General features: G+C 47.8%; 67 protein-coding genes, 1 pseudogene and 1 riboswitch (1 of these 69 running past the window's edge). Of the genes and pseudogenes, 19 read left to right on the top strand and 49 right to left on the bottom strand.

Annotated elements, in window-relative coordinates:
- Window positions 1-24 precede the first annotated feature (24 nt).
- From rpoA to IYN85_RS17625, 28 genes are all read right to left on the bottom strand, one after another.
- Window positions 25-1,026, bottom strand: coding sequence for a DNA-directed RNA polymerase subunit alpha (gene rpoA / locus IYN85_RS17760; protein WP_196160276.1), 1,002 nt, complete (start codon window positions 1,024-1,026; stop codon window positions 25-27).
- 23 nt (window positions 1,027-1,049) lie between these two features.
- The gene (rpsD, locus tag IYN85_RS17755; protein ID WP_196160275.1) at window positions 1,050-1,670 is read right to left on the bottom strand and encodes a 30S ribosomal protein S4; all 621 of its coding nucleotides are present in this window, start codon (window positions 1,668-1,670) and stop codon (window positions 1,050-1,052) included.
- Between the two features lie 18 nt (window positions 1,671-1,688).
- Window positions 1,689-2,078, bottom strand: a complete 390-nt coding sequence (gene rpsK, locus IYN85_RS17750; protein WP_196160274.1) for a 30S ribosomal protein S11 — start codon at window positions 2,076-2,078, stop codon at window positions 1,689-1,691.
- A gap of 38 nt (window positions 2,079-2,116) precedes the next feature.
- Window positions 2,117-2,473 carry a 30S ribosomal protein S13 gene (rpsM, locus tag IYN85_RS17745; RefSeq protein WP_196160273.1) on the bottom strand — a complete coding sequence of 119 codons (357 nt, stop codon included), beginning with the start codon at window positions 2,471-2,473 and terminating at the stop codon, window positions 2,117-2,119.
- A gap of 134 nt (window positions 2,474-2,607) precedes the next feature.
- Complete coding sequence (gene rpmJ / locus IYN85_RS17740; protein ID WP_008044334.1) at window positions 2,608-2,721, bottom strand: 50S ribosomal protein L36; 114 nt, start codon at window positions 2,719-2,721, stop codon at window positions 2,608-2,610.
- A gap of 23 nt (window positions 2,722-2,744) precedes the next feature.
- Window positions 2,745-4,067, bottom strand: a complete 1,323-nt coding sequence (secY, locus tag IYN85_RS17735; protein ID WP_196160272.1) for a preprotein translocase subunit SecY — start codon at window positions 4,065-4,067, stop codon at window positions 2,745-2,747.
- Window positions 4,068-4,073: 6 nt separating this feature from the next.
- Window positions 4,074-4,508, bottom strand: a complete 435-nt coding sequence (gene rplO, locus IYN85_RS17730) for a 50S ribosomal protein L15 (protein ID WP_196160271.1) — start codon at window positions 4,506-4,508, stop codon at window positions 4,074-4,076.
- Between the two features lie 4 nt (window positions 4,509-4,512).
- Entirely contained in the window at window positions 4,513-4,698 is a 186-nt protein-coding gene (rpmD, locus tag IYN85_RS17725) for a 50S ribosomal protein L30 (RefSeq protein ID WP_196160270.1), read from the bottom strand.
- 3 nt (window positions 4,699-4,701) lie between these two features.
- A complete protein-coding gene (rpsE, locus tag IYN85_RS17720; RefSeq protein WP_196160269.1) occupies window positions 4,702-5,208 on the bottom strand; it encodes a 30S ribosomal protein S5 in 507 nt (168 codons plus the stop codon).
- A gap of 10 nt (window positions 5,209-5,218) precedes the next feature.
- On the bottom strand, window positions 5,219-5,569 hold the full coding sequence (gene rplR / locus IYN85_RS17715) for a 50S ribosomal protein L18 (RefSeq protein WP_196160268.1): 351 nt from the start codon (window positions 5,567-5,569) through the stop codon (window positions 5,219-5,221).
- Window positions 5,570-5,580: 11 nt separating this feature from the next.
- Entirely contained in the window at window positions 5,581-6,114 is a 534-nt protein-coding gene (rplF, locus tag IYN85_RS17710; protein WP_196160267.1) for a 50S ribosomal protein L6, read from the bottom strand.
- A 12-nt stretch (window positions 6,115-6,126) separates the two neighbouring features.
- Window positions 6,127-6,519, bottom strand: a complete 393-nt coding sequence (gene rpsH / locus IYN85_RS17705) for a 30S ribosomal protein S8 (RefSeq protein ID WP_196160266.1) — start codon at window positions 6,517-6,519, stop codon at window positions 6,127-6,129.
- Between the two features lie 74 nt (window positions 6,520-6,593).
- Window positions 6,594-6,899 carry a 30S ribosomal protein S14 gene (gene rpsN, locus IYN85_RS17700; RefSeq protein ID WP_196160265.1) on the bottom strand — a complete coding sequence of 102 codons (306 nt, stop codon included), beginning with the start codon at window positions 6,897-6,899 and terminating at the stop codon, window positions 6,594-6,596.
- Window positions 6,900-6,911: 12 nt separating this feature from the next.
- On the bottom strand, window positions 6,912-7,451 hold the full coding sequence (rplE, locus tag IYN85_RS17695; protein ID WP_196160264.1) for a 50S ribosomal protein L5: 540 nt from the start codon (window positions 7,449-7,451) through the stop codon (window positions 6,912-6,914).
- Between the two features lie 11 nt (window positions 7,452-7,462).
- The gene (gene rplX, locus IYN85_RS17690) at window positions 7,463-7,789 is read right to left on the bottom strand and encodes a 50S ribosomal protein L24 (protein WP_196160263.1); all 327 of its coding nucleotides are present in this window, start codon (window positions 7,787-7,789) and stop codon (window positions 7,463-7,465) included.
- A 54-nt stretch (window positions 7,790-7,843) separates the two neighbouring features.
- Entirely contained in the window at window positions 7,844-8,212 is a 369-nt protein-coding gene (rplN, locus tag IYN85_RS17685) for a 50S ribosomal protein L14 (protein WP_196160262.1), read from the bottom strand.
- A gap of 16 nt (window positions 8,213-8,228) precedes the next feature.
- Window positions 8,229-8,489 (bottom strand): 30S ribosomal protein S17, encoded by a 261-nt coding sequence (gene rpsQ, locus IYN85_RS17680; protein ID WP_196160261.1) that lies wholly within the window; start codon window positions 8,487-8,489, stop codon window positions 8,229-8,231.
- 1 nt (window position 8,490) lies between these two features.
- Window positions 8,491-8,682, bottom strand: a complete 192-nt coding sequence (gene rpmC / locus IYN85_RS17675; protein ID WP_196160260.1) for a 50S ribosomal protein L29 — start codon at window positions 8,680-8,682, stop codon at window positions 8,491-8,493.
- Entirely contained in the window at window positions 8,682-9,095 is a 414-nt protein-coding gene (gene rplP, locus IYN85_RS17670) for a 50S ribosomal protein L16 (protein ID WP_196160259.1), read from the bottom strand. The genes rpmC and rplP overlap by 1 nt, the downstream gene beginning before the upstream one ends.
- 11 nt (window positions 9,096-9,106) lie before the next feature.
- Entirely contained in the window at window positions 9,107-9,793 is a 687-nt protein-coding gene (gene rpsC, locus IYN85_RS17665) for a 30S ribosomal protein S3 (RefSeq protein WP_196160258.1), read from the bottom strand.
- Window positions 9,794-9,808: 15 nt separating this feature from the next.
- Window positions 9,809-10,144: a 50S ribosomal protein L22 gene (gene rplV / locus IYN85_RS17660; protein WP_196160257.1), complete on the bottom strand. Its 336-nt coding sequence runs from the start codon at window positions 10,142-10,144 to the stop codon at window positions 9,809-9,811.
- A gap of 12 nt (window positions 10,145-10,156) precedes the next feature.
- Window positions 10,157-10,432: a 30S ribosomal protein S19 gene (rpsS, locus tag IYN85_RS17655; protein WP_132703083.1), complete on the bottom strand. Its 276-nt coding sequence runs from the start codon at window positions 10,430-10,432 to the stop codon at window positions 10,157-10,159.
- Window positions 10,433-10,452: 20 nt separating this feature from the next.
- Window positions 10,453-11,277 carry a 50S ribosomal protein L2 gene (gene rplB, locus IYN85_RS17650; RefSeq protein ID WP_196160256.1) on the bottom strand — a complete coding sequence of 275 codons (825 nt, stop codon included), beginning with the start codon at window positions 11,275-11,277 and terminating at the stop codon, window positions 10,453-10,455.
- 17 nt (window positions 11,278-11,294) lie between these two features.
- A complete protein-coding gene (rplW, locus tag IYN85_RS17645) occupies window positions 11,295-11,591 on the bottom strand; it encodes a 50S ribosomal protein L23 (RefSeq protein WP_196160255.1) in 297 nt (98 codons plus the stop codon).
- Entirely contained in the window at window positions 11,588-12,193 is a 606-nt protein-coding gene (gene rplD / locus IYN85_RS17640) for a 50S ribosomal protein L4 (RefSeq protein ID WP_196160254.1), read from the bottom strand. The genes rplW and rplD overlap by 4 nt, the downstream gene beginning before the upstream one ends.
- 9 nt (window positions 12,194-12,202) lie before the next feature.
- Window positions 12,203-12,835, bottom strand: a complete 633-nt coding sequence (rplC, locus tag IYN85_RS17635; RefSeq protein ID WP_196160253.1) for a 50S ribosomal protein L3 — start codon at window positions 12,833-12,835, stop codon at window positions 12,203-12,205.
- Window positions 12,836-12,940: 105 nt separating this feature from the next.
- On the bottom strand, window positions 12,941-13,252 hold the full coding sequence (rpsJ, locus tag IYN85_RS17630) for a 30S ribosomal protein S10 (RefSeq protein WP_008044356.1): 312 nt from the start codon (window positions 13,250-13,252) through the stop codon (window positions 12,941-12,943).
- A gap of 415 nt (window positions 13,253-13,667) precedes the next feature.
- Complete coding sequence (locus IYN85_RS17625) at window positions 13,668-13,943, bottom strand: PspC domain-containing protein (protein WP_196160252.1); 276 nt, start codon at window positions 13,941-13,943, stop codon at window positions 13,668-13,670.
- A gap of 316 nt (window positions 13,944-14,259) precedes the next feature.
- Here IYN85_RS17625 and IYN85_RS26480 point away from each other — a divergent pair, with 316 nt between their 5' ends.
- Window positions 14,260-15,513, top strand: a complete 1,254-nt coding sequence (locus IYN85_RS26480; RefSeq protein ID WP_370592225.1) for an HD-GYP domain-containing protein — start codon at window positions 14,260-14,262, stop codon at window positions 15,511-15,513.
- Window positions 15,514-15,671: 158 nt separating this feature from the next.
- Window positions 15,672-17,117, top strand: a complete 1,446-nt coding sequence (gene cls / locus IYN85_RS17615; protein WP_196160250.1) for a cardiolipin synthase — start codon at window positions 15,672-15,674, stop codon at window positions 17,115-17,117.
- Between the two features lie 29 nt (window positions 17,118-17,146).
- On the opposite strand, the gene nrdB is transcribed toward cls, so the two are convergent.
- The 6 genes from nrdB to IYN85_RS17585 form a co-directional block, all read right to left on the bottom strand.
- Complete coding sequence (nrdB, locus tag IYN85_RS17610) at window positions 17,147-18,259, bottom strand: class Ia ribonucleoside-diphosphate reductase subunit beta (protein WP_196160249.1); 1,113 nt, start codon at window positions 18,257-18,259, stop codon at window positions 17,147-17,149.
- 11 nt (window positions 18,260-18,270) lie between these two features.
- Entirely contained in the window at window positions 18,271-20,538 is a 2,268-nt protein-coding gene (gene nrdA, locus IYN85_RS17605) for a class 1a ribonucleoside-diphosphate reductase subunit alpha (RefSeq protein ID WP_196160248.1), read from the bottom strand.
- A gap of 119 nt (window positions 20,539-20,657) precedes the next feature.
- A riboswitch (cobalamin riboswitch) is annotated at window positions 20,658-20,843 on the bottom strand.
- A 99-nt stretch (window positions 20,844-20,942) separates the two neighbouring features.
- Window positions 20,943-21,593 carry an MBL fold metallo-hydrolase gene (locus IYN85_RS17600; protein ID WP_230390832.1) on the bottom strand — a complete coding sequence of 217 codons (651 nt, stop codon included), beginning with the start codon at window positions 21,591-21,593 and terminating at the stop codon, window positions 20,943-20,945.
- Between the two features lie 50 nt (window positions 21,594-21,643).
- Window positions 21,644-22,255, bottom strand: a complete 612-nt coding sequence (locus IYN85_RS17595) for a DNA-binding response regulator (RefSeq protein ID WP_196160247.1) — start codon at window positions 22,253-22,255, stop codon at window positions 21,644-21,646.
- A complete protein-coding gene (locus tag IYN85_RS17590) occupies window positions 22,242-23,345 on the bottom strand; it encodes a sensor histidine kinase (RefSeq protein WP_196160246.1) in 1,104 nt (367 codons plus the stop codon). The genes IYN85_RS17595 and IYN85_RS17590 overlap by 14 nt, the downstream gene beginning before the upstream one ends.
- Window positions 23,308-23,946, bottom strand: a complete 639-nt coding sequence (locus tag IYN85_RS17585; RefSeq protein ID WP_196160245.1) for an alpha/beta fold hydrolase — start codon at window positions 23,944-23,946, stop codon at window positions 23,308-23,310. Before IYN85_RS17585 ends, IYN85_RS17590 begins: the two co-directional genes overlap by 38 nt.
- 514 nt (window positions 23,947-24,460) lie before the next feature.
- Here IYN85_RS17585 and IYN85_RS17580 point away from each other — a divergent pair.
- The gene (locus IYN85_RS17580) at window positions 24,461-25,255 is read left to right on the top strand and encodes a hypothetical protein (RefSeq protein WP_196160244.1); all 795 of its coding nucleotides are present in this window, start codon (window positions 24,461-24,463) and stop codon (window positions 25,253-25,255) included.
- Between the two features lie 41 nt (window positions 25,256-25,296).
- Here the strand turns inward: IYN85_RS17580 and IYN85_RS17575 are convergent, their stop codons facing one another.
- Complete coding sequence (locus tag IYN85_RS17575; protein ID WP_196160243.1) at window positions 25,297-25,548, bottom strand: hypothetical protein; 252 nt, start codon at window positions 25,546-25,548, stop codon at window positions 25,297-25,299.
- Between the two features lie 129 nt (window positions 25,549-25,677).
- The gene (locus tag IYN85_RS17570) at window positions 25,678-27,288 is read right to left on the bottom strand and encodes a GMC family oxidoreductase (protein ID WP_196160242.1); all 1,611 of its coding nucleotides are present in this window, start codon (window positions 27,286-27,288) and stop codon (window positions 25,678-25,680) included.
- 168 nt (window positions 27,289-27,456) lie between these two features.
- Here IYN85_RS17570 and IYN85_RS17565 point away from each other — a divergent pair, with 168 nt between their 5' ends.
- Complete coding sequence (locus IYN85_RS17565) at window positions 27,457-27,768, top strand: hypothetical protein (RefSeq protein WP_196160241.1); 312 nt, start codon at window positions 27,457-27,459, stop codon at window positions 27,766-27,768.
- Here the strand turns inward: IYN85_RS17565 and IYN85_RS17560 are convergent.
- The 4 genes from IYN85_RS17560 to IYN85_RS17545 form a co-directional block, all read right to left on the bottom strand.
- Window positions 27,737-27,934, bottom strand: coding sequence for a DUF1289 domain-containing protein (locus tag IYN85_RS17560; protein WP_196160240.1), 198 nt, complete (start codon window positions 27,932-27,934; stop codon window positions 27,737-27,739). The genes IYN85_RS17565 and IYN85_RS17560 overlap by 32 nt on opposite strands.
- A gap of 2 nt (window positions 27,935-27,936) precedes the next feature.
- Entirely contained in the window at window positions 27,937-28,266 is a 330-nt protein-coding gene (locus tag IYN85_RS17555; protein ID WP_196160239.1) for a TfoX/Sxy family protein, read from the bottom strand.
- Window positions 28,267-28,323: 57 nt separating this feature from the next.
- A complete protein-coding gene (locus tag IYN85_RS17550; RefSeq protein WP_196160238.1) occupies window positions 28,324-29,451 on the bottom strand; it encodes a PilT/PilU family type 4a pilus ATPase in 1,128 nt (375 codons plus the stop codon).
- An 85-nt stretch (window positions 29,452-29,536) separates the two neighbouring features.
- On the bottom strand, window positions 29,537-30,571 hold the full coding sequence (locus IYN85_RS17545) for a type IV pilus twitching motility protein PilT (RefSeq protein WP_196160237.1): 1,035 nt from the start codon (window positions 30,569-30,571) through the stop codon (window positions 29,537-29,539).
- A gap of 125 nt (window positions 30,572-30,696) precedes the next feature.
- Between IYN85_RS17545 and IYN85_RS17540 the strand changes: the two genes are divergently transcribed.
- The 6 genes from IYN85_RS17540 (at window position 30,697) to IYN85_RS17515 (ending at window position 35,165) form a co-directional block, all read left to right on the top strand.
- The gene (locus tag IYN85_RS17540; RefSeq protein WP_196160236.1) at window positions 30,697-31,416 is read left to right on the top strand and encodes a YggS family pyridoxal phosphate-dependent enzyme; all 720 of its coding nucleotides are present in this window, start codon (window positions 30,697-30,699) and stop codon (window positions 31,414-31,416) included.
- A 1-nt stretch (window position 31,417) separates the two neighbouring features.
- Window positions 31,418-32,233: a pyrroline-5-carboxylate reductase gene (gene proC, locus IYN85_RS17535; protein ID WP_196160235.1), complete on the top strand. Its 816-nt coding sequence runs from the start codon at window positions 31,418-31,420 to the stop codon at window positions 32,231-32,233.
- A gap of 111 nt (window positions 32,234-32,344) precedes the next feature.
- Complete coding sequence (locus tag IYN85_RS17530; RefSeq protein ID WP_196160234.1) at window positions 32,345-32,935, top strand: YggT family protein; 591 nt, start codon at window positions 32,345-32,347, stop codon at window positions 32,933-32,935.
- A gap of 59 nt (window positions 32,936-32,994) precedes the next feature.
- Window positions 32,995-34,140: a homoserine O-acetyltransferase gene (locus tag IYN85_RS17525; RefSeq protein WP_196160233.1), complete on the top strand. Its 1,146-nt coding sequence runs from the start codon at window positions 32,995-32,997 to the stop codon at window positions 34,138-34,140.
- A complete protein-coding gene (metW, locus tag IYN85_RS17520) occupies window positions 34,130-34,726 on the top strand; it encodes a methionine biosynthesis protein MetW (RefSeq protein ID WP_196160232.1) in 597 nt (198 codons plus the stop codon). The genes IYN85_RS17525 and metW overlap by 11 nt, the downstream gene beginning before the upstream one ends.
- Before the next feature lies 1 nt (window position 34,727).
- Complete coding sequence (locus IYN85_RS17515) at window positions 34,728-35,165, top strand: DUF4426 domain-containing protein (RefSeq protein WP_196160231.1); 438 nt, start codon at window positions 34,728-34,730, stop codon at window positions 35,163-35,165.
- Between the two features lie 141 nt (window positions 35,166-35,306).
- Here IYN85_RS17515 and IYN85_RS17510 read toward each other — a convergent pair whose 3' ends face one another.
- From IYN85_RS17510 to IYN85_RS17480, 7 genes and pseudogenes are all read right to left on the bottom strand, one after another.
- Window positions 35,307-38,123 carry a pitrilysin family protein gene (locus tag IYN85_RS17510; RefSeq protein ID WP_196160230.1) on the bottom strand — a complete coding sequence of 939 codons (2,817 nt, stop codon included), beginning with the start codon at window positions 38,121-38,123 and terminating at the stop codon, window positions 35,307-35,309.
- A 67-nt stretch (window positions 38,124-38,190) separates the two neighbouring features.
- On the bottom strand, window positions 38,191-38,991 hold the full coding sequence (locus tag IYN85_RS17505) for a CPBP family intramembrane glutamic endopeptidase (RefSeq protein WP_196160229.1): 801 nt from the start codon (window positions 38,989-38,991) through the stop codon (window positions 38,191-38,193).
- Window positions 38,992-39,008: 17 nt separating this feature from the next.
- Window positions 39,009-41,081, bottom strand: a complete 2,073-nt coding sequence (locus tag IYN85_RS17500; RefSeq protein ID WP_230390831.1) for a peptidase domain-containing ABC transporter — start codon at window positions 41,079-41,081, stop codon at window positions 39,009-39,011.
- A gap of 533 nt (window positions 41,082-41,614) precedes the next feature.
- Window positions 41,615-42,419: pseudogene (locus tag IYN85_RS17495) on the bottom strand (IS30 family transposase).
- A 253-nt stretch (window positions 42,420-42,672) separates the two neighbouring features.
- Entirely contained in the window at window positions 42,673-42,951 is a 279-nt protein-coding gene (locus IYN85_RS17490; RefSeq protein WP_196160228.1) for a hypothetical protein, read from the bottom strand.
- 48 nt (window positions 42,952-42,999) lie between these two features.
- Complete coding sequence (locus IYN85_RS17485) at window positions 43,000-43,269, bottom strand: hypothetical protein (RefSeq protein ID WP_196160227.1); 270 nt, start codon at window positions 43,267-43,269, stop codon at window positions 43,000-43,002.
- A gap of 743 nt (window positions 43,270-44,012) precedes the next feature.
- Window positions 44,013-45,311 (bottom strand): HlyD family efflux transporter periplasmic adaptor subunit, encoded by a 1,299-nt coding sequence (locus IYN85_RS17480; protein ID WP_196160226.1) that lies wholly within the window; start codon window positions 45,309-45,311, stop codon window positions 44,013-44,015.
- A gap of 339 nt (window positions 45,312-45,650) precedes the next feature.
- On the opposite strand from IYN85_RS17480, the gene rdgB reads away from it, so the two are divergent.
- The 9 genes from rdgB (at window position 45,651) to IYN85_RS17435 (ending at window position 55,913) form a co-directional block, all read left to right on the top strand.
- Window positions 45,651-46,262 (top strand): RdgB/HAM1 family non-canonical purine NTP pyrophosphatase, encoded by a 612-nt coding sequence (gene rdgB / locus IYN85_RS17475; RefSeq protein WP_196160225.1) that lies wholly within the window; start codon window positions 45,651-45,653, stop codon window positions 46,260-46,262.
- Window positions 46,259-47,416, top strand: a complete 1,158-nt coding sequence (hemW, locus tag IYN85_RS17470) for a radical SAM family heme chaperone HemW (RefSeq protein WP_196160224.1) — start codon at window positions 46,259-46,261, stop codon at window positions 47,414-47,416. Before rdgB ends, hemW begins: the two co-directional genes overlap by 4 nt.
- Entirely contained in the window at window positions 47,413-48,756 is a 1,344-nt protein-coding gene (gene waaA, locus IYN85_RS17465; protein ID WP_196160223.1) for a lipid IV(A) 3-deoxy-D-manno-octulosonic acid transferase, read from the top strand. Before hemW ends, waaA begins: the two co-directional genes overlap by 4 nt.
- A 67-nt stretch (window positions 48,757-48,823) precedes the next feature.
- Window positions 48,824-49,138, top strand: a complete 315-nt coding sequence (locus IYN85_RS17460; RefSeq protein WP_196160222.1) for a hypothetical protein — start codon at window positions 48,824-48,826, stop codon at window positions 49,136-49,138.
- On the top strand, window positions 49,138-49,428 hold the full coding sequence (locus IYN85_RS17455) for a peptidylprolyl isomerase (protein ID WP_196160221.1): 291 nt from the start codon (window positions 49,138-49,140) through the stop codon (window positions 49,426-49,428). Before IYN85_RS17460 ends, IYN85_RS17455 begins: the two co-directional genes overlap by 1 nt.
- Before the next feature lie 295 nt (window positions 49,429-49,723).
- Window positions 49,724-51,469 (top strand): aldehyde dehydrogenase family protein, encoded by a 1,746-nt coding sequence (locus IYN85_RS17450; RefSeq protein ID WP_196160220.1) that lies wholly within the window; start codon window positions 49,724-49,726, stop codon window positions 51,467-51,469.
- 235 nt (window positions 51,470-51,704) lie between these two features.
- A complete protein-coding gene (locus IYN85_RS17445) occupies window positions 51,705-52,862 on the top strand; it encodes a hypothetical protein (protein WP_196160219.1) in 1,158 nt (385 codons plus the stop codon).
- 256 nt (window positions 52,863-53,118) lie between these two features.
- On the top strand, window positions 53,119-54,369 hold the full coding sequence (locus IYN85_RS17440; RefSeq protein WP_196160218.1) for an ABC transporter substrate-binding protein: 1,251 nt from the start codon (window positions 53,119-53,121) through the stop codon (window positions 54,367-54,369).
- 128 nt (window positions 54,370-54,497) lie between these two features.
- On the top strand, window positions 54,498-55,913 hold the full coding sequence (locus tag IYN85_RS17435; protein ID WP_196160217.1) for a sensor histidine kinase: 1,416 nt from the start codon (window positions 54,498-54,500) through the stop codon (window positions 55,911-55,913).
- A gap of 53 nt (window positions 55,914-55,966) precedes the next feature.
- Here the strand turns inward: IYN85_RS17435 and IYN85_RS17430 are convergent, their stop codons facing one another.
- Together IYN85_RS17430 and IYN85_RS17425 are read right to left on the bottom strand one after the other, a co-directional pair.
- On the bottom strand, window positions 55,967-56,206 hold the full coding sequence (locus IYN85_RS17430; RefSeq protein ID WP_196160216.1) for a hypothetical protein: 240 nt from the start codon (window positions 56,204-56,206) through the stop codon (window positions 55,967-55,969).
- A gap of 109 nt (window positions 56,207-56,315) precedes the next feature.
- Window positions 56,316-56,431, bottom strand: the final stretch of a protein-coding gene (locus tag IYN85_RS17425) for an SCP2 domain-containing protein (protein WP_196160215.1). 442 nt of this gene lie beyond the right edge of the window; 116 of the gene's 558 nt are visible here — the last part of the coding sequence; the start codon falls outside the window, past its right edge — the gene reads right to left on this strand; it ends in the stop codon at window positions 56,316-56,318.

Below are 56,431 nucleotides of genomic sequence, written 5' to 3'. Positions count from 1 at the left end.
ATTCCTTACCAGCCAGACTAAAGGTTACGCGAGTACCTTATCGTCATTCTTTAAACTTGCAGGCGGCCATGCTTCCAGGACCATTCCCAGAGACAAACCTTTAGATGCCAACACATCTTTAATTTCAGTCAGAGACTTCTTACCTAAGTTAGGAGTCTTCAACAATTCAACTTCTGTACGCTGGATCAGATCACCAATGTAGTAGATGTTCTCTGCCTTCAGACAGTTCGCACTACGTACGGTCAATTCAAGATCATCAACAGGACGCAATAAGATTGGATCAATCTTATCTTCTTCCTTCTCTTGAACCGCTTCTGCTTGGTGGTCAAGGTCAACGAATGCCGCTACCTGCTGCTGCAGAATAGTGGCAGAGCGACGAATCGCTTCTTCTGGATCTATCGTACCGTTAGTTTCCAGTTCAATGACCAGTTTATCCAGGTCCGTACGCTGCTCTACACGCGCACTTTCGACGGCGTAGGCAACACGAACAACAGGGCTGAACGTTGCATCTAACTGCAAGCGACCAATTGGTTTACTCTCGTCTTCTTCGCTGCTGCGGGCTTCTGCCGGAACATAACCGCGGCCAACAGATACTTTCAATGTCATACTGACATTAGCATTGCTGCCCATGTGCGCAATTACGTGATCAGGATTCGCAACTTCGACACCGTGATCCAGCTGGATGTCACCGGCGGTTAACGTGCCTGCACCTGACTTTTTCAACGTCAATGTGCATTCTTCACGATCGTGAAGCTTAACAGCAACGTCTTTCAGGTTGAGCAGGATTTCCTGAACGTCTTCCTGAACGCCTTCGATTGTGCTGTATTCATGTAAAACACCGTCGATTTCAACTTCGGTGATCGCTGCGCCTGGCATAGACGACAGCAGAATACGACGTAACGCATTACCTAATGTATGACCAAACCCACGCTCTAATGGTTCGAGAGTGATTTTGGCACGGTTTGCATTTACTTCCTGCACATCGATATGACGTGGTGTCAAAAAGTCGGTAGCTGAACGCTGCATAGATGCCCCTATTTGCAGTGAGATTACTTAGAGTACAATTCCACAATCAAGTTTTCGTTGATGTCTTGCGACAGATCAGAACGCTCAGGTACAGAGTTAAACTTACCTTCCAGCTTCTTCGCATCAACTTCAACCCATGCAACAGGTGAGCGTGAACTCGCAACATCCAGAGCGTTCTTAATACGCAACTGATTAGCGGACTTTTCACGTACAGACACCACATCACCAGGCTTAACTTGGTATGACGGAATGTTTACCGTTTGGCCATTCACCAAAATTGCCTTGTGCGATACTAACTGACGCGATTCCGCGCGAGTTACACCAAAGCCCATTCGATAAACAACATTATCTAAACGCTGCTCTAACAGCTGTAACAAGTTCTCACCTGTTGCACCTTTGATTCGAGCTGCTTCTGTGTAGTAATTACGGAATTGCTTCTCAAGAACTCCATAAATACGACGTACTTTCTGCTTTTCGCGAAGCTGAACACCATAGTCGGACAACCGACCACGACGTGCACCGTGAACACCTGGTTGGGTTTCGAGCTTACACTTTGAATCAAGTGCCCGAACACCACTTTTCAGGAACAAATCTGTGCCTTCACGACGAGACAGCTTACACTTAGGACCAATATAACGTGCCATTAATCTCTGTCTCCTTAATTAAACGCGACGCTTTTTAGGCGGGCGACATCCGTTATGGGGAATCGGTGTCACATCAGTAATATTACTGATGCGGTATCCCACCGCGTTTAATGCTCGTACCGCAGATTCACGACCTGGACCTGGACCTTTTACTTCCACATCCAGATTCTTAAGACCATATTCCTGTGCAGCAGTACCGGCTCGCTCAGCGGCGACCTGTGCTGCAAATGGAGTGCTCTTTCGCGATCCACGGAAACCGGAGCCACCAGCAGTTGCCCAACTCAGGGTATTGCCTTGGCGGTCCGTGATGGTCACGATGGTGTTATTAAAAGAAGCATGGATGTGCGCAATGCCATCCGCTACTTGCTTTTTCACCTTCTTTCGTGCCTTCGTACCTGGCTTTGCCATCTTCGATTTCCTATGTAAATAATTTTGTCAAATCAAACTTAACGTTTGATCGGCTTTTTAGGACCTTTACGGGTGCGTGCGTTATTCTTCGTGTTCTGACCGCGAACGGGCAGGTTACGACGATGTCGAATACCACGGTTACAACCCAAATCCATCAAGCGCTTAATATTCATCTGAACGTCTCGGCGCAAATCACCTTCAACAGTGAATTCACCTACCGCAGCGCGGATCTCGTCAAGCTTAGCTTCATCGAGACTAGACACTTTAGTTGTTGGTTCAATACCAACAGACTTACAGATGTCATTAGCACGGGTGCGACCAATACCAAAGATATAGGTCAGGGAAATCACCGCATGCTTATTGTCAGGTATATTGACGCCTGCTATACGGGCCATTCAACTTACTCCGTCTATTAAATAAAATTAGTAGGGCGGGATGCCCTACTAATATGCTTCCCCTCAGAATATGAGGGCGCGAAAGGATAGCGTTAGCTCTTTAAAAAAGCAAGCGCTATCCAAGTAATTGCAAATTACCCTTGACGCTGTTTGTGCTTAGGATCAGAACAGATCACACGCACAGAACCGTTGCGGCGAATAATCTTGCAGTTACGGCAGATCTTCTTTACGGATGCACGTACTTTCATGCTTAACTCCAGTTACCGAGCCTTTAAAAAAGGCCGCCGGTTGATTTCAGGTTTGCCTTCTTCATCAGCGATGAATACTGATGTGACATCAAGTGACTTTGTACTTGCGCCATGAAGTCCATTACAACGACCACTACGATCAACAGTGAGGTACCGCCCAAATAGAACGGAACGTTTGCTGCTATGATCAAGCCCTGAGGCAATAAGGACACAAGAGTGATATACAAAGCACCAAAGAAAGTTAGTCGCGCTGAAACCCCATCGATGTAACGTGAAGTCTGCTCACCCGGGCGAATGCCAGGAATGAAGGCGCCGGAACGCTTCAGATTTTCAGCAACATCTTTAGGATTAAAGGTAACTGCGGTATAGAAGTAACAGAAGAAAACAACCGCTACTGCAAACAATACCAAATAAAGCGGCTGATTCGGACCTAAGATGATCGCCAGGTCTTGCAGCCATTCCATACCTTCTTTTTGTCCAAACCAATTACCCAGTGATGCTGGAAACAGCAAGATACTGGATGCAAAAATTGGTGGAATCACACCAGCCATGTTTACCTTAAGAGGCAAATGACTGCTTTGTGCCTGAAACACTTTACGACCCTGCTGACGCTTGGCGTAATTGATCGTGATGCGACGCTGTCCCCGCTCAATAAAGACGACGAAAGCAACCACAGCCACGGCAAAAATACCGACGACTAACAGTGTAATAATGTTCAGATCACCTAAACGAGCAGACTCGAAGCTTTTACCGATTGCACCTGGAATTCCAGCCACAATACCGGCAAAGATCAACAAGGAGATACCATTACCAATACCACGCTCTGTAATCTGCTCCCCTAACCACATCAGGAACATGGTTCCAGTGGTGAAAGTGACGACGGCTACAAAGTAGAAAGTGAACGTCGCAGAGAACGCGATACCCTGACTCGCCAGACCCGCTGAAATAGCAAACGACTGTACGAGCGCAAGAATCAATGTCAGATAACGGGTGTACTGTGACATCTTACGACGCCCAGCTTCACCATCTTTCTTCAACTGTTCCAGCTGTGGGCTAACGATGGTCAACAACTGCATGATAATTGATGAACTGATATACGGCATAATGCCCAGTGCAAAAATACTCATACGCTCAAGAGAACCACCTGAGAACATGTTAACCATGTCTAGGATTGTCCCTTGCTGACTGTCAAACAACGCCGCTAACTGCTCGGGGTTAATTCCAGGAACCGGGATGTGGGCACCGATCCGGTATACCAGCAATGCCAGCAACACAAATCGAAGGCGAGCCCAAAGCTCGCTCAAACCGCTACCACTGATTCCTGACGGTAGTCCTTGTGTGGTCATTCGAGATTATTCCTCTACTTTGCCGCCTGCTGCTTCAATGGCCGCTTTCGCACCTTTAGTGACTTTTAAGCCTTTTACGGTAACCGCAGACTTAATTTCACCAGAAAGGATCACTCGAGCGCGCTGAATTTTTTCACCGATAACATCGGCCTTTTTCAGAGCTTCGAGATCTACCACATCACCTTCTACCAGCGCCAATTCGTTTAAGCGAATTTCAGCTACATATTGAGCTTGACGAGAGTTAAAACCAAACTTAGGCAAACGACGCTGCAATGGCATCTGGCCGCCTTCAAAACCCGGCTTAACTGAACCGCCTGAACGCGATTTCAAACCTTTGTGACCTCGACCACCAGTCTTACCAAGACCAGAACCGATACCACGACCAACTCGCTTGGATGCTGTTTTTGCACCGTCAGCTGGGCTAATTGTATTCAAAAACATCGTTTTACTCCTCAACGACGCGAACCATATAGTTCACTTTGTTGATCATACCGCGAACCGCGGGAGTATCTTCGAGTTCGCGAACCTGGTTGATTTTGGTCAAACCCAAGCCTTTAACCGACATGCGGTGCTTAGGTTGTGTACCAATCGGGCTCTTGAACAACTGAACTTTTACTGTCTTCTTAGCCATGGTTTACCCCAGAATCTTTTCAACAGACAGGCCACGTTTCGCAGCGATGTCTTCGGGTGAACGCATCAGACTCAGACCCTTAACCGTTGCACGAACAACGTTAGCCGGGTTAGTAGAGCCATAACATTTCGCTAAGATGTTGTGAACACCAGCAACTTCCAATACAGCACGCATTGCACCACCGGCAATAACACCTGTACCTTCAGAAGCAGGCTGCATGTACACCTTAGAACCACCGTGACGTGCGGTTACAGGGTACTGCAACGTGCCGTCCACAATGTTCACTTCAACCATGTTTCTGCGAGCAGAATCCATAGCTTTCTGGATTGCAACAGGTACTTCTTTCGCTTTACCACGACCGAAGCCAACTTTCCCATTACCATCACCAACAACAGTCAAGGCTGTGAAACCGAAGATTCGACCACCCTTAACAACTTTTGCTACACGGTTAACCTGTACTAACTTTTCTTGCAGATCGCCGCCAGCTTGAACTTGATCATTATTCGCCATCATTCACACCTTAGAATTTCAGGCCGCCTTCACGGGCCGCGTCTGCCAAAGCTTTAATTCGACCATGGTATTTGAAACCAGATCGATCAAAAGCCACTTCTTCTACACCTGCTGCTTTCGCACGCTCAGCAATCAGACCACCAACTTTCGCTGCTGCTTCTGTATTGCCAGTTGCGCCAGAACGGATAGATTCGTCCAAGGTTGACGCGCTTGCGACAACTTGGGAACCGTTCGGAGCAATAATCTGCGCGTAGATGTGCTGGTTTGAACGTGAAACGCACAAACGGTTGACACCTAATTCGCTGATTTTTACACGACTGCGGCGAGCACGGCGTATACGGGAAATTTTCTTTTCGCTCATAACCTATGCCCTTACTTTTTCTTAGCTTCTTTACGACGAACGTATTCGTCAGCGTAACGGACACCCTTGCCTTTATATGGCTCTGGCGGACGGAATGCGCGAATTTCAGCCGCTGCTTGACCCAACAACTGCTTGTCGGCACTTTTCAGTACGATTTCAGTGTTACTTGGGGTTTCTGCAGTCACGCCTTCTGGTAACGCATAGTCTACCGGGTGTGAAAAGCCGAGTGTCAAATTGACGGACTTGCCTTCGGCTTTCGCACGATAACCAACACCGTTCAACTGCAGCTTCTTTTCAAAACCAGCAGTAACACCTACGACCATATTATTTACCAACGCGCGCATTGTACCTGACATTGCGTGGGCGATTTTACCGCCGTCACGTGGTGCAAACGTTAACGCATCACCTTCCTGCTTAATTTCAACAGAAGCGTGAAGAGCCTGAGTAAGGGTGGTTTTGCCACCTTTAACAGTGATTGAATCCGCGTCCAACTTAACTTCAACACCAGCAGGGATTGCGACAGGAGATTTTGCTATTCGAGACATTGCTATTTCTCCTTAGAATACTTCACAAAGTACTTCACCACCGATACCAGCAGAACGAGCTGCGCGATCAGTCATGACGCCTTTAGAAGTAGAGACAATTGCAACGCCCAAACCACCTGATACCTTAGGCAGATCCTGTGCACCGCGGTATTGACGCAGTCCAGGACGGGAGATTCGTTTAATAGATTCGATAACCGGCTTACCTTCGAAATATTTCAAATCGATGGTCATTACTTTCTTTACATCGCCTTCAACAGCGAATCCAGAAATAAAACCTTCAGATTTCAATACTTCAGCAACCGCGACCTTCTGCTTAGAAGAAGGCAGAGCGACTGCAGCATGGCCGGAACGCTGTGCGTTACGAATACGCGTGAACATATCCGCAAGCGTATCTTGCATACTCATGTGAAATATAACCTCTTTGTACAGCGAAACGCGGTAGCCGGGAGTTCGAAAACCCCCAGCCCAGACCGTTTAGCTTACCAACTTGCTTTTTTAAGCCCCGGAACATTGCCCAACATGGCTTGTTCACGAAGCATGTTACGAGATAGCCCAAACTTACGGTAAACCGCGTGTGGACGACCCGTCACCTGACAACGGCGCTGCATTCTAACAGGACTTGCGTCTTTTGGAAGCTTTTGCAGTGCAATTTGTGCTTCCCAAACTTCTTCATCAGAAGAATTTGGGTTTTTGATGATCGCTTTTAAGCTTGCACGCTTAGTTGCGAACTTAGCTACAGTCTTGGCACGCTTAGCTTCGCGAGCCTTCATACTCTCTTTAGCCATGAACCTTACCCCTTAGCTTTTGAACGGGAAGGACAACGCTTTCAACAGAGCGCGGCCTTCATCATTGGTGCGTGCAGTAGTAGTGATAGTAATATCCATACCACGCAGTTTATCTACCTTGTCATATTCAATTTCAGGGAAGATGATCTGCTCTTTAACACCCATGCTGTAGTTGCCACGACCGTCGAATGACTTCGGGTTTATACCACGAAAGTCACGTACACGCGGCAGTGAGATGTCAACTAAACGATCCAGGAATTCCCACATACGCTCTTTGCGCAGGGTAACCTTGGCACCGATCGGCCAACCTTCACGAATTTTGAAGCCAGCAACGGACTTACGCGCGTTGGTCACAACAATCTTCTGACCAGCAATCGCTTCTAAGTCTTTCACAGCGCTTTCGAGCTGCTTCTTGTCGCCAATCGCCTCACCAACACCCATGTTCAAGGTAACCTTGGTGATACGAGGAACTTCCATTACGTTCTTGTATCCGAACTCTTCTTGAAGCTTGGATACAACTTCAGATTTGTATAGATCTTTAAGTCTAGACATAGTCGTACCCCTTACTCACCAATGACTTTCTTAGTGGATTTAAAGATTCGAACTTTTTTACCATCTTTCACTTCAAAGCCAACACGGTCGCCCTTGCTGGTTTCTGAGTTGAAGATTGCAACGTTCGAAGCAGCGATAGGCGCTTCCTTCTCAACGATACCACCTTGGATACCTGCCTGAGGGTTCGGCTTGGTGTGCTTTTTGATCATGTTCACACCAGAGACAACAAACTTGTCTCCCTTCTTGTCGTCAATAATCACCTTAGTGATCTTGCCGCGCTTGCCTTTATCTTTACCGGCGATAACGACGACTTCGTCGCCTTTAATCAATTTACGCATTATTTCTCTCCACTTCCTGCTACCGTCTCGTAACAAAAAGCCCCGAAGGGGCTTTTATAGTACTTCCGGCGCCAGGGAAATGATTTTCATGAATTTTTCAGTACGCAATTCGCGAGTGACAGGGCCGAAGATACGAGTACCAATCGGCGCGTTATTCGCGTTTAACAATACTGCTGAGTTCGTGTCGAAACGGATAATAGATCCATCAGGACGGCGAACACCTTTTTTAGTGCGAACCACAACTGCGTTCATCACTTGGCCTTTCTTAACTTTGCCGCGAGGAATGGCTTCCTTCACAGAAACTTTAATCAAGTCACCAATGTGAGCATAACGACGGTGTGAACCACCCAAAACTTTAATACATTGGACGCGTTTAGCACCGCTGTTGTCAGCTACATCCAATACGGATTCTGTTTGGATCATCTCTCAAACTCCCGAATTAAACGCGGACTGCGCGTTCGTCGATACTAACCAGCCGCCAAGTCTTTGTCTTGGACATAGGACGGCACTCTTCGACAGTTACGTAATCGCCGATGCTGCACTCATTCTTTTCATCATGAGCGTGCACCTTAGTAGAACGCTTAACGAATTTCCCGTAAATCGGGTGCTTCACTTTGCGCTCAAGCAATACAGTAATTGTCTTGTCAGCTTTATTACTGACAACTTGACCTGTTACGGTACGAGCTGTTTGTTCAGACATATTAAGCACCTGCCTTCTCGTTCAATACAGTTTTCACACGAGCAATGTCCTTACGAACCTGGCCCAGCAAATGCGTCTGATTCAACTGTCCAGTCGCTTTTTGCATGCGATACTTAAATTGATCGCGAAGCAAGTCCAACAGCGTGCTGTTCAGCTCTTCAACAGACTTTTCACGAAGATCTTTACCGTTCATCACATCACCTGTCGCTTAACGAAAGCTGTTGCTACCGGAATTTTTGCAGCGGCTAAAGCAAAGGCTTCGCGTGCAATCTCTTCAGAAACACCTTCCATTTCGTATAGAACTTTACCTGGCTGAATCTGGCAAACCCAGTATTCAACGTTACCCTTACCTTTACCCTGACGCACTTCAAGAGGCTTCTGAGTAATTGGCTTATCAGGGAATACGCGAATCCAGATTTTACCGCCACGTTTAATATGACGAGTCATCGCACGACGCGCGGCTTCGATCTGACGAGCAGTAATTCGGCCACGACCTGTCGCTTTCAGTGCGTATTCACCGAAGCTTACTTTACTTCCGCGTTGAGCCAGACCACGATTGCGGCCTTTCATCATCTTGCGGAATTTTGTACGTTTTGGCTGTAACATCTACGTACCCCTTATCGCTTAGCGTTTTTCTTAGGTGCGGCTTTAGCTTTGGCACGAACTTCTTCGATACCACCTAAAACTTCACCCTTGAAAATCCAGACTTTAACGCCGATAACACCATAAGTCGTGTTAGCTTCGGCAGTCGCGTAATCGATGTCGGCACGCAATGTGTGCAACGGCACTCGACCTTCCAGGTACCACTCTGAACGAGCAATTTCAGCACCGCCTAAGCGGCCACTTACCTGAACACGGATACCCTGTGCACCAGAACGCATCGCATTTTGCATCGCACGCTTCATAGCGCGACGGAACATAACACGACGTTCAAGCTGCCCAGCAATAGACTGAGCAACAAGCTTACCGTCCAGATCTGGCTTACGAATCTCTTCGATGTTGATATGAACAGGAATGCCCATCATCTTGGTCAAATCTTGACGCAAAACTTCAACATCTTCACCTTTCTTACCGATCACGATACCAGGACGTGCGGTATGAATGGAGATCTTCGCGTTCTGCGCAGGACGTTCAATAACGATCTTGCTAACAGAAGCCTTCTCTAATTTCTTTTCTAAATAGCTTCGAACTTCAATGTCGTTCAACAGCTTCTCAGAATACGTATCTGAACCTGCATACCAGACCGAATTATGGTCTTTAACGATGCCGAGTCGGATACCAGTCGGATGAACCTTTTGACCCATTTGAACTTTCTCCTATTAATTCTGCTCGGCAACTTTAACCGTAATGTGGCTCGTACGTTTTAAGATACGATCCGCTCGGCCTTTCGCACGTGGTCGAATACGCTTCATTGTCATACCTTCGTCAACGAAGATAGTAGAAACCGTTAATTCGTCTACGTCCGCACCATTGTTGTGCTCAGCGTTTGCAATTGCAGACTCTAAAACTTTCTTAACCAGGTCAGCGCCTTTTTTAGGACTGAACGTTAAAATGTCTAAAGCATCAGCAACCGACTTACCGCGAATCATATCCGCAATTAATCGGCCCTTCTGAGCAGACAGACGCGCACCGCGTAATACAGCTTGTGTTTCCATCTCATCTACCCCTTATCGCTTAGCCTTTTTGTCCGCAGCATGACCCTTGTAAGTTCGAGTCAATGCAAACTCGCCCAACTTGTGTCCAACCATATCTTCGGTTACAAACACAGGTACATGTTGACGGCCATTATGGACTGCAAAGGTCAACCCAACGAAATCTGGGAAGATTGTGGAGCGACGTGACCAAGTTTTAATAGGTCGCTTTTCGCCCGCTTCCAGTGCAGCCTCTACCTTTTTCATCAAGTGCAGGTCTACAAATGGACCTTTCTTAAGTGAACGTGGCACAGCCTTTTCCTCTTAATTAATTACTTAGAACGACGACGTACGATGTATTTATCGGTACGCTTGTTCTTACGAGTTTTGTAACCCTTGGTTGGAACACCCCAAGGAGTAACTGGGTGACGGCCACCAGAAGTACGGCCTTCACCACCACCGTGTGGGTGGTCTACCGGGTTCATTGCAACACCACGAACCGTTGGACGAATACCACGCCAACGTGACGCACCAGCTTTACCCAATTGACGTAAGCTGTGCTCAGAGTTGCTAACTTCACCCAAAGTAGCGCGGCAATCCGCCAATACTTTGCGCATTTCACCAGAACGCAAACGCAAAGTTGCATAAGCACCTTCACGGGCAACCAACTGAATGGAAGTACCGGCTGAGCGAGCCAACTGGCCGCCTTTACCTGGCTTCAATTCAACATTATGCACTACCGAACCGACCGGCATGCTACGTAATGGCATGCTGTTACCGATTTTGATAGGAGCGTGCTCACCAGAGATCACTTGATCACCAGCTTTCAGGCCATTTGGAGCCAGAATATAGCGACGCTCACCATCGGCATAACAAACCAATGCGATGTGTGCGGAACGGTTAGGGTCGTATTCAAGACGCTCAACTTTAGCATTGATACCGTCTTTGTTGCGCTTAAAGTCAACCAGACGATAGTGATGCTTGTGACCGCCACCAATGTGACGAGTCGTGATGCGACCGTTGTTGTTACGACCACCGGATTTGGACTTCTTCTCAACCAAAGCAGCGAGAGGCGCACCTTTGTGCAACTCTACATTTACTATTTTGGTCAGGTGACGACGTCCTGCTGACGTCGGTTTTGCTTTGACAATTGCCATTGCTCGAAACCCCTACCTTATTCTGCTGCCAGGAAATCGATTTCCTGACCTTCAGCTAGTCGAACGTATGCTTTTTTCAAATCACTACGCTTGCCAACGCCGCGCTGAGTGCGCTTAGTTTTGCCCTTTTGATTCAGGGTACGTACTGATTGAACTTTAACGTCGAACAATTGCTCAACAGCCTTTTTGATTTCCGGTTTAGTAGCATCATTTGCCACACGGAAAACATACTGACTATTGCCTTCAGCTACGATAGTCGCTTTCTCGGAGATATGCGGACCGAAAACGACCTGATAGATACGCTCCTGGTTCATGCGAACACCTCCTGCAACTTCGCTATCGCTGCAACAGTCACTACAACTTTGTCGTAAGCAACCAGGTTAACTGGGTTAACACCAGCAACATCGCTTACTTCAACGTGAGGAACGTTACGAGCTGACAGATAAAGGTTCTGATCAACTTCATCAGCAATAATCAACGCATTAGAAACATTGATATCTTTCATTTTCGCCAGGAAAGCTTTTGTTTTTGGCGCGTCGAATTTCAACTCTTCAACAACAACCAAACGCTCCTGACGGACCAGCTCAGACAAGATCGACTTCATCGCACCGCGATACATCTTCTTGTTAACTTTCTGAGACCAATCTTGCTTAGAGCGCGCAAAAGTGTGACCACCGCCAACCCAAATAGGTGAACGGATAGTACCAGCACGAGCACGGCCCGTACCCTTTTGACGCCAAGGCTTAGCACCACCGCCAGCAACATCTGAACGACTTTTGGTTGACACAGAACCTTGACGGGCACCCGCCAGGTAAGCTGTAACTACCTGATGCACTAAAGCTTCGTTAAAATCTTTGCCAAAGGTCGCTTCGTTTAACTCAACCTTGGACTTAGCGTTTGCAACTTGAATATCCATTGCTTCCCCTTAGCCTTTCACTGCTGGTTGAACGAATACGTGTGAGCCGGTTGCACCCGGAACAGCACCTTTGATGAGCAGCAAATTGCGCTCTACGTCGACACGAACAACTTCCAAAGACTGAGTTGTTGTACGTACCGCACCCATGTGACCTGCCATTTTCTTACCTTTCCAGACACGACCAGGCGTCTGACACTGACCGATAGAACCGGGAGCGCGGTGAGAAAGGGAGTTACCGTGAGTGGCGTCTTGCATGCTGAAGTTGTGGCGCTTGATCGCACCAGCGAAACCTTTACCCTTGGAGGTTCCAGTCACATCAACTTTCTGACCCGCAGCGAACAATTCAACAGTCAACTCTTTACCCGCTTCATATTCTGAAGCATCAGCAACTGTAAATTCACGAGTCAATACACCCATTTCGACATTAGCTTTCGCAAAATGACCTGCTTCTGCTTTGCTAATTTGATTTGCACGCTTTTTGCCAGCGGTTAACTGAACAGCGACATAGCCATCTGTATCGGCAGTTTTCACCTGCGCAATACGGTTTGGCTCAACCTCTAAGACCGTTACAGGAACTGAAGCACCTTCTTCTGTGAAGACGCGCGTCATACCCGCTTTTCGGCCTATCAAACCAATAGACATTCTAATTTCCTCTATGTACGGGGCTAAAACCCGCTATGGCCGCCCAAATATTGCCTTTCGACAAAGCCTGGGCCGTTACAGTAGAGACTTCTACTAAAGTCCGGATTAACCTAAGCTAATCTGGATATCCACACCTGCTGCCAAATCCAACTTACGCAGTGCATCGACTGTTTTTTCAGTTGGTTCGACAATATCCAGCATGCGCTTGTGAGTACGAATTTCGTACTGATCACGCGCATCTTTATTCACGTGCGGAGAGATCAGCACAGTGAAACGTTCTTTGCGAGTAGGGAGTGGAATAGGACCACGCACCTGCGCGCCTGTACGCTTCGCTGTGTCGACAATTTCTTGAGTCGACGCATCGATCAATCGATGATCGAATGCCTTCAAGCGAATTCTGATCTTTTGGTTCTGCATGTGACCAAAGCTCCAAGATTGTTAAACAGCGTTTATACCCTCAAATTTGAGGGAGGCGTATTGTATGTATCTTGTACACTGCTGTCAATCGCGATACTCATTTAAAAAAACCATGCGAAAACAATCAGTTACGAAGGTAAACCGCCAGTGATACAATAATTTACATATAGCCAAAGAACAAAGATTGCTATGCAGGCCGCTCTCGAAGGGAAATAAAGGTGGAATGCAAATGGCAAAGAAAGGCCACTTTAATAAGCATGAAGCAGCAAGCCCTAACGATCATCCACCAACCGCCAACTATCAAAGTACAAGTTTGCGAATTGCAGGACTGGCCATTCACTTCAGAACACATGTTGCGGGACAGTAACGATCCCGCCGCAACAACCGCAGGCGGGTTCGCTACCCAGCTTATTCACTACTTCTGTGAAATACCGTCTGGCGCAGGCGCTAGAAACAACCACGCAATGGCGTACACAAGCATCGATGTTCCCGCAGAGAATAACAAGCTAGCGAGAAAGATTAACCTGAGGACGCCTTTATCTACCTCGACGTAATCAGCCACACCAGCACAGACGCCCGCCAGCTTGCCATCTTCAACATTTCGATACAAACCAATGTCATACCCTCTTTTGCGCTTACCTTCCAAAAAAGCCGACTTTGTTTTGAACTCAGATTCAGTATGCGTAGACATATTCTTCTCCTATATTTAATCCAACCTACTTAGTCTTGCTTATCAACTTACATGCCAGAACGCATTCTTCAATTGAATCAAGGAGTTAGCGGCATCTAGTGCATTGACGCTTTGTTATTTGGTCAAATTCGTCACCCCAGGTAGCTCATTTGGCCAAACTCAGATTTTATTTACTTTCACGCCCACCAGGCAAAAGTGCTCAAATTTGCAACGCTTCTGCCGACAACCTGTTACATTTTGCAGGCACCCATACTACTGTTTCGCGCTCAAAAACGTGATACAGTTAACGGGTTTCCATTTTGGATGACGGGATTTTGTGAGCCAGTTTGCAACTCGAATAAATGATACGACCATTAAAGTTTCAACAAATCTGTTGAAGCCGGGCATGTTCGTTTGTCGTTTAGATCGACCTTGGCTGGGTACACCTTTCCTCATGCAAGGCTTCTTAATTCAGTCACCCTCTGAATTGCGACAAATCCGCGACCTCTGTGACCAGGTCTATGTCGATACCAGCAAAAGCTTGGTTCAACTGACAACGGATAAATCCAAACGCGGTTTATTTGGGCGCCGACAAATCGATGAAATTGTCGAGTTTTCGCCTAATCTCGACCGGGATTTGGCTCGTTCCGGCATCCGCAGCGCGTTGCCCGCCTATAGCGACACGTTTAAGATCCTCAAGAGCTGCTTTAAAGCGTACAGCCAAAATCAGCTGATAGACGCGGTGGCACTCGAAAAGCAGGTCGCCACTTGCCTCGAAGCCGTGATGCAAGACACGTCCGCCATGGCTTGGTTGTCCCGCGTAAAAACTCACAACCATTACACCAGCGAGCACTCAATGCATGTAAGCCTTCTGGCAATGGTATTTGCCATTCATTGTGGCTGGTCGAAAGAAGAGGCACGTACCGCAGGCTTGGCTGGGCTGTTATTTGACTTGGGCAAAATTAAAGTACCTCGACAGATTTTAATGAAACCAGGTGCTCTGACAGAGAGCGAATGGCAACTGATACATGATCACCCCAAATGGGGTCGTTACTATCTGGAAAAGTCTGGTTTCAACCTGGATGTGATCAATGCGGCCTATTACCACCACGAACGCCCAGATGGCACCGGCTACCCGGTAAAGCGTGTTGGGGGTCAAGCACCATTAATAGCCCGGCTCATTCATATTCTCGACGCCTATGACGCCATGATCAGCTATCGCCCCTACGCGCAGCAACGAACCGTCTTTGAAGCAACCAAGGTACTATATCGTGGTCGTAACACCGAATTTGACGCTAAGCTAGTCGATCAATTCATCGAGATGCTGGGCGTGTTCCCCGTTGGAACCCTTGTTGAACTGAGCAGTGGCGAAGTTGCCGTGGTCATCGGTCAAAACAACGATGCTCGCCTGTTGCCGAAAATTTCTATTATTCGTGATCGCAACAAAAACCCTGTGAAAGAAACCGTCGCAAATTTAAAAGATATTCGAGATTCGCAAGGAAGACCTAGGGTTCGGGTGAAGAGCATGTTGCATGACGGAAGCTATGGTATTTTTATGCAAGACTATACGCGTCAATTGTTGGTCAGCTAACTTCAAATATAAAACCAAGTTCCATTATTCCACTCACATTCTCAAACCGAACGTTATCTTTCGGTATAGAATGCACGCTGGCTATTGCCAGACATCCGTTAAACGGTGTTAACCTTATTCGTCACTAAGGATGCAATGCAGGGAATAGAACACAAACTATGAATTGGGATTGGTTACTAAAACTTGGCTTAATCATTTACGGCCTACTCATTTTTGCCCTCAGCCTGCGTATTCTCATGAAACGCCGCCCCGTAGGTGTCACGCTTGCCTGGTTGCTCTTCCTTTATATTCTCCCCGGCCTTGGTCTTTTCTTCTATCTGCTCTTCGGAGAGCGATACTTGGGTCGAATACGTGCCCGACGGGCCAATCAGCAGTTTCAGTACTACTCACTATGGCTGCAGAGGATACTGGTCACTCAACAGACCAGCCTGCCGACAACCGCTGTTGTGCGTCCCGTCATGGAACTGACCCGGGGCAGCATTGGCATGCCTGTCATATCTGGAAGCCAATGGCAGCTATTTTCCGAAGCTCCCGAAGTCTTCCATACATTGATCAATGACATTAATGACGCCAAAGAAACTATTTTCTTTGAATTCTATATTTTGGAAGCTAAAGGCAGTGTGGAACCAGTATTGGCGGCACTTGAGTCTGCAGTTGGCAGAGGCGTCCATGTCAACCTGATCTTGGACAGTGTTGGCTCCAATCGCTTCCTGCGCAGCAGCCGCTGCCAACAAATGCGTGACCAAGGCATTCGCATATTGGATGCATTACATGCCAACTACTTACGGATGACCCTGCGGAGACAAGATCTACGACAACATCGAAAACTCATCGCTATCGACAATAGAATCGCTTATACCGGTTCGATGAATCTAGCCGATCCAGTCTTTTTTAAAACCAAGTCCGGTGTTGGTCCGTGGGTTGATGTTATGGTGAGACTGGAAGGTGACATTACCAAGATCATTCAGGGCACATTGATTTTTGATTGGGAAATGGAAACTGGAATACGTCTGGAAAAACATCTGGACTGGCCAACGTTTGAACATACTTCTGACTCTAATCAGATGCAACTATTACCCAGTGGTCCAGCCCTGGATGAGGAAATTCTGCTACAGGTTCTGCTTACGGCGATTCACAACGCCCAACGCAGTGTCATCATTACCACACCCTATTTTGTGCCAGACGAGGCGCTACTACAGGCATTGAAGTCCGCCGCCAAACGAGGGTTGGATGTAACCTTGATTGTACCCAGAAAAAATGACAGTAAACTGGCCCAATACGCTGGGCGTTCGTTCTATCACGAGCTGCTGGTTGCAGGTGTCCAATTACTGCGTTTTAATGGTGGTTTGCTGCACAGCAAAACGGTAATTATCGACGATCATCTGGTCTTGATTGGGTCTGTAAATCTAGACATGAGATCTATTTGGCTTAACTTCGAAGCCACACTTATTGTCGATGATGCCCGGTTTTGTCAGGCGCTACTCAAAATTATTGACGAATACAGCAAGCAGTCGGAACCACTATACTTAAACGTCTGGCAAAAGCGCGCATACGCCAGACGCGTTCTGGAAAATATCGCCCAGTTAGCGAGCCCTCTGCTGTAAGTACAATACTCGTCAACAACGATGGTCAGCTACAGTTCAAATTCAGCTAAGGCCTCCATGTCTACCTCGCTGCGGATAGCGCCCACAAGGTAACTGGAAATTTCGACTTCTTGCGGTGCCACCTGAACGTGATCGTTGCTAATCCAGTTTTGCATCCATGGCAATGGATTATCCTGACGCCCATAGATATTCCCCAGCCCCAATGCAGCGAGTCGTTCATCTGTGAGGTATTCAATATACTGATGCAAAATATCGCTGTTCAAACCAATCATAGAGCCATCTTTGAACAGATAGTTGGCCCAGGCTTTCTCCTGCTCCGCAGCATCTTGAAAGATCCGAATCAACTCCGCACGGTGCGCGGTTGCGATAGCAACCATTTCAGAATCATCCTGTCCGGCCAACCATTGTTTCAAGATAAACTCGGTGCCACTTAGGTGCAGAGCTTCATCGCGCGCTATTAACTTTATCAGTTTCGCATTGCCCTCCATTTTTGCGCTCTCCGCGAAGGCAAAACTACATGCGAAACTCACGTAAAAACGGATAGCTTCCAGTACGTTCACAGAAACCATGGTCAGTAACAGCAAACGTTTAAGATCCGTCATCTGTGCTTTGTTGCGATGCTCAATGGGCGTCAGGTGGAATCGCTGTACCGCGTTAATTAATTGGTCGTAGTATGTGGATATCGACTGTGCACGCTCTACGATTTCGGGCGTATTAACAATCGACTCAAAGATGAGGTTTGGTTCGCTGACAATGTTGCGAATAATATGAGTATAAGAGCGAGAGTGCACCGTCTCACTGAACGACCAGGTTTCGATCCAGGTTTCCAATTCTGGCAAACTAACAATGGGTAAGAACGCGATGTTCGGCGAGCGCCCCTGAACACTGTCTAACAAGGTCTGATATTTCAGATTGCTGAGAAAAATATGCTTCTCGCTTGCGGTGAGCGCCTGAAAATCTTTACGGTCACGTTGCAGGTCAACTTCCTCCGGTCGCCAGAAAAAAGACAATTGCTTTTCAATTAACTGCTCAAAAATCGGATAACGCTGCTGGTCATAACGCGCCACATTCACCTGCTCTCCAAAAAACATGGGTTGAGCGAACGCGTCGAAATTTTTCTGATTAAACGATTGATATGACATTTTCAATACTCCTATATTGCGCAGGCACCGGATTCACACGATTGTTCTAACTCGCCACTGTGTTTCTGTTGAGAGCCATCGCGTGTGTTGTGGTAATACAGTGTTTTCAGCCCTAGCTTGTAAGCGTTCAATAAATCGTTGAGCAATAACTGCATCGGCACTTTACGATCGGGAAAACGCTCAGGCTGATAGCTCGTATTAGCGGAAATTGACTGATCAATGAATTTTTGCATGATCGCCACCAACTGCAGATACCCTTGGTTGTCAGACATGTCCCACAGCAATTCGTATTGTTTGGCCAAAAGCGTAACATCCGGAACTACCTGTTTCAGCACACCATCTTTCGACGCTTTAACACTCACCAATGCCCTTGGTGGCTCAATACCGTTGGTGGCATTCGCAATTTGCGCAGACGTTTCAGCCGGCATCAATGCCGTCAAAGTCGTATTTCGCATACCATGTTGTTGAATGTCGTTTCGTAGTGACTGCCAGTCGCATAACAACGCCTGCTGACACAGCTTGTCGACATCTTTTTTGTATCGGTCAATTGGCAAACTGCCCTGAGCCATTTTCGTTAGCTTAAATCCCTCACAAGAACCTTGCTCCGACGCGAGCAGAGTGGAGGCACGCATCAACGCAAACTGTAACCGTTCAAAGGTTTGATGCGTCAAATTCAACGCTTTGGGGTCACTGTATCGATACCCGTGTTTAGCCAGGTAGTAAGCGTAATTAATCACGCCAATGCCCAAAGGACGATTCTTCATGGTCGATGTTCGCGCTGCGTCTACAGGATAATTTTGATAGTCCAGTAAGGCGTCCAACGCTCTGACCAATAAATCGGCACTGTCATCAATATCGGCAAGCTCTTTAATGGCTCCCAGATTAATGGCAGCTAAAGTGCAAAGGGCTATTTCACCATTTGGATCGTCCAGAGCTTGTAGCGGTTTTGTTGGTAAGGCGATTTCCATGCACAGGTTGGACTGTTTGATCGGCGCGTGCAAAGGATCAAAAGGACCATGCTCATTGCAATGATCGACATTCTGAATGTAAATCCGGCCTGTGGATGCTCTTTCCTGCAACAACAAAGAGAACAGCTCTTTGGCTCTAATGGTTTTACGACGAACAGACGTATCGTTTTCATAGCGTCCGTAAAGCTGTTCAAAACTCGCTTGATCCGAAAAAAAGGCATCGTAAAGTCCGGGTACCTCGCTGGGACTAAACAGGCTGATTTTTTCGTCGCGCAATAGTCGCTGATACATCAGTCGATTTAACTGCACTCCGTAATCCAGGTGCCGACAACGGTTATCTTCAACGCCACGGTTGTTTTTTAACACCAACAAGTCTTCTACTTCGATATGCCAAATTGGGTAAAAAACGGTAGCTGCACCGCCACGTATGCCACCTTGCGAGCAGCTTTTCACTGCGGATTGAAAATGTTTATAAAACGGAATACAACCAGTATGAAAGGCCTCTCCGGCGCGAATAGGCGAGCCGATCCCGCGAATGCGACCCGCATTGATTCCTATTCCTGCGCGCTGGCTAACATAATTAACAATGCTTGAGGTTGTTGCATTTATAGAGTCCAGTGTGTCATCACATTCGATCAAAACACAGGATGAAAATTGGCGGGTCGGCGTTCGAACTCCCGCCATGATTGGAGTCGGCAGGGAAAATTTGTGCGTAGAAGCCGCTTCATAAAACCGCTGTACGTAGCTAAGACGGGTGGTTTTCGGGTAGGCCGAAAAAAGGCAAGCGCCGATCAACATATACACAAACTGCGGAGACTCAAAGACCTGGCCAGACACCCGGTCCTGCACCAGGTATTTGCCCTGTAATTGTTTGACACCCGCATAAGCAAGCGACAAATCCCGAGAATGATCGAGGGTATTGTTCAATATTTCCCATTCTTCGTCGCTGTAGGATTCCGTAAGCAATGCATCGTAACGATTTGCTTGCACCATATTTTGAACATGTTCGCGAAGATGTGGCGGCTCAAATTGACCGAAGGCTTTTTTCCGCAGATGAAAAATAGCCAGACGAGCCGCAAAAAATTGATAATCCGGTTGATGCTCGCTGATGAGGTCAGCCGCAGAGCGAATCAACATCTCATGGATGTCCGAAGTCGTCATACCGTCGTAAAACTGAATACGAGCTTTCAATTCAACTTCAGAAACGGAAATTTTAGACAACCCTTCGGCAGCCCAACTAAGCACCTTATGGATTTTTTCGAGTTGGATCGATTCGCGACCACCGTCGCGCTTGGTTACGGTAAGATTCACCTTGTTTATCCTTCAAAACAAGGCAGGGCGCGCCGATGAAGTGTTCATCAGCGCAAAGACAAGCAGTGTTCACTTGTCATCGGATCACCCCGCCCGATGGTTCAACACAACACCCACATAGGGTGCATGAACATCGCGGCAGGTCTCCTGGCTCTGGCGTCATTGCGGGGCTCGCCTTCCCAAAGTCCAATAGACTTCAGTGGCAATTGAGTCGCGCTCGACCATTACAGTTGCGGGGGCAGCTTCGGCATCGCACCGAATTCCCTAATGAATCACATAAAGAAGCTGAAATTCATTTCAATTAAGAACCGACAATGTTTATTTCGCATAAATACGATAAACACAAGATATAGTCGATAAATACACATGTCAAACCATATGTTGTGCTTTTTGACAATTGACTGTTAGCGACCCAAGGCGGAGTCAGAGACAAACGGGTTGGTTTTACGTTCCTGACCAAAAGTGGATTCCGGACCATGACCTGGTATAAAACGGACGTTGTCCCCCAATGGCCAAAGCTTTTCGGTAATACTTTTTAACAGCGTCGCGTGATCCCCTTTCGGAAAGTCGGTGCGACCGATTGATCCGGCGAACAGCACATCCCCTACCCACGCCAACTGCTGAGCAGGATGATAAAACACGATATGCCCAGGTGTATGACCCGGCGTTTCGAATACCTGGAATGTTTCCTGACCCAACGTCAGTTCCTGACCTTCTTGCAACCATTGGTCCGGCTCAACACTGCGCAATCCAATGAGGCCGTACATCTGCGCTTGCTGCTCAATACCTTCTAGCCAAAAATCGTCTGCTGGTGTCGGACCAATGATCGGCAACTCCAGTCTTTCGCGCAGATCCTGTGCGCCTCCTGCATGATCCAAGTGGCCATGGGTTAGCCAAACGGCTTTCAATTTAACGCCATTGGCCGCCACGGTACTCAACAGCAGCTCAATATCGCCACCGGCATCGATTAAAACACCGTCCTTTGTTTGATCACACCAAACAAGCGAACAATTTTGCGCGAAAGCGGTCACCGGAATTATCTGATAGCGCAGCAATGTGAAACCTCAAAAACAATGACGATGAGATATTGTAACCCGAAAAACGATCACAACCAGCCATTTTCTCTGGCGGTCCGCAGCGCCTCTGTCCGATTTCGTGCCCCCAATTTTTTGATCACGTCAGATAAAACGTTGCGCACGGTCCCTTCCGAACGACATACCTCGGACGCTATTTCGGCTGTGCTGAATCCCTGCTCTGCCAAACGCAGCACACGTCTTTCGCGGTCAGACAGAGGGTCATCAGCGCTCACCAGACTTTGTTCAAGCGCGGGGTCATAAACCTGATGCCCACGCATGACTTTCTTTAATGCGCGTGCCAGGTCATCCGAAGGGGCTTCCTTTAGTAAATAACCGTGAATACCCAACTCACGTGCACGCGTCACATAACCGGAACGGGAGAAGGTACTCAATAACACCACTTTAGGTGGGGAGATTAACCGTTGCTGACACTGTGCGGCCAGTTCCAGTCCGGTAAGCCCTGGCATTTCAATGTCGGTCAATACAAGATCAACCGAATGACGCAACAGATAGTTCAGCGCCTGTTGACCATCGGCAAACTCAGCAACAATATTGAAACCGCCCTGCAATGACAGCAACGCAGACAACGCCCCTCTGACCATACCTTGATCTTCCACGACGATCAGATTAATTGTCGGCATGTACATCTCCTTCAAGCATTTGTTCAATGACAGCGGTTAGCTTTGTTCCCGGCCTCTGTCGTTCGATGACCAACCTGCCGCCGTGCAGCATCAACCTTTCACGCATACCCGACAAGCCATTACCATACTGGCCTTGCCAGCCAATTCCATCATCGGAAATGATCAGATGCCATTTACGATCCTGATTGAAAAATTGAATACGGCAATACTTCGATTGCGCATGGCGAATGACGTTGGTGACCGCTTCACGCATAACCAAACTCAACAAGTTTTCGAGTTCACGGCTGATCCTGAATGGCAACTTTTCAGGTAGGTCGACGGTAATACCTGCGGTTTTTAACGAATGTTCGGCCATGGATAGCTCACTGCGAAGATTGCCAGAGCGATAGCCCGTAACAGTTTGTCTAACGTCAGCAAGAGCCGAGCGGGCGGTCTCGGCGATGTCGGATAGTTCCTGCATAGCTCGCTCGGTATGCGCGGCGGCCAATAGTTTTTCAGCCAGTTCGGATTTCAATGCAATGGTTGACAGGGTATGCCCCAAGACATCATGCAGGTCCCGGGCAATTCGTTCTCGTTCCCGCTCTCGGGCCATGTACTCGAGTTCTTCTTGCTTAATTAACAGCTTTTGCTGGGAGATGAGGTATTTGAAAAAGAGATAGTCAACGTGCCCACCGAAAAGTGTCACCACACACGATATGAGAATAAAGGTTTTTGAATAGCCCAAATAACTGGAAAGCAGCGCAATCCATGAGGCCTGTAACACAATCGCGATTGATGCATGCAGCAACCGCGGCATCTTGAACAGAAATACCAAGCCATAGAAAAACCAGAATACACCGGCCCAATGCAACGTTAACGCCCAAGAGGCAAGGAGCGTTAAGAAAAGAAAATGCCCTGGCACATGTTTCTCATTCTGCCAAAAACCGTGGTACCACTGCAAAATGAATAAAGGAAACAGGATCGCGAGATGCCAGCGGTTTGCTGGCGAGTCGCTAAACAGAAAAATAAGTGGAAATGCTACGGACGAAACCGCGAATACGTGGACTAACCAATCACGCTGTAATACGTGTTTTTTCGGTAGTAACCTCATGTATAAATTGGCTCACTTTATCAAGTGCGGTGATGAGATGAGATTCATGTTCATAACCACTGACTTTCCGTGGTTTCAGATCATGATCACCATCGGCAAACCACTCGATATGTACGCCGCCGGGCAATCGATACTGACCAATCTCTTCTTTCGAACCCATGGAATCCCGTTCGCCCTGACATATTAAAACGGGAGCCCTTAATTGGCAAAAGTGATCCGTACGAACTTTCTCAGGTTTTCCCAATGCGTGAAAGGGGTAACCCAACACAATGACACCGGGAACATCCAGCTCTGTCGCCAACAACGTCGCCATGCGGCCGCCCATCGACTTGCCACCGATAACAGGGTTCTTGATACTTAACTCGTCCAAAACCCACCGAAAGTGCTCCAACAGTTTCGGTTGTCTATCGGGTGGGCGACGTTTACCGGTAAGTCGCTGTTGTTGCATGTACGGGAATTCAAATCGAATTACCCGAACACCCCGCTTAACTAATCCGTCGGCCACAAAATTCATGAACGCACAATCCATCGCCGCTCCGGCACCGTGTGCAAATACAAACGTTGGTGCGTTATCTTCACCCTGTACAATAAATTGATTCACTTAATTCGACCCTATACTGCTTTTTTTGGATTTTTTCGAACATTGTTTATCGTCATATGTTCGAATTCAATTCAGCAAATTGAAGACCTGTAACAACGCACATAGTTTAGCAACTCTACAGCTTTGTTTGTGGTGGTCTTTAAAACGAAAAAGCATGACGACATAGGATTTAACAATGGTAGAGCGAGGTCCACTTTGTCAGTTAAGTAACTTGCAAAATACCGTAACGTTAAATGAGAAACTTCGTGTCGTCGTTTGTTTTTTTTGACCTACCTTCAACTGCTTTTCACACTGACTATTCTGTCACTTAAGCTTTTCAAGCGAACCCGTCAGATCAAACAGGTTTGTCCAATTCGTGCAGAGTTAGATGAGAAAGGAAAATAAGTTTTCAGCCATATCACATAGAATTACTTTTATCTCTTCCGTCATTCCAAATAAGCTGTCACAGTTTGTACACCGTAGCTTCATAAGCAAAAAATCGCGGTTTAAAAAATAGTTAAGGAATGGATTTGCCATGTATCGATATTTAACACCAGTTTTCCTTTTGCCTGTCGCTATCCTGTCCGGGTGCTCAAGTATTGATATCAACAATGTTGAACTGGATAAGTTGGAAGCGAGGGTTGATGTCACTCAAAGCAGTCGCAGCACCTCGATGGATCTTTTTTTATCCCGGGGTATTTGGCGCCAGCCGGTGACTTCGGATGCAAATCGAATAGAAGCTGAAATGGCCGACGGTCGGTTCGAACCCTTAGTCAAAGCGCGGAAAAAAGGTCGCTATGGATTTCGACTGCAGAACAGTATTCCCATTCGCAATCTGACGATCGAGCAGATTGGCCATGTTGATCTTCCGACGATGGCGCCGGTCGTATTACGCGGTCGGGATCAGTTTGAAGGCCGCTCTTTTTTTAAGGACGATGTTTTGCGGCTCACACTGCGCGAAACGCAATCCGATAAACGTTATCTCGTGGTGACGGGTTATTGCGGAAGTCAACCCTACACCGCAGAACAACAAATTTCATCCAACGATGTTGATCTGGAATTACCTCTGAGTCGTTTGATGAATATGGTCAACAAATCAGCAGAGGCCGACCTTAATGGCATTATTCCAATGACGTTAGCAGTGGAGGAGCATTACACTCCGGTTTGGCCAGCGCCGTTTGTCGCCGGTAAAATTGCAGCCCGCGATGAAACACAGTTCACCATCGATACCTCAGGGTTTCGGTTCAAAGCCAGCTTGTCTGTGAATGTGGCCGAGAATGTCTTTTTCACCTTGCAAAATCAGCAATGGGACGTCAAATACTGCTTCTAAGTGAGCAAGGACACCCGCGAAGGGTGTCCGGCTAAAAAAAGTTAAAACAAAATGGCTCTGATGATCAGCCAGACCAACCAGCCGATGAACAGTACTGGGGCTAAACCAATGGCCAGCGCGAACAGTCCGAAAACTAATCCAACAGTCGCGCCCACAAGCCATAAACCACCGACAAGTACGGCAATGCCAACCATTATAAACACAATAAAGCGCACAACCGCACCCAGTGCGCTGCTGGATCGCCGACGGTATCGCAATCGATAATGTCTGTCCTGATACGATTCGTGATACATAAAATTCTCCTGAACATTCTTGATATCAAACTCAATTCAGGAACTGTGCCAACCCCGAGAAGCCCACGGCTCGCGGGCTTTTGTGGGGTGAGGCCGATAACATTAGCCAATTAGGCAATTTCAGTTGAGCTATATGACTAATCGCTGCTCGTAACAGGTCGACTTCACCATATCGGCTGCTTTTTCTGCGATCATGATTGTGGGCGCGTTGGTGTTTCCACCAATCAACGTTGGCATCACTGAGGCATCCACAACGCGCAGACCATGCAATCCGCGCACACGTAACTGAGAATCCACGACTGCCATCACATCATCACCCATGCGACAGGTACCTACTGGGTGATACACCGTGTCGGTTCGACGCCGTATCTCGGTTACTAACTCATCATCCGGCAAATGCATAACAGGATGCGTTTCCTTATGCGCATAGCTGGCCATGGCCCGGGATTCCATAATTTTCTGTGATAGACGAATACCTTTCAGCAACCGCTGAACATCCTCTTCTTCCGCTAGAAAATTAGGGTTGATCAATGGCGCATCCAGCGGGTTGTTCGACGCCAGCCGCACCCAGCCCTTGCTTTTTGGCCGCAAAATGCAGGTATGGCAGCTGACGCCGTGAAACGGCGATACTTTACGGGCATGATCGCGCAATATAGCTATGACAAAATGCAGCTGTATGTCCGGTCGCTGAAGCTTTGAATCCGTTTTTAAAAACCCACCAGCTTCTGCCCCATTGGTATTCATCAGACCGGCATAATCGCCTTTTGAGAATCGCCAGGCATCTCTGAACAATTGCCAGACACCCACAGGCGAAGGACCAATAACGTCCCGCAAAACCGACCGATACGTCGCAACGAAATCCGGATGATCCCGCAAGTTTTCACCCACACCAGGCAATACATGAGAGACGGGGATGTGATTATCGAGCAGCTGCTGTTCTGGCCCGATGCCGGACAACAGCAATAGTTGAGGCGAATTAAACGCCCCTGCACTGACAATAACTTCACGGCGGCAACGGAAGGATTGTCGTTTACCATGCATGATGGTGTCCACGCCTACACAGGTCTTTCCGTGCAATACCAATCGCAATGCCTTTGTCTTGGTAAAGACCACTAGGTTGGTACGGCCTGCAGCGAGCGATAAATAGGCCTTCGCGCTGCTGCATCGATGACCGTTTACCTGTGTCACTTGATAGACACCAACCCCTTCCTGTTCCGGCCCGTTAAAATCAGTATTGATTTTAAAACCAGCTTCACGAGCGCCGTTGACAAACGCGGTTCGGGCACCCGCCGGGCTGACCAGTTCAGCCACGTTAAGAGGCCCATCCTGGCCATGCAGTTCATTATGAATGCGCTCGTTCCGTTCCGATTTCAAGAAGTAAGGCAGTACGTCCTGCCAAGACCAGCCGTCATTGCCCAGTGCTGCCCAGTCGTCATAATCCTGAGCATGTCCTCGCACATATACCATGGCATTTATCGCGCTGGATCCGCCCAACGTTTTGCCTCTGGGCTGGTAACCCCGCCGGTTTAACAAACCCGGTTGTGGTACGGTTTTATAGGCGTAATTCAGGTAGGGAGTGGGAACAGTGGCAATCAACCCAAAGGGCGTATGAATTGCGGGTGAGCGGTCTTTCACACCATATTCCAATAAAGCTACGGTGACATTGGGATCTTCAGAAAGGCGGCTGGCCATAACTGCGCCTGCAGAGCCGCCACCAACAACAATGTAGTCAAATTCCATGCGTAATCTCCTTGCGCTGTCGGCACCGGCAAACCTTTCTTTAACCGCAAGATCCACCGGCCTGAACAGCACGCGTCGTTATTGTTATTTTCCGGAATACAGTAGCGCTATTGCGCTATCTGCGCATTAAAACCGGGTCACCGTTTGACTTGCAGCAATAAGTCTCTGATGTGGGCTATCATTAGTGAATGTTTCGCAATAGATGGGGCGGATATGGGTTTTGGCGCCATTGGCTTAGTGATGTTAACGGTGGTACTTATCTTCTACTTGAAGATGGTCGATGCGCGTGCACGCGGCTGGTCTCATAAATCCCAGGTAGAATCGATTATTGAAAAGGCAGATATTTTTGAATCGGTAGCGGACGATAAGTCAGCGCTAAAGATAATCGAGTCCGGCCTGCTGGAATACCCTGACAACCCCCATCTAATGGATCGGAAACAGATCTTGCTCAGACGCCTGGATTCGTCTTCATCTGAATAAGGCGCTCTTTGGCCCGAGCCAGAATGTCCAACTGTTCGTCACAGGAGACAGTGGACCAACGTTTGATCTCTTCCAGCGAACGCCCACAGCCAACACAGTTATCCTCGTTATTTAATGTGCAATGACGGATACAAGGGCTTTCAATGTAATGCCGAGGTTCATTCATGGTTATTTACCGGGTAACCCTGCAACAAAGCCGAGGCAGAGATCGCACCAATATTGCAACTGTTCATCTTCGCTTAGGTGTTGTGCATCCACAAACACCATGCCTTTCATCACCCGGCCGGTGAAGTCCATTTCTCGAGCACCGGGCTGTTGCAGGGCATGTTGATATTGCTCAGGTCCGACCCGTGCCATTAATTGATCTTTTACAATGCCCACGCACATGTTGCCGCGCAACATAAATGCTAGACCGCCAAACATTTTTTTCTCTGCGAGACCGTCTATGTCCGGTAGCGCAATCCGAATACGCTCAGCCAGCCCTTCATCATAGGCCATGGACTATCCTCCTGGTCACCAGACTCTGTCGGACGGTTGGTCAGTTACAACCAACCGTCAATAATCGCCAGAATCCTGAATACTCAGTTTTGCGGCCTGACCACTTAAATGCATTGGATCCGTTTCCTGATCCAGCTTAATCATCAGACGCAAATCGTTTTCGGAGTCGGCGTGTGCCAGAGCATCTTCGTATGTAATCTCACCTTTACTGTACGCCTTAAACAACGCCTGATCGAATGTCTGCATCCCCTGCTCGGTCGACTTAGACATCAGGTCTTTCAATAAATGCACATCTCCTTTACGGATGTGATCCGCCACCAAAGGCGTGTTCAACAGAACTTCAATCACCGCTTTACGCCCTTTTCCGTCAGGAGTCGGCACCAACTGCTGGGCGACAATACCTTTCAAGTTCAAAGACAGATCCATCCACAACTGACGCTGACGCTCATGTGGAAAGAAGTGCATAATACGGTCCAACGCCTGGTTGGCGTTGTTGGCGTGCAATGTCGCCAGACACAGGTGACCGGTTTCGGCAAACGCCATGGCGTATTCCATGGTTTCCCGAGTCCGCACCTCACCAATCATGATGACATCAGGTGCCTGACGCAGGGTGTTCTTCAGGGCAACTTCAAAGCTATCAGTATCGATACCAACCTCACGCTGGGTAATGATCGAGCCTTCGTGCTGATGGATAAATTCGATCGGATCTTCAATCGATATGATGTGGCCCTTCGAATTACGGTTACGGTGACCAATCATAGCGGCCAGACTGGTTGACTTACCGGTACCGGTCGCACCCACAAAGATCACCAAGCCACGCTTAGTCATGGCCAGCCGTTTGATCACATCCGGCAAACCCAGCTCTTCGACACGCGGAATCCGGGTTTCGATACGACGCAACACCATACCCGCCAGATTCCTCTGGTGGAAGGCACTGCAACGGAATCGACCAATTCCGCGCGCAGATACGGCAAAGTTACATTCCTGTGTATCGTGAAACTCGACGCGTTGCTTATCGGTCATGACTGACAACACCAATTCACGCGTTTTTTCTGGACTGAGTGGGTTTTTGGTCACAGGAACAACCTGTCCATTGACCTTCATACTGGGCGGAACGCCGGCGGTAACAAAAAGGTCTGACGCACCTTTTTCGACCATCAAGCGCAGAAGTTTATCGAATTCCATCGGGCTTCCTATGACTTATTCTTATCGTACGTATTTCAATGCAACCAGCCAACAGACTGCGCTAAGGCTGGTTTTCAGGACAGAATCAGAAACTGTCCGGTTGTTTGGCCTTTTCACGAGCAACTTCACGGCTGATGGTGCCTCGCTGCACCAAATTCTGAAGCGCCTGATCCAGCGTTTGCATTCCATATTGGGCACCAGTCTGGATGGCAGAGTACATTTGGGCCACCTTATCTTCGCGGATCAGGTTTCGAATTGCCGGCGTACCGATCATTATTTCATGCGCCGCCACCCGGCCACCACCGTTTTTCTTAAGAAGCGTTTGCGAAATAACCGCCATCAGCGATTCAGAAAGCATGGAGCGAACCATGGATTTTTCCTGAGCGGGGAACACGTCGACAATTCGGTCGATGGTTTTCGCAGCGGATTGAGTATGCAAGGTTCCAAATACCATGTGCCCGGTTTCTGCTGCCTCTAAGGCTAAACGAATAGTTTCCAGGTCACGCATTTCGCCGACCAGAATAATGTCCGGGTCTTCCCGCAACGCAGAACGCAGCGCTTCGCTGAAACCCAGCGTATCGCGGTGTACTTCCCTTTGGTTGACCAGACACTTTTTGGACTCGTGAACAAACTCGATCGGGTCTTCGATGGTCAAAATATGTTCGTATTTAGTTTCATTAATATAGTTGATCATCGCGGCGAGTGTTGTGGATTTGCCTGAACCTGTTGGGCCAGTGACCAAACAAATACCCCGGGCTGTATCAGATATATCTTTGAACACCTGCCCCATACCGAGATCTTCCATGGTCAGCACTTTCGACGGAATCGTTCGGAACACGGCGCCAGAGCCGCGGTTCTGAGTAAAAGCGTTAACACGGAAGCGGGCAACGCCGGGAACTTCGAAAGAGAAGTCAGTTTCCCAGAACTCTTCAAAGTCTTTGCGCTGCTTGTCATTCATGATGTCGTAAATTAATGCGTGCACTTCTTTATGAGACATCGGCGGCAAATTGATACGGCGCACATCACCGTCAACACGAATCATGGGGGGTAAGCCTGCTGACAAATGTAAGTCCGACGCGTTTTGTTTTGCACTGAAGGCGAGTAATTCAGTAATGTCCATTCACGACTCCGAAATCGAATGTTATTGCTATCTATACTATCGAATTTGATACTATGTGGAATCCAGTCAGCTTAGCACAGCCAATCTGTTAGCTAACATCCGACATAAGAAAATAGAGCAATTCAATGAAAGAAATGCAGGTTACTTCACGAATACGAGACGTACAACAACGCATACGGGATGCTTGCAGGCTCGCCAACCGCCCAGAATCGAAGGTGACGTTACTGGCGGTCAGTAAAACCAAGCCACTGACCGACCTGATTGAAGCTTATGAGGCCGGGCAGCGTCATTTTGCCGAAAATTATGCCCAGGAAGCGGTGGAAAAGCGTCAACAAGCACCGTTCCAGGACGCTCAATGGCATTTTATCGGTCCGTTGCAATCCAATAAAACCCGCCCGATTGCCGAATATTTCGATTGGGTCCATACCGTAGACCGTATGAAAATTGCCCAACGATTAAGCGATCAACGTCCGCCAGACCGGCCTGCACTTAAGGTGTTGATACAGGTGAATATCAGTCACGATCCAGCCAAGGCCGGTGTGTTACCGTCACAGGTCATGGCGCTGGCTGACAAGGTAGCCCTGCTACCTAACCTGAATCTTCGCGGCCTGATGACCATCACCGCAAACGACCTCAGCGAAGAAACCTTGCGCCAGCAGTTTATAGAATTGAAAAACCTGCAAAGCACCCTTATTAAACAGCATTCGGATTGCACTGAACTGTCCATGGGAATGAGCGGTGACTTCCCGCTTGCCATTGCCTGCGGTGCCACCATGGTGCGCATCGGCAGCGATATTTTCGGTAGCCGAACCCCTAACCAAACAACGCAGAGGAGCAACGCCTGATATGAAAACTCTCGGATTTCTGGGTGCAGGCAACATGGCCGGTGCCATTATTAACGGGTTAATCCAAAGTGGTTTTGATACCAAGAAGCTCCTCATCTGTGACAACAACGCAGACAAACTCAAAGTTTTTGCCAACCAGGGTTGCGCCACCACCACAGAGGCTGAAGAACTATTCGCCAAGGCCGAAGCCATCGTATTGGCGGTAAAGCCACAGGTATTGAAGCAGGTATTGCTGCCGTTGGCGGAAACCACGCAAGTGCACCAACCCTTACTGTTAAGTGTCGTCGCCGCCATTCCTGAAACCAGCATCAATGGCTGGCTGGGTGGTGGGTTGGCTATCATCCGCACCATGCCTAATACACCGGCACTGGTCTTGTCCGGTGCAACCGGTTTATACGCCAATAGTCTGGTGACAGACACTCAGAAAGCCTTTGCAGAATCGGTTTTTGCCAGCATTGGCGAGTTCATTTGGGTAGGCAACGAAGCCATGTTGCATTCGGTAACCGCTGCAGCAGGCAGCGCACCGGCCTACTTTTTCCGCTTTGCCGAAGCCATGACCAAGGCTGCACTTACTCAGGGTCTCAACGAGACACAAGCGCGTACGTTAATCGGCCAGACCATGTTGGGCGCGGCAAAAATGATTATGCAGACCGAGGAATCGGTTGAGCAAATGTGTCAGAATGTATGCTCTCCCAACGGCACCACCGAACGGGCGATTCGCAGTTTCAACGCTGACAACATCGATGGGGTGGTTGAAAAAGCCATGAAAGCCTGTTTTGATCGTTCAATCGAGCTGTCTAAAGATTTGGCAGACTAAGCCCAAAATTCGCTCAAAGCGTAAACAACCAGATAAAGCCTGGGCTGAAACCATATCTTCAGCTTTATTGGCAACCACTAAAACGGTCTGCGCAAGACCTTAGGAGTTTGCATGATTGTAATAGCCATGATCCTGAAAACCGCTTTCAGTATTGTTTTGGTGTCGATGGTCGCACGATTTTTGGCGCAGATGGCCCGCGCAGATTTCTATAACCCGTTGGCGCAGACAGTTATTAAAATTACCGACCCGTTTGTTAAGCCGTTACGGCGGGTAATTCCATCGATTGCCGGGTTTGACACCGCCTCCATAATCGCGATGCTGCTCGGCCAAATTATTCTGGGCGTATTGATGTTTTTTGTCAGCGGTATTAACCCAGCGCAATACCTACCACAGATTCTCATCTGGGGCATCATTGCGGTTGCCGCATTGATACTCACGGTTATTCAATGGTCAATGATTATTGTCGGTGTTTCCAGCTTTATCCTGATGGGCCAATACAATCCCTTCATCGCCTTCATTGCGAAGATGATTGAACCATTCGTTGGTCCGTTCCGACGACTGAATCTACAGGTTGGCATGCTGGACCTGTCATTTCTGATTGCATTTTTTGTGATAATTATTATTAAAGACGTCATCCTCATTGAAGGTGTCGCCAATTTCGTAGGTTACTCAAGAAGTTACGGCTTTTTCATCGGATTGTAATGTCAGTCTGTGCGACCAATACACCATTGGTCGCCCTTAACCCATAAAGAGTTAACTCAATGCCCAGGGAAATACCGGCGGACAGTGTCGGGCTTGTGGAGCCACACATCGCGCAATTTAACGAACCATTGCCGTTACGCAGTGGACGAACGTTAAACAGTTACCAACTCATTTATGAAACCTATGGCACACTGAACGAAACGCGCAGTAACGCCATTCTGATATGCCATGCACTCAGCGGCAATCACCATGCGGCAGGTTATCACAGCGAAGAAGACCGCAAACCCGGCTGGTGGGATGCCTGCATCGGCCCCGGCAAACCGATCGACACATCAAAATATTTCGTTGTTTCGCTCAACAATTTAGGGGGCTGTCATGGCTCCACCGGCCCTACCAGTATTGACCCGGAAAACGGCGAGCCGTATGGGCCCGACTTCCCTATTATGGCCGTGCGCGATTGGGTCAAAAGCCAGGCTCGCTTGGCCGACCGACTTGGCATTGAAACCTGGCATGCCGTTGTGGGTGGCTCTCTGGGTGGGATGCAGGCATTGCGGTGGTCAATTGACTACCCAGATCGATTACAACGTTGTGTCATTATCGCAGCCGCACCTAAACTCTCTGCACAAAACATTGCTTTTAACGAAGTCGCTAGGCAATCCATTACCAGCGACCCGGAATTTCATCAAGGCTATTACTACAAACACAACACCATTCCGCGCAAAGGGCTGGCACTTGCCCGGATGCTGGGGCACATCACCTACCTAAGCGATGACAGTATGCGCGAAAAGTTTGGCCGGGACTTGAAAACCGGTAAGTTGAATTTTAATTACGATATCGACTTTGAAGTCGAGAGTTATCTGCGTTACCAGGGTGAACAGTTCTCGGATACCTTCGATGCCAATACCTACCTGTTGATGACCAAAGCGTTGGACTACTACGACCCGGCGGCAGATTTCGATCATGATCTCAGCAAATGTCTGAGCCAGACGCAGTGCAAGTTTCTGGTGGTGTCTTTTTCCACCGATTGGCGTTTTTCACCAGAGCGCAGCAAAGAAATAGTGGACGCGCTGGTGCGTTCCCAAAAACCGGTATCGTATCTGGAAATCGATGCGCCGCAAGGGCACGATGCTTTCTTGTTTCCTATTCCGGAGTATTTCAGCATTCTGACGCACTTCCTCAACCAGGAGGCCCATCATGCGCGGTGATCTACAATTCATTACTCAATGGATACAGCAGGGCGAACGGGTACTTGACCTCGGTTGCGGTGATGGCGAATTGCTCGCTCATTTACAACGCGAGAAAAAAGTGACCGGATACGGCATGGAAATCGATACGCAGAAGATTCTGGGCTGCGTCAGTAAAGGTGTTGAAGTCATTCACCAGAATTTAAACGAAAGCTTGGACTACATTGACGACAAAAGTTTCGACACCGTGATCATGACTCAATCGCTGCAGCAAACCCAGAAACCGGATCAACTGTTAAATGAGATTCTCCGTATTGGCAAACGAGCGATCATCACTTTCCCTAATTTCGGCCATTGGACTACCCGGTTTTATCTCGGCTTCCGTGGCCGCATGCCGGTGACCAGCGCACTGCCCTTCCGTTGGTACGACACCCCGAATATTCGCTTAATTACCTTCAAAGATTTCGAAGTTCAATGCCAGCAACAGGGCATCCAAATTCTTCAGCGCACCGTAGTCGATAATGATCACGTGGAAAGCTGGGCAGTTCGGTTAATGCCCAACATTCTTGGTGAAATTGCTCTGTACCATTTGGAAAAGCAGGATTGATATGACTTTAATACGCGCCATTACTGCTTGCACCTTGCTGATCGTTAGTACTTTCAGTCAGGCCGAGCAGAAAGTCGACTTCGGCGACTACGAATTGCACTATATTGTATTGAATACCACGGAGATTCCACCCGCGGTTGCAGAAACCTATGACATAGTACGTTCCGGTAAGCGGGCGTTCATTAATCTGTCTATCTTGAAAAAAACAGACGATGGGTATGGCACGCCAACCGCCGCAAAAATATCTGCGTTACAACGTACATTGCTTGGGCAGCGGTCAGACATAAAACTTCAGGAGATCCGTGAAGGCGACGCAATCTACTATATTGGCACTTTCACCATCCTGAACCGAGAAATTCTTTGGTTTGATATTGAACTGAGCCTAAACGACGGCACGATGTTTGACTTTTCATTTGACCAGCAAGTCTGGCGGGAATAAATAAAACGGGGCCCAACAGCACCATTTTTTTATTTGTTCGCACCAAGACTTGACTGCTTTAAAAAAGCATATTAACGCATTAATCGGCGATCAATTGCAGATAAGCTGTACACCCCTTCCGGGGTGCATTGTCCGAATCGATTACGGATGATAAATAGCCACAACCTTCTTACCCGCAAACAACTTCGCCGCCAAGTCATTCACACCTGCAGAATTTACCCGTGCCAACCGTTCTTCATAGTTGTTGTACTCAGTCAAATCGGCACCGATCAACATCATGTCGGTCAGCGCATTCAACAAGCCGCCATTAGTAGACGCGCCCTGTTTATACTGTTCCAACACACGATGGTTCGCTTCGGTAATTTCGGTCTCACTGAAAGGTTGTGCCAAGACCTGTTGAAACGTTTTATCCAACGCCTTCAATGCTTCAGCTTCACGAGTAGGGTCCGTACTCATGCGTACATGCAACACCCATTGTTGATCGTAAAAAAATTGGGGATGTTGAAAAACTTCAGTGCCATAGGTTAATCCCGACTCTTCACGGATGGCCTTGTGTAGACGCTTATCAAGCGCTTCCACCATCACCTGAGAAACCACGAATCGCTCCGGGGTTACCGGTAAGTCGGTCTGTGCAAATACATAGCGGATATCCGTTTTTTCTTCCGCTTGTCCACCCACACGAAGGATTCGAGCTTCTGGGGTTACCGGGCCGAGCGAATAGCTTTCCACTGGCTCTGCCAATGGCATACCGGCCAGATGTTCCTCCAGCAATGGCGTCACCTGTTCTGGCGTCACATCACCCACGATAGCCATTAACAAGCCTTGGTTATCATTCAGAAAAGATTCCTGCACCGCGAGTATTTGCTCTTTACGGATACCTTCGATGTCTTCCTGGTCAAAGTACTGGTAGCGAGGATCTTCATCACCATAGACTGCCGCCAAATATTCACTCATAAAACGATAATCCGGTGTCGTCACATATTGGGCGGCTTGTTCCGCTGAACTGTTCAACGTCATCTCGATCATCGCATCGTCAAAGTGTGTATCGGTGAAGGTCGCGGTGGTCAGAGACAGTAAGCGCGACAATTGCTCTACGGGACCGGCGACTTCAACACCACTGAAGCCTTCATGCAAAAACGGGCTAAAACTTATGCCATCAACTCCCAGACTATCGAAGAAATCCTGTCCACTGACACCGGCAAACCCAGATCGTTCCCGAGCATCCTGCCATTGCTCTGACGCTGCGATTAACTCACCCCCCAATTGGCGCGTACCGCCCAACACAAGGGTTTGCACTGTCACGGATCCAGGTTCGAGGTTAGACGATTTCAGAACCACGGGCATTCCGTTTTCGAGCACCCAAATATAGATGCCTTCACCAGCCTGTAAATCAAAGGTTTGAGCAATCTCTCCAGAAAAATCATCTGCGTTAACTGAAGTTTGCACAGCGCGATCCACCGGAGCGCTGACTTTGCTGGACCAGGCCTTGCCGTATACCTTGTTCCACTGCGCCGAGGATGCTGTCATTGCATTAGGGTGATAAAAATATCCGGCAACATGCTCAGACAAAATGGTGCGCGCAATATACTGGTTTACTTTTTCCAGTGAGATAACAGAGACCATCGCTTCCGCTTCGTCCAAGGCTGCCTGAATGTCTTCCATCGGTAATTCTTCACTGACAAAGTACATCAGGTAGTCCATATGTTCAGTCGCAGGCGCGCCCTCTAACCAACTGGCTATATTATCGTACTCTGCCAACATTTTTTGTTTGGCAATGTCGTACTCACGCTCGGTAATGCCGTAGGTTGCCATTCGCTTTAACTCGGTCGTCAGTGCCGCTAACGCTTCGTTTTCTGCACCTTCATAAAACGTTGCCCAGATATCCAGATGCTTGGACCCTTCATAAAAAATTCCGGTTTGCGCGACGGCGTCAATAATGACAGCATCAGAGGATTCTCCGAGGCGCTGCAAACGGGCTTCCAGAACGGTGGTGTATACCTGATCCAGATAGTCCACTTCACGACTCAACGGTGTATCGGAGCCAAAGTCTTGTACGGGAAAATACAATTGCCATTGTTGATCCGTAACGCTGCTGTCAGTGACCTCCATAAAGCGAGCCCCCTGAATATCAACTGAACCCACATCAAACGTTTCTTCTGCCGTCGGTTCCGAAGTCCAGCTTGAGAAAACCGATGCAATTTTCTTTTCAGCATCAAAGGTACCTTCCGGATAAACGACAACGACATCCGTATTATCCGGCCGATACCAGGTTTGGTAGTAATCCTTCAACTGCGCTGCTGTGGCGCTCGCCACAATATCCGGGTCACCAATCGGCAATCGGTTCAAAATACGTGTCCCCTGGTACAAGTCTTTGTACTCTTGCTGCCAAGATTGCTCTTCGGTGCCGTAACTTGATCGCCACTCCTCTATGACAACTGGCGCTTCCTTTGCAACTTCGTCAGGTGAAAAACTGACCGCCGTTGCCCAGTCATATAAAACGTTAAATGCAGTATCGATCAACTCAGGCTGATCAGCCGGAATCGTCAACTGATAGACCGTTTCATCAAAGGACGTATAGGCGTTGATATCGCCCCCGAAAGACATTCCAGCGGCCTCAAAAAATTCAACGATGTCGTGTTTGGGGAAGCGCTCTGTGCCGTTGAATGCCATATGCTCGACGAAGTGGGCCAGTCCCAACTGCGAATCGGTTTCCTGTAAGGATCCTGAACGAATCCGTAAGCGTAATTCCACGCGGTCGCGCGCACCATTGTCAGGCAGAGTTTTAATGGTCCACTTCAGACCATTGGCCAGGGTTCCTTGAGTGACAAGCGGGTCGGGCACCGCTTGCCACTCTTGCTCAGCCTCAAAATTTGTTGTCACCGTATCTTGTGGACTAAATAAGCTGCAACTGGTGAGCATCGCTAACGACACCGCTGATGCAATTAAAAGTTTTTGCATGAATGTTCCTTTTCGCTAAAAAAAGTAGTTGGGTTAAAAAAATTGTTATCCATTAAATGGTGCAAGATCAAGCATTGTTCGGACTCGTCACCGTTGCGGATTCGCGTTGTGCTTCGGATCCCTTGCGGACGGAGACGGATACAGGAGAATGATTTATAACCAATAGCCATAGAGCCGCAATGGCAGCTAACCAAACACAAAACAAAAATACGGGATAATCAACGGTCCACCGTGTTATAACGGGTTCAGGATCGGCGATAAGATCGAAATCCAAACACAGTTGGAACAAAATCAAAAGGCCATTATGCAGTGCATGCAACACCATCGGCAACGCTAGTGATCGGGTGCGTAAAAATAAAACACTCATGACGATAGAAAATGTAAACGCGCCAAACACATCCCCATGCAACAAAGCGAAAACCACAGCGACTAAGATAACGCTAATCGTTTGATTCAGCTTTTTCCTCAACGTGCCAAACATCCAGCGACGGAAAAAAACTTCTTCAACAAACGGCGCAAGCATCGCTGCCGCAACGAGGTCCGACAAAAAATAGGCAGGGTGTTGATACCCCGGGTAAATTGTTTCGTCTTCCAGCCAATGCCAATGTAAAAACTCAGTCTGAAAGGTGATTGATGCCAGCCCGATAATGATCAGCAAAAGTACCATGGGTAGCGTTGTGAACGAGATGGGTAATTTGCGCAATGTCGAAAAATCACCCAATTGACCGACCAATACAAATACCCAGACATAAACAATAACGCCGGTCAGGAAAATATCCTGCCATTCAGCTAATGAACTCAGCGTATTCAAACCAAAGAACGCCATAACCATAACAACAGTCGCGACAACAAACTTAAGTATCTTCATGTTATTCCTTTTGAGACTTACGCGACCAAATCCTTGGTGGCGTTCAGTTTGGCAAGATTAATCACAACGTCGGCACTCTTTATGGTTTCGGGCCGGTGGGCGACGATCACCCTGGTCAGTCGCAAGCGTTTGATATTCTGATTCACCAAAGATTCATTGCGTACATCGAGGTGACTGGTCGCTTCATCAAGAAATAAGAGTTTCGGGTTGCGATATAGAGCCCTGGCCAGAATGACCCGTTGTTTCTGACCGCCACTTAATGAGGTTCCCATGTCGCCGACAAGCGTATTATATTGCATACCGAATTTTTGAACTTCTTCGTGAACTGACGCCAATTTGGCGCAAAACTCTATGCGTTTGAAATTCAGTTTCGGGTCAAAACAAGCAATATTTTCGGCTACTGACCCCGACAGCAATTGATCGTCCTGCATGACCGCCGCAATGCGTGTCCGATAATCATCCCGTTTAGCAATATCAATCCCATCGATCAGTATCTGCCCACTTGTCGGTTTCAATAATCCCATCATGACTTTAAGCAAGGTCGTTTTCCCACAACCACTGGACCCAACAATAGCGGCCGACTGCCCTGCAGGAATGCTGAAACTGATGTTTTCAAAAATAGGATCTTCCGTCTCGGAGTAACTAAAGGTTAAGTTTTTTGCCTCAATACGCCCCTTCATGTCAGGCAAGTGCTGTATATTGGCGGTATGACGGTCGACATCTTCCGCTTCTGTGAAAGCAATATCGGCTAGGCGATCCAAGTGCAGACCAACCATTTTGTATTCAATCAGCATATCGATCAGCCCATCCATACGAGATACAAACTGGTTCTTGTAACTCATAAAGGCATAAAGCATACCCAGCGACATAAGATTACCCATGACAGCTGACGCCAAGAGATAAATCACCAAGATATTTTCGAGACCAAAGAGCAGTCCACTGGCCACATCGTAGCCAATACCCCATTTCGCCAGCTTTACTTCCGTATTCAGGGCTTCGGTGTATCGGTTCTGCCACAGGTTCTGACGATCATTTTCGCGTTGAAACAGCTTAACTGTTTGAATAGCGCGCATGGTTTCCATGAAATTGGAATCCTCTTTCGCACTGGCGACGATACTTTCTTCGGATAACTGTCGAAACGGGCGGTATAGGGCAAACCGAAGAAAGGTATACAAAGCGACGATGACCAAAACGACCACTGTCACTTTGACAGAATAAATGAACATGGCGGACAGCGTCACCACAGCCATGACGCCATCGACAATAGAACTGACCAGTCCAGTCGTCAGTAAATCTTGAATGTGTTGCAATGAGCCAAACCGGGAAACGACATCCCCAATGTGCCTCTTTTCAAAATAGTCCAGCGGTAATCGAACAAGGTGTCGAAACAAGTTCGCTGCCATCTGGTAGTTTAGCTTGGTCGACAAATGCAGAATCACGAAACTGCGTAATGTGTTGGTCCCAGTTTGCACGAGCATGAGCAACCCAAAGCCAAGAGCCAGCACCATCAGCAGACTGTCATCATTTCGCAATAAGACATCATCAACCACCATCTGCATAAAAAAAGGTGAAACAACGGCGAATAGCTGCAACAGAAACGACAAAGCCACAATTGAGACGATACTGCGCTTAAGCCCGATAATACGCTGCCAAAAATTAGACAGCGTTAGCTTTTGTACAACTTCCTTTTTTTCAAATTTTGGCGTTGGCGTTAATTCAAGTGCAACACCAGTAAAATGCTCTGAAAACTCGCCTATCCCGTAATGACGCTCCCCCAGGGCTGGGTCAAGAATGACTATCTTCTTCCTGGATACAGATTTAAGAACCACAAAGTGATTCATATCCCAGTGCAAAATACAAGGTAATTGCAGTTGATTGATTTCATCAACCTCCAACTGCAACGCTCTACCTGTCATCTCCAGCTCTGCGCCGATATCCATCAACTGCTTGAGATTACTTCCTTGGGATGATATCTGAAACTTTTGACGAAGTGTCGACAAGTCAGAAATATAACCGTAGTGATTTGCGACCATACCCAAGCAAGCAAGTCCGCACTCTGCAATTTCCGTTTGCAATATTAGCTTAATCAATTAAAACGCCTTCAATAAATTTATCATGACTTCCAAAATAACTTTCAATCGCAATCGTATGCAGTGACTTTCACACTTAAAATAACTTCCTTTACTTTTTCCTAAACTGACATATGATTTTTAAGAAACAGATAAAATTGCAAAGAAATTTTTTGTATTATCACTTAAACTGTAATTTCGAAACTAAAACGACCGCAATCCTATATTTACATACACCTATTGGATATAAATATTCAAACCTCTCCGACTGAAAGTGGAGATATTTTTCTTCCATACGAATAAAAAATAGCATTGGAAGTAAAGTTCAAGCTAAAGAAAATACATTTAATTAAAACTTTCAATACTGTTCTGCCAGCCAGGTCATTTCCCTTTTTAACTTACCCACGAGAAGACAACCTATCTCTTGAAAACCTCTTTAATTGAAAAAAATCAATACAATTAAAACAGCGCGATTTCAAGCAATAATTGCAATTTAATTTGATTTACGCTGCTAACAAGTCTTTTCGAATCCCCAAAAATAATTCATCTTGTGATTAACAATCTATTGTCCTTCTGGGACGGCCATTCAGCTTGTCCATCACCTTTTGTATTTCTTCATCAGTGACCTCGTTTAAGTTAGTTCCTTTTGGAACATACTGTCGGATCAGACCGTTGGCATTTTGGTTTATTCCTCGCTCCAAGGATGCATAATGATGATCAAAGTAGACTTTTGCCTCAAATGCATCTGCAATTCGTTCATGTTCTGCGAACTCAAAACCGTTAACCAAGTTGATCGTTTTTATTCGATCTTTCAATCCGGCCATAGCTTCAATTGCTGCATCCGCCAATAAGCCGGCCTGCTGAACGATGATGGTGTAGCGCGTCTTTCGTTCACCCATCGTCAGCAACGCACTTCTGCACCCCATGCCCAAAAAAGTATCACCTTCCCAGTCTACGATTCTGGATCGACGATCAACAATGCTAGGGCGCTCATAAATATCCACGCTATTACGAAGCTTGCCTCGACGATCATTGTTACGATTAGGCTTTAAAGCGATACGCAGATGTGTGGATAAATCGCCACCTTCGGCCTTATCCGCATATATCCATTGGTAAATCATTTCATGGTGCAGATCGATACCTTTATGCTTCTTTTAGTAGTCGACAAGCTGTTGCGGACTAAGCCCCTGGTGAACCAGTCTTCCTATCCATTCAGCAACTTCTTCAGTCAGCTTGGAGTGCTTGTAAGTATATACTCGTCTGTGATTACAAAGTGCCTGCGCTTATTTTGGGCGATACCCTCTTCAATAGAGAATATATCTGGTCTCGTTCGTTTTCAGTCAGCTGATGATAGTTCAAAGTGCTTCATCTCTTGTTTGGAAGGAGCGCAACGCTATCAGCTGGCTCCTTAACTACTAATTGCAATTATTATGCGAAATCGCGAAATCGCGAAACAAGATATACATCTAGCGGTTCTTAACTAGCAGCAAATTTACGGCAGCACATCCGAATAAAATTCGCTCACTTTCTAAAGCTCTTAATCTAAGAAAATTGTCTTGCCTGTTAATTCAAAACCTTACTGTATATTCAGGACTCTACCATGCGGCGAGAATCATTTAAGTAGGACAGACCCTTGATCACAGTTAATTTCCGCATTTCTCAGAATACTTTCGAGATTTAATTCACATCCAGTAACTCCATCTATGATTGCCTCGGCAGATCCAACGGAAAATTTCAGCTTGCCATCAATATCTTGTATTATTAAACTTTCATCTAAACCCCCAAGCCCTCTGTCAATAGCCTCCAAGTAAGCGACTTCGACAACTATACTTTTATCTTGTGACAGCTCAAAAGACAAATGATGTACAAAAAGTAGATTGATAATTAACATCTTGATTTCCGATCATTGGTGCCGAACGATCGCTCGACACCCCCCAATTTAGCAGTTATCTTCAAAAGAATATGAATGAGAACTACCGCCAGTATTGATTTCAACAGTTCCCGTCACTTTTGTGCCTGAGGGAAGCCCATTACATATTTCCTTTTTAGCCTTCTTAACGGTATCGGATAAGACTTGAGATATTTCTTGCTTTCCTCGTCGAGCCTTTGCTTTTTTCAAAGATTCTAAACGTTTTTCCCGATTTTTCTGTGCTACAGTTTTTTTACCACCGAGTACAATTCTAACTGTTTCTTGTTTCAAGACGCGCATTTTAAAGATCCTTGCAAGAGACTTCTGCAGTCGTAGTTACTTTGACTACTTTCACATCTACCGAATGGGATATCACCGCCTTCCCAGTAGACTTATTTAAACCTCCACAGATTGCTTCTGCTGCAGCACGGTTACTAGATTTCGAACCGCCATTATTCCCATGTCTTATCTCCCTCACTGACCGTCTTTTTTGGTCTTTTCTTTCGGCTTAAAAAACGGGTCTTCCTTGGATTGACGACCTCCAGTCACCTCTAATATTTCTTTAGCAAACAAATCTATCACTTCTTCTTCCTTTTCATTTTACAACCCCGGTCATCTTGGCGAATTCCTCAGGGGCTACTTTCTATTTCAAAGCAAGTGAACCATTCACTCACCCGATTCGCTCTACGAGCAAATTCCGATATTAATAAATCTAAGTAACAAACTCGAACGTTGGCAATACGAGTTCTTTTGCCTAGTTCTTTGATTTCCGCGGTGTGCGCGAACGCTCTGATACTTCGCATGCAGGTACCAAGAGCACTACCACCGTTTGCTATCACAAAATCAGCCCATTTTCCTTGTCTGTTGAACCTGCTAGACTGCTTTTACCTCATTCCTTTTCGAGTGTTGGTTAGGGGCGCCTCTGGTCATCTTGGCGGATATCTCAGGAGGTGCCCCGCTTTCATCACAGCTGTGATTCGGTGAACCTATTTTTTCATACCTTGTCCGTCAGTACTTCATTACGAATACTAAAGGCTTTTCTGTCACAATCGCCCTTTTAGACTCAACAACGGCTCAAACATCCATTCCAATAACGTACGCTCTGCCAATTTAATGTCGGCTTCCAATGAAATACCTTCTTTCAATTCCAGCGCTTTGCCATAGGCATCTATGTGCTGCTTATCCAGCTTTGCGGTGACTCGGTACATCGGTTCGACGGCGCCTATAGATACTCCGGTCAACTCATTAGGGAGCAAAACAGATTGCGAGACAGCGGTAATGGTGGCGTCGTATAAACCAAACTTCTGAAAGTTAAATGCCGAATAGCGCATTTTTACCGTCTGCCCAACCTCCACAAAACCAATGGCGCGCGCGGGGATCAACAACTCCGCTTCCAGTTCGCTGCCTGCTGGGGTAATGGTGAGCAGCGGCACGTTTGTCTGAGCTTCCTGTCCTTCACTGACCTGCAGATTAGAGACCGCTCCAGCGCTGTTCGCCTTGAGTATGTAGGCTCGTTGACCATGTAACTGTGCGATATTTTGCGCAATGGTCGATAAATTGCTGCGCAACTGATCTTCTCGGTCCATTTGCTCATAACCGAGTGTCGATGTTTGGAGTTGCAACGTAGCTAATTCTGTTTGCTGAGCGTCTTGACTGCGCGCGATACTTTGTAACTGAGCTTTCAACGACAGAACTTTTTCCTGATGACTGTCTGCATCGCTTTGCGTTGCCAAACCCTGCTGGCTGAGCTGCTGACTGTTACGCCACTGCTTTGCTGCCAGGTCCATCTGCGCTTGCGTTAACGAATATTGTTTAGCCAGGTGCGCCAAGTCACTTTGTGCGGCCTCAATACGTGTAGCGAGCTCTCCGGCTTTTGTCGCGTAGACATCCGCCAAGCGATCAAGTTGGTTCGTTAGCGTTGCTTGTTGAGCCAGATATTCATCCAACATCAATGTTTCAAGGTGATCGCCGTTTTCGAGAATTTGATCACCATTAATCAACACCCGCGGTTGACCTTCAGCAACGGCGTCGCCTTCGCGAACAAACACCTGACGAACAATCCCAGGGCGTGATGCGTAGACTTTTAGTACGCCAGTGTCGGGCACCAAAAATCCCTGTACGGTTTCTTTACGGGCATAGGTTCCATTGACAAGTAAAACGAGGGTGGCGGCGACGAACAGAATAAGAAGCGCGGTAACAAGGGAATAGGACAATGGCGGAATGACCAAAACATCACCCAACAATCGGTCTTGCTGTTTCTCAACCGCTTGTTTACGAAACAACCCATGCCGTTCTTCAGGCTGGGCATCGGTGTCGCTGTGATTGGCCACTTGAGTGGTCATGCATGTTCCCTTTTCAACAGTCCTAGTTCTATGACGAAAAACATTCGTCATTCTGAAGCATTCCTCGCGTCAGGCGCCGGCACATTACGAAAACTGGTCATCTGAAGCAATACAAATATTTGGTTTTCCGCATGCTTTTGACGCACATCATAAAAGTACTTAGGTATTTTTTTAATTTCCACAAAGACACTATAACGCCACCTTATATAAGGCTTCGTGAATCTAGGGCAGATAGTGATCAACACCGTTGTTGCCACATACAGCAGTTAACCCTACTACGTACGTAGAGCAATCAGTGCTAAAATCCGCGCTTAAATCCTGAATGAAGTGGCTTCGTAAATGACATACACCAGCAAAGAGTGGGTGTTGGCGTCGAATAACGCCGGCAAGTTAAAAGAGTTTTCTGAATTATTGGCACCCATGTCGGTCAGCATCAAGCCGCAACGCGAGTTTGGTGTTGAAGACGCCATTGAAGACGGTTTGAGCTTTATTGAGAACGCCATCATTAAAGCCCGGCACGCCTCCAAAGCCACTGGACTGCCTGCGTTGGCGGATGATTCGGGCTTGGAGGTTGATGCGTTGCAAGGCGCGCCGGGCATCTACAGCGCTCGCTATGCGTCAATGGACGGCGGCGAAAAATCAGATACCGCGAACCTTGAAAAAGTTCTGGCCGAAATGACCGGTAATCCAAACCGTACAGCACGTTTCCATTGTGTTCTGGCGTTTGTGCGCCATGCACTGGACCCGACGCCGATCATCATTCAAGGCGTTTGGGAAGGTACCTTACTCGACGCTCCACGCGGTGAAAATGGCTTTGGCTATGATCCAATTTTTTGGGTAGAGCAACATCAACGCAGCTCCGCAGAGCTAAGTAAAGAACAGAAAAATGCGTTGAGCCACCGTGGACAGGCGGTACGCGCGTTTGTCACGAAAATGGAAAGCCTGCTTTGAGTCATACCCTGCCGCCACTGGCCATCTATGTGCATATCCCCTGGTGTGTCCGCAAATGCCCCTACTGCGACTTCAACTCGCACGCGACACGAGCGGAAGACATTCCCGAGACGGAGTTTCTGGCGCAGATTCACCGCGATATAAAACAGGATTCGGCCTTGGCGCAGGGGCGTTTAGCAGACGCGGTTTTTTTTGGTGGCGGCACACCCAGCCTGATGTCCGCTGAGGGTATAGGCCAAATCATTCAGTGGTTACGACATTACATTGGCCTGACCGATGACGCAGAAGTCACGTTAGAGGCCAACCCCGGTACATTTGAAAAAGAAAAATTTGCCGGATTCCGCCAAGCCGGCGTAAATCGTTTATCAATAGGCGTACAGAGTTTTCAGGATCGGTTCCTGACGACGTTAGGTCGAATTCACAGCGCAGACAACGCCATCGCCGCGATAGAACAAGCCAAAACAGTCGGTTTCGACAATTTTAATATCGATCTCATGCACGGCCTGCCGGCGCAAACCGAGGCAGACGCACTGGCCGACATTAATCAGGCAATTGCGCTGGAACCCACGCACATCAGCTGGTATCAGCTCACCATCGAGCAGAACACTGAATTTTACCGGCAACCACCGGCCCTACCGGAGGACGATACGCTGTGGGATATCCAACAGGCCGGGCAAGACCGTCTGGCCGAGGCTGGCTACAGCCAATACGAAGTGTCAGCCTATGCCAAAGATAACCGGCACAGTCAGCACAACCTGAATTACTGGCGCTACGGTGATTATTTGGGGATAGGACCAGGGGCGCACGGCAAGTTTACGACCATCCATGATGGCATCGACATCATCCGCACCCGGAAAACGCGCCTGCCAAAAGACTACCTGAATAAGGCACGACCGTTGCTGCGAATAGAAGAGCCCGTCGCGAAAGCGGATCGGCCATTCGACTATTTTATTAATACCTTACGTATTCGTGAGCCGGTGTCGCTGAATCATTTTCAGGCTGCGACGGGCGTACCTGTCACCGAAATTGAACCAGTGTTAAACGAGCTACAGAACAAAGGCTGGATTGAGCGCCGCGATGATATTTTCCACACAACCGACACAGGTTTTCTATACTTAAATGACCTGCTGTCCTATTGGCTGAGCGAATCATGAAAGAACGATTGGTGTATGCAAGCTATTCAGCCCTGTGGTGGCTGTTGACCCCGCTGGTGCTGTTACGTCTTTGGCTGAAAGGACGCAAACAACCCGAATACCGACAGCGCGTGGCCGAACGCTTTGGCCATTGGCCGCAGATTCCGCCCGGATGTTTTTGGGTGCATGCGGTCAGTGTTGGTGAAACCATGGCCGCGAAGGGTTTGGTTGAGCGCTGGCAAGCCCTGCACCCGGATATTCCGGTTCTGATCACATCCATGACGCCGACGGGTTCTGAAACGGTGCGGACACTGTTCGGTGACTCTGTCCATCACGCTTATTTACCCTGGGACTACGCCAGTACACAACAAAAACTCATAAAACGGCTGCAACCAAAACTACTGGTGATCATGGAAACCGAGTTGTGGCCGAACCTGATTCGCGCGTGTGACGATCAAAACATTCCAGTGTTGCTGGCCAACGCACGCTTGAGCGCAAAATCACAACGCGGTTATAAAAAATTTCCGGCACTGACACAACCCATGTTGCATCGGCTCACAGCCATCGCCGCCCAGCACACCCCGGACGCCGATCGATTCGCTGAGCTGGGTGTCGACGAACGCAGAATTCAGGTAACCGGCTCAATCAAATTTGATATAGCGCTGGACGCGGCCAGCTCCTCTAAAGCGAAACGATTACAAACAAAAATAGGCAAGCGCCCTATTTGGATTGCGGCCAGTACGCACGATGGTGAAGAAGAAAAAATTCTACGGACTCACGCTAAGTTAAAAATAAAAATGCCAGATGCCTTGCTGATTCTGGTGCCTCGACACCCGGAACGCGCTGATCGTATTGCTGGACAACTCTACAAACAGCACTTTAGCTTCGCGCGCCGCTCCAACGACGAGATCCCCACATCGAATCAGTCGGTGTTTTTGATCGACACGCTCGGGGAGATGATGACATTTTTTGAACTGGCGCATGCCGCGTTCATTGGCAACAGTTTGAATGGTGGTGGGGGTCACAACCCCATTGAACCCGCAGCCGTGGCAACGCCGGTTCTGATGGGCCCCAGCTTTGTTAATTTCCAAACCATTGTCGAAGCGATGCGTGCCGAGCAGGCGGTGGTCATTATTCAGGATGAAGCGGAACTACGTAATCGGCTTTTGGGCTTGATGCAATCCAAGGATTTGCGGGATACCTATGGACAGCGGGCTTATCTTTTCTATCAACAGCAGCAAGGTGCGTTGAAGCGACTGACCACGTGGATTGAAGACCTGATAAAACTGGAGAATCCCAAACAAACGAACCTGCTGCTGATGCGCCGTAAACCTGTCAATGAAGATCATCGTTCTACTTGAGATTCAACGCATAACCGGTAACATGCGCGCACCCAAAGTTCGTTATTCACCTAGTTGAGTTTTTCTGATGTGGTCTTTGCTTAAATACACGCTGATTTATAACCTGATTGCTGCCACTGTTATTATCGTCCTGCGATTAGCCAGCCCTTATGTCGCCAGTTTTATGTGGATTGACACGCTGTTTTTAACCGGCGTTTTTTTCTGGCTCATTTCAACCATTGTGCGCTTAAGCAGCAAGCGGTTTAAGAAAGAATGGAACCGCAACGAAGTTATCGTCACTGACCCGCAAATTGTTCTGCACAGCAATAGCCTGGCAGCGCGCTTTCTTGCTGCAGGTTTGCCCGGTATTTTAGGCGCCATTATCTGGGGATTCTTTTACTAATGCATAAGCCCGCAAAAACCGCCTGTGCTCGCCATATACTGGTGAAAACCAAAGAACAGGCCGAACAGATTAAGCAACAACTGGCCAAAGGCGCCGATTTCGGCAAACTGGCAAAAAAATTCTCGACCTGCCCATCAGCCAAACGCGGTGGTGACTTGGGCGAATTTCAGCGTGGGCAAATGGTCAAAGCCTTCGATGACGTGGTTTTCAAAAGAGAAGTGTTGGTTATTCATGGCCCGATAAAAACCAAATTCGGCTTTCACCTGATCCAAACTGTTTACCGAAATTAACCTATTGTTACTGTCGGTTTTACGCTTTCGCACCCAGCCCGTCATCAGCCCTTCACGGATCCCTCACACCCGAGCCAACATGCTAATTATGTGAACTGGCCTCCAACTTTCCACGAAATATTGTTTGTGGGAAAGAGTTACCGTTTCCTGCGCACAGCTTTTGCATAATTGAACCATGTTCGCAAATAAGCATAGCCCCTAATCCCTAGCAAAGCATGGCTGTTAATGCCTGTTCGCGATCTGCATCGCGCTGTTGTTAATGGCTTCAGGCTCAATCAGTAAAGGAAGTTACGATATGAATGCGGTTGTCCCCTCTTCTCTCTCTTTTTTAGCAGGTGTCGCTCACTCTTGCACCTTCAGCCGAGGCGAGTCACTGTTCAAACAAGGCGATGAGCCCGATGGTTGTTATATCGTCGTGCATGGCATTGTTGGTACGCACTACTACGATGCAGATATTCAAACGGATGCTGGCTTGCAACGGTATGATGCCGGAGAAGTGGTGGGCGCGGTGGGTGTCATAGATCGATCCATCCGGAGAATTTCCGCAACCGCCGAAACAGATGTCGCGGCATACTACCTGAGCAATGAACTTCTCGACGATCTAAAGGCTAATCATATAGATCTTTTCCAGCAATTCATTGAACTTCGTGCCAACACTCTGGCCAAAAAATTTCGTGAACTGCATGAACAAGCCTGTGAACTGGCCGTTGCCAAATCCAGTTCGCCCTTAGTTGACGCAACAGTAGAAAAAGCCAATGCTGCGCAGGCCTCGTTTGTTGATTGGCCAAAGGAAAAAGTGAACGCCATTATCCGCGACATCGCTGACGCCGTGCATACCCAAGCACATAGCCTTGCCGTTCAGTGCGTGGACGAGAGTAGTATGGGCGTGGTTGAACATAAGGTGATAAAAATCAAACTCGGGACCGTTGCTGTGGCAGAAAGCCTTTTGGCCCATCACGATGAAACCGTTACGCTTGAGGCCCCTGGGGTTGAATCTATCGCTATGCCAATGGGCGTGGTGTTCGGTATGATTCCTATTACTAATCCGGTTGAGACCATTGTGTTTAAAGTACTGAGCGCTTTGAAATCTGGTAACGCCATTATCATCAGCAGTCATCGCAAAACACGCAATGTCGGTGATCGTACAGTCGATATCATTCGTGAGGTCATCGCCCAACACGGAGCACCCATTGATCTGGTGCAAACCCCGTCATTACCCGCCAACCGGAAGCTAACACGAGCCTTTATGACGCATGATAAGGTTCACTTCATTCTGGCGACTGGCGGTCCGAGTATGGTGAAGAGCGCCTACCGTTCTGGAACACCGGCGATCGGTGTTGGTAAAGGCAACGCCCCGGTATGGATCGGTAACGATGTCGATTTAAAAACGGTCGCCTGTAAAACCATTAACAGTAAAGCTTTTGATAACGGCGTGGTGTGCGGATCAGAAAACAATCTGTTGGTCGACGCTGATATCGCCGAAGAATTTTTACACTACGCCATCAGTGAAGGCGCAGCCGTCTTCACCAGCGAAGAAACCGAAACGCTTATTCGACGAGCCTTTGATGATCACTCGCTGAAACCTGATTATATTGGCCAGAGTGCCGCCGCGATCTGCTCGAGTCTGGGCATTTCACGAGACTACCCGATTAAACTGATTTTGGCTGAAGTCGAATCTGGTAATCTGGCCAGTCCATTGGTTCGGGAAAAATTAGCGCCCATGTTGTCTCTGATCCGCGTCAATAACGATGAAGAGGCACTTTTTCATGCGTGCACTATTCTGAATATTGAGGGCCGAGGTCACACTGCCATCATCCACAGCAACAACCAGCAACGAATACATCGCTATTCCAAAGCCATGGAGGTGTCGCGTGTCTTGGTAAACTCTCCGGGTACACAAGGCTGTATCGGTGCCTGCAATGGACTGCAACTGTCCTGGACATTAGGTTGTGGCACGATGGGCGGAGGCTCCACCAGCGACAATGTCACGTTCAAACACTTACAGAACACGAAACGGATCGCGTACGACATTGCGGTTTAACTCAGTGTCGTCATACCTCGATTAACGACATTTCTACAATTCGAAACAATGGTTTACAAATCAACACCTTCGAATTCAGACAGCCGGCATCGACCTGACACCGGCTTTTTTTCGTACCCGTTCACAGAAACCATATCCGACTGATTTGCACTTTTGATTGCCGACTATACTCATCATCACGTTGGTCACAAGCTGACTTCAGCGATAAATAAAAATAACAATCACGGTGTCTAAGATGAGTGCGATTTCGGTTGGCCGGTCGATGGCAATACCGGCTTTATTTTTAATAGGTGCATTTGGATTCGTATTGTCGTTGCAAACTCAAGACTTATCGACCAGCACAAAAACGAATTCACAAGCTACAACAAAAGCTGCATTTAAAGAGTCTGGCCAGAACTCTGAAGAAACCATAAAGTCGTATTCGCAGCAAGAACAGCGGCTCGTACTCGCTAACGAACCATTTACTCCCTCGGACACATCCTTTACCGACCTGTCGTGGCCAGAGTTAAAGTCACTGCCTCAAGAAGAGCTTCTCAATTACATGCTGGACTACCGTTACAACCATTTGTTTGAAACAGACTATATGGCACGTGAATATGAACTGTTCCGTTACATTCTGGAGTTCGAACCCTTTGCCGCGCTGGACTATATGGTGGCAATCGGTCATGACGCGTCATCGGAGTTTTTTTATAACTTTCTGTATTCCGATTTCGTCGTCAACAACGGTAAAGGACCGGAGGTGGTTGATTACATTAACCGGTTTGGTCCTCAGGTCAATCTAATGAACTTAATCGTTTTTGCCAACTTGGCGGGTAACATTAGTGAACATGTGCGACAGGAAATACTCACCGAATATGTGCTGGGAAATGCAGACTATCATGCCATCATCAAAGCGACGCAATGGATGGAAGATCTGACTGCCGACCAACGCATGACCGCCTTTCTAAATACCACTCCTGAGTTTGTTGACGACCCTTACGACTTGATAAAAAGCATTGTTGCCATGAACGACCCTGCCAGTTACGAACATTTAAAACGGTACCTGATTGAACACCCGGACAAGTTCAGATTGTATTCACTGGTTCGCACTCTGACCGACTTACCCTTGGATAATCTGGTTACGACGCAGATGCGAGATTTTTCGTCACTGACATTTGACGATCAGATTCAAAGCGCACTCATGGCGTTAGACTACGGGAACATCGCAGCTCTTAAATTCCTGTGCGAGCGAGCACAGCAGCCAATCATTCTAAGACACCCGATCAATGTCGAATACAATGTACTGAAAGCTGTCTCAACACCCGGCTATATTGAGAAGAATCTGGCCTGGATCGAGAAAAACCTATCCAGTCTCTCATTTAATCCATTTACAAAGAAATTTGAATATTTTTAGCCAATAGTCAATTTGCCGGATTGCAACGGTGGAACATCCGCACCCATTTGTGAATGCGTCCGCGAGTGCCGATAGTTGCGACCGACAGGGTGCAATCCTTTTCAATACCTATTGGTTCAAGCCCCCCCTCTAGATACGACGCTCAAAGTCACGTTCGTACGTTGGCAATAAATTCAAATTGCCCTAAATTTAAAATAGCGAAGACAGGAATTGTGAAAACACCTGAATCTAGCCAATCTGACATTCGGACACGCTCATGAAATCGACTTCATTGCTTTTGCTGACCTCACTGACCAGCATCCTATCGATTACATCTCATAGTCACGCATCGGACATTGAAGTCCTGCATTTCTGGACCTCTGCTGGAGAAGCGCGAGCACTTGACGAAATTCGAACAGCGGTCACCAACAAAGGGCACGAGTGGCTAGATTTCGCCGTAACCGGCGGCGGAGGGGAGAATGCCCGCGCCATACTTGCCCAACGAGTCGCAACAGGCTCGCCACCCATTGCGTCACATATGAAGGGTACAGAAATCCCCCAATGGGCTGAAGCCCGCGTATTAGCGAACCTAGACAACATCGCGCGAACCGATCAGTGGTCAACGTTTCTGCCGTCCGTCATCCTGCAACACATGACATACGATAATCATATTGTCGCCGTACCGGTTAATATTCACCGTCTCAATTGGATGTGGGTGAATCTTTCCATCTTGCGGGCAGCCGAGGTCGACGCCATCCCCTCAACACTGAGCGAGTTGTTCATCGCGTTGGATAAAGTTCAGCAAGCTGGTTATGTACCGTTAGCGCATGGCAGCCAGCCCTGGCAAGATACTGTCTTATTTGAATCCGTTATTCTCAGTGTTGCTGGGCCGGAATTCTATCGCCAGGCATTTGTTGAACTCGATGCCAACATACTCATGACAGCGCCAACACAGGAAGCCCTGAGAGCTTTTCGAAAACTCAAAGGATACACAGACAGCCGAGCCTTTGGTCGCGATTGGAATCTGGCCACCGCCATGCTGAAGCAAGACAAAGCCGCCGTCCAGATCATGGGAGATTGGGCGAAGGGCGAATTTGAGGCGAACGCCCTAGATCCGGGTTCTGATTTCGCTTGCGTTCCCATGCCTGGGACACAAGGCTCTTTCAGCTACACCATCGACTCTTTTGCCATGTTTAAAGTGAACTCTGAAGCCCTTAAAGAAGCACAAAAAGATCTGGTAGAAACTTTACTCGACAAAGATGTCCAACGCCGCTTCAACCAGATTAAAGGCTCAATCCCCATTCGCCAGGATATGGAGCCAAACGCTTTCGACCACTGTGCACAACAATCCATTCGCGATTTCAAAGAGGCGTTAAATGCCAACAAGCAGGTACCCAGTTTCGCGACACATATGGCTATGCCACTGGACAAGCTCAGTAATGTTTATGAAGTCATTTCTGAATTCTGGAACGACGACAAACTTTCCGTTGAGCAAGCCCAGCGACTGTTGGCAGAGGCAGTGAAATGATGCTGCACTGCGATAACGACATCCCAACAGATTAGACACGTGTTGACATGCATAATCCAATCAGATTGCCGCCAACTTCATGGATAACGACCCGCAAGATCATGGGCGTGGTTTTTCCGGGAATGTTCATGCTGATCATCAGTCTGGTCGGGCTCCGCCTGTCCACAGAGGCGAGAGTAAATCAGGAAACTCTGCGCAACCGACAACAACAACTGTTGAATATGGTGGACTCCTCTCGGGCTGCTCAACTCTATTACAACAATCAACAGGAAAGTTGGCGTAAACTCGATGGTGCTCAAAGCAAACCCGATGAATTCGCCCACCACTTAAGAGAGTACAAAGCCACAGAAAACCTTGTAACACGGCAATTGGAACTATTGCGTCAATCACTTGATGAGCTCTCCCTGGACGCCCGTTTGACCGACCGAATTATGGCCCAACACGCACAACTAAGTGAGAAACATGAGGAGTCCATTACCGCGTTCCGCGACAACAACCTCGATCAGTGGCAGGTTTCGCTCGAATCTGCCTGGGGGTTAGAACAACAGATACGCAACCGGTTCGGAACCCTAATCGGTGAAATAGTCTTTGAGGCGACACAAAAAATAACGCTGCAAAACGAGCTGAGCGAACAGAACTGGCAACGTACGCGATTCACATTAATCTGGATAACTGCAATTGGCGTCGCGTTTACCAGCTGGATTGGCTGGCTGATGCAAACCGCTAACCAGCGGCAATCGGAGGCGCTGCAAACATTGCATATTGCCAAGGAAGAACTGGTGCGTTCGGAAAAACTGGCTGCGCTCGGCGCACTGGTGGCCGGGGTCGCCCATGAGTTAAACACACCGATTGGCAACAGCATTACCGTCGCCAGCTCGCTAAAACAGAATGTTCAGGACATTATCAAACACAAACAGAATGGAACGCTGACCTCGACCGAGTTTGATACATTCTGCGTGCAGGCAGAGGAAGGGTATCAATTGCTTGAAAGTGGCCTACACCGCGCTGTTGAGATTGTCGGCAACTTCAAACAGGTTGCCGTAGATCAGTCCAGTGATCGCCGGCGCTCATTCGATTTAAAAACAGTCGTAGAGGAAATTACCAGAACACTACGGCACCAATTCAAGCACACACCCTACACGCTGGACGCGGACATACCTGACGGCATTGAGATGAACGGTTACCCCGGTGCCCTCGGTCAGATATTAAATAATTTAATCTTGAATGCACTGAAACATGCGTTCGATGATCGGTCTGAAGGGCATGTCTCCGTTACCGCTGTCCGCATCGGCGAAGACCGAGTGTTGATTTCGGTCGCTGACGATGGGAACGGTATTCCAGCGCAGTTACGCAACAAAGTATTCGACCCGTTTTACACAACCAAAATGGGCAAAGGTGGCAGTGGTTTAGGGCTCTACATTGTGCATAATCTGGCAACGGCCACGATGGGAGGTAATCTTACATTGGTGTGTGGTGAAAAACACGGAACGACGTTCAACCTGGACATTCCAAGGGAAGCGCCCATTAAAAAGGAAACAGCCTGAGATAGCCTGTTCATAGAGCGGGTGTCGCCACCCGCTCTATCCTTTTAAATAATTTAAAGATCGAATAAAGTGGTCAGCCCACGGATCTTTTCCTGCAACTCCTCATCGAGTTCTTCAGGGTTCAAGCGAGCAATAATATTTTTTAGGACTCGCTTTTCGTTGTCATCGACAACACCATCACGTAAGGCAATATTGGCAATGGTCATCAATTCGTCCGCGTCGAGTTTGCCGTCATCGGCAAAGCATTCAATTGAGCGAAACGTCATTTCAAGATAATCACGGGATTCCGTCACTGTTCATTCCTTTTTCTTCGTGGATAATTGGCGCATTGCCAGTGAAACCAGTCCAGTGTAACCATCTCTGTGCAATACACCAAACAACCAAGAGTCACTTTTTGGGTCATCACCGACTTTCCAGAGTCAGAAGCTGGCGCAACGAATTGAGCGACTGTCTCCAGAAGAGGGGCAGATCGTCTTCATCCAACGCATCCAGCATATTCTTGACATGCAGACCCAACT

Origin of the sequence: Reinekea sp. G2M2-21, assembly GCF_015687175.1 — a bacterium.
GTDB lineage: Bacteria > Pseudomonadota > Gammaproteobacteria > Pseudomonadales > Natronospirillaceae > Reinekea.
This window is presented reverse-complemented; position numbering and strand designations above follow the sequence as displayed.

Coding starts and splice junctions, on each gene's coding strand:
- rpoA (WP_196160276.1), bottom strand. CDS start 1,026: ATGCAGCGTTCAGCTACCGACTTTTTGACACCACGTCATATCGATGTG.
- rpsD (WP_196160275.1), bottom strand. CDS start 1,670: ATGGCACGTTATATTGGTCCTAAGTGTAAGCTGTCTCGTCGTGAAGGC.
- rpsK (WP_196160274.1), bottom strand. CDS start 2,078: ATGGCAAAGCCAGGTACGAAGGCACGAAAGAAGGTGAAAAAGCAAGTA.
- rpsM (WP_196160273.1), bottom strand. CDS start 2,473: ATGGCCCGTATAGCAGGCGTCAATATACCTGACAATAAGCATGCGGTG.
- rpmJ (WP_008044334.1), bottom strand. CDS start 2,721: ATGAAAGTACGTGCATCCGTAAAGAAGATCTGCCGTAACTGCAAGATT.
- secY (WP_196160272.1), bottom strand. CDS start 4,067: ATGACCACACAAGGACTACCGTCAGGAATCAGTGGTAGCGGTTTGAGC.
- rplO (WP_196160271.1), bottom strand. CDS start 4,508: ATGTTTTTGAATACAATTAGCCCAGCTGACGGTGCAAAAACAGCATCC.
- rpmD (WP_196160270.1), bottom strand. CDS start 4,698: ATGGCTAAGAAGACAGTAAAAGTTCAGTTGTTCAAGAGCCCGATTGGT.
- rpsE (WP_196160269.1), bottom strand. CDS start 5,208: ATGGCGAATAATGATCAAGTTCAAGCTGGCGGCGATCTGCAAGAAAAG.
- rplR (WP_196160268.1), bottom strand. CDS start 5,569: ATGAGCGAAAAGAAAATTTCCCGTATACGCCGTGCTCGCCGCAGTCGT.
- rplF (WP_196160267.1), bottom strand. CDS start 6,114: ATGTCTCGAATAGCAAAATCTCCTGTCGCAATCCCTGCTGGTGTTGAA.
- rpsH (WP_196160266.1), bottom strand. CDS start 6,519: ATGAGTATGCAAGATACGCTTGCGGATATGTTCACGCGTATTCGTAAC.
- rpsN (WP_196160265.1), bottom strand. CDS start 6,899: ATGGCTAAAGAGAGTATGAAGGCTCGCGAAGCTAAGCGTGCCAAGACT.
- rplE (WP_196160264.1), bottom strand. CDS start 7,451: ATGTCTAGACTTAAAGATCTATACAAATCTGAAGTTGTATCCAAGCTT.
- rplX (WP_196160263.1), bottom strand. CDS start 7,789: ATGCGTAAATTGATTAAAGGCGACGAAGTCGTCGTTATCGCCGGTAAA.
- rplN (WP_196160262.1), bottom strand. CDS start 8,212: ATGATCCAAACAGAATCCGTATTGGATGTAGCTGACAACAGCGGTGCT.
- rpsQ (WP_196160261.1), bottom strand. CDS start 8,489: ATGTCTGAACAAACAGCTCGTACCGTAACAGGTCAAGTTGTCAGTAAT.
- rpmC (WP_196160260.1), bottom strand. CDS start 8,682: ATGAACGGTAAAGATCTTCGTGAAAAGTCTGTTGAAGAGCTGAACAGC.
- rplP (WP_196160259.1), bottom strand. CDS start 9,095: ATGTTACAGCCAAAACGTACAAAATTCCGCAAGATGATGAAAGGCCGC.
- rpsC (WP_196160258.1), bottom strand. CDS start 9,793: ATGGGTCAAAAGGTTCATCCGACTGGTATCCGACTCGGCATCGTTAAA.
- rplV (WP_196160257.1), bottom strand. CDS start 10,144: ATGGAAACACAAGCTGTATTACGCGGTGCGCGTCTGTCTGCTCAGAAG.
- rplB (WP_196160256.1), bottom strand. CDS start 11,277: ATGGCAATTGTCAAAGCAAAACCGACGTCAGCAGGACGTCGTCACCTG.
- rplW (WP_196160255.1), bottom strand. CDS start 11,591: ATGAACCAGGAGCGTATCTATCAGGTCGTTTTCGGTCCGCATATCTCC.
- rplD (WP_196160254.1), bottom strand. CDS start 12,193: ATGGATATTCAAGTTGCAAACGCTAAGTCCAAGGTTGAGTTAAACGAA.
- rplC (WP_196160253.1), bottom strand. CDS start 12,835: ATGTCTATTGGTTTGATAGGCCGAAAAGCGGGTATGACGCGCGTCTTC.
- rpsJ (WP_008044356.1), bottom strand. CDS start 13,252: ATGCAGAACCAAAAGATCAGAATTCGCTTGAAGGCATTCGATCATCGA.
- IYN85_RS17625 (WP_196160252.1), bottom strand. CDS start 13,943: ATGTCTACGCATACTGAATCTGAGTTCAAAACAAAGTCGGCTTTTTTG.
- cls (WP_196160250.1), top strand. CDS start 15,672: ATGAATTGGGATTGGTTACTAAAACTTGGCTTAATCATTTACGGCCTA.
- nrdB (WP_196160249.1), bottom strand. CDS start 18,259: ATGTCATATCAATCGTTTAATCAGAAAAATTTCGACGCGTTCGCTCAA.
- IYN85_RS17595 (WP_196160247.1), bottom strand. CDS start 22,255: ATGCCGACAATTAATCTGATCGTCGTGGAAGATCAAGGTATGGTCAGA.
- IYN85_RS17590 (WP_196160246.1), bottom strand. CDS start 23,345: ATGAGGTTACTACCGAAAAAACACGTATTACAGCGTGATTGGTTAGTC.
- IYN85_RS17580 (WP_196160244.1), top strand. CDS start 24,461: ATGTATCGATATTTAACACCAGTTTTCCTTTTGCCTGTCGCTATCCTG.
- IYN85_RS17575 (WP_196160243.1), bottom strand. CDS start 25,548: ATGTATCACGAATCGTATCAGGACAGACATTATCGATTGCGATACCGT.
- IYN85_RS17570 (WP_196160242.1), bottom strand. CDS start 27,288: ATGGAATTTGACTACATTGTTGTTGGTGGCGGCTCTGCAGGCGCAGTT.
- IYN85_RS17565 (WP_196160241.1), top strand. CDS start 27,457: ATGTGGGCTATCATTAGTGAATGTTTCGCAATAGATGGGGCGGATATG.
- IYN85_RS17560 (WP_196160240.1), bottom strand. CDS start 27,934: ATGAATGAACCTCGGCATTACATTGAAAGCCCTTGTATCCGTCATTGC.
- IYN85_RS17555 (WP_196160239.1), bottom strand. CDS start 28,266: ATGGCCTATGATGAAGGGCTGGCTGAGCGTATTCGGATTGCGCTACCG.
- IYN85_RS17550 (WP_196160238.1), bottom strand. CDS start 29,451: ATGGAATTCGATAAACTTCTGCGCTTGATGGTCGAAAAAGGTGCGTCA.
- IYN85_RS17545 (WP_196160237.1), bottom strand. CDS start 30,571: ATGGACATTACTGAATTACTCGCCTTCAGTGCAAAACAAAACGCGTCG.
- IYN85_RS17540 (WP_196160236.1), top strand. CDS start 30,697: ATGAAAGAAATGCAGGTTACTTCACGAATACGAGACGTACAACAACGC.
- proC (WP_196160235.1), top strand. CDS start 31,418: ATGAAAACTCTCGGATTTCTGGGTGCAGGCAACATGGCCGGTGCCATT.
- IYN85_RS17530 (WP_196160234.1), top strand. CDS start 32,345: ATGATTGTAATAGCCATGATCCTGAAAACCGCTTTCAGTATTGTTTTG.
- IYN85_RS17525 (WP_196160233.1), top strand. CDS start 32,995: ATGCCCAGGGAAATACCGGCGGACAGTGTCGGGCTTGTGGAGCCACAC.
- metW (WP_196160232.1), top strand. CDS start 34,130: ATGCGCGGTGATCTACAATTCATTACTCAATGGATACAGCAGGGCGAA.
- IYN85_RS17515 (WP_196160231.1), top strand. CDS start 34,728: ATGACTTTAATACGCGCCATTACTGCTTGCACCTTGCTGATCGTTAGT.
- IYN85_RS17510 (WP_196160230.1), bottom strand. CDS start 38,123: ATGCAAAAACTTTTAATTGCATCAGCGGTGTCGTTAGCGATGCTCACC.
- IYN85_RS17505 (WP_196160229.1), bottom strand. CDS start 38,991: ATGAAGATACTTAAGTTTGTTGTCGCGACTGTTGTTATGGTTATGGCG.
- IYN85_RS17490 (WP_196160228.1), bottom strand. CDS start 42,951: ATGTTAATTATCAATCTACTTTTTGTACATCATTTGTCTTTTGAGCTG.
- IYN85_RS17485 (WP_196160227.1), bottom strand. CDS start 43,269: ATGCGCGTCTTGAAACAAGAAACAGTTAGAATTGTACTCGGTGGTAAA.
- IYN85_RS17480 (WP_196160226.1), bottom strand. CDS start 45,311: ATGACCACTCAAGTGGCCAATCACAGCGACACCGATGCCCAGCCTGAA.
- rdgB (WP_196160225.1), top strand. CDS start 45,651: ATGACATACACCAGCAAAGAGTGGGTGTTGGCGTCGAATAACGCCGGC.
- waaA (WP_196160223.1), top strand. CDS start 47,413: ATGAAAGAACGATTGGTGTATGCAAGCTATTCAGCCCTGTGGTGGCTG.
- IYN85_RS17460 (WP_196160222.1), top strand. CDS start 48,824: ATGTGGTCTTTGCTTAAATACACGCTGATTTATAACCTGATTGCTGCC.
- IYN85_RS17455 (WP_196160221.1), top strand. CDS start 49,138: ATGCATAAGCCCGCAAAAACCGCCTGTGCTCGCCATATACTGGTGAAA.
- IYN85_RS17450 (WP_196160220.1), top strand. CDS start 49,724: ATGAATGCGGTTGTCCCCTCTTCTCTCTCTTTTTTAGCAGGTGTCGCT.
- IYN85_RS17445 (WP_196160219.1), top strand. CDS start 51,705: ATGAGTGCGATTTCGGTTGGCCGGTCGATGGCAATACCGGCTTTATTT.
- IYN85_RS17440 (WP_196160218.1), top strand. CDS start 53,119: ATGAAATCGACTTCATTGCTTTTGCTGACCTCACTGACCAGCATCCTA.
- IYN85_RS17435 (WP_196160217.1), top strand. CDS start 54,498: ATGCTGATCATCAGTCTGGTCGGGCTCCGCCTGTCCACAGAGGCGAGA.